The sequence below is a fragment of the Thiopseudomonas sp. SA1F2-1K genome, assembly GCF_057443035.1.
Genome location: NZ_CM172014.1, coordinates 1,633,835 through 1,691,505 on the forward strand (window position 1 = coordinate 1,633,835; position 57,671 = coordinate 1,691,505).

51 protein-coding genes, 1 tRNA gene and 1 other RNA gene (2 of these 53 running past the window's edge) are annotated in these 57,671 nt (G+C 48.6%); 15 read left to right on the forward strand and 38 right to left on the reverse strand.

Features of this window, described 5'->3' with window-relative positions; translation table 11 throughout:
* On the forward strand, positions 1 to 1,517 hold the 3' portion of the coding sequence (locus tag AC2T15_RS07970; protein WP_486777986.1) for a response regulator. It extends 850 nt beyond the left edge of the window; only the last 1,517 of its 2,367 coding nucleotides appear in the window; the start codon falls outside the window, past its left edge; it ends in the stop codon at positions 1,515 to 1,517.
* Between the two features lie 18 nt (positions 1,518 to 1,535).
* Here the strand turns inward: AC2T15_RS07970 and AC2T15_RS07975 are convergent, their stop codons facing one another.
* The 8 genes from AC2T15_RS07975 to rnr form a co-directional block, all read right to left on the reverse strand.
* Positions 1,536 to 2,396, reverse strand: coding sequence for a DMT family transporter (locus AC2T15_RS07975; protein WP_053101521.1), 861 nt, complete (start codon positions 2,394 to 2,396; stop codon positions 1,536 to 1,538).
* A gap of 124 nt (positions 2,397 to 2,520) precedes the next feature.
* Entirely contained in the window at positions 2,521 to 3,909 is a 1,389-nt protein-coding gene (dnaB, locus tag AC2T15_RS07980) for a replicative DNA helicase (RefSeq protein WP_053101520.1), read from the reverse strand.
* A 152-nt stretch (positions 3,910 to 4,061) separates the two neighbouring features.
* Complete coding sequence (gene rplI, locus AC2T15_RS07985) at positions 4,062 to 4,508, reverse strand: 50S ribosomal protein L9 (protein WP_053101519.1); 447 nt, start codon at positions 4,506 to 4,508, stop codon at positions 4,062 to 4,064.
* Between the two features lie 45 nt (positions 4,509 to 4,553).
* Positions 4,554 to 5,414 carry a YybS family protein gene (locus AC2T15_RS07990; protein ID WP_053106420.1) on the reverse strand — a complete coding sequence of 287 codons (861 nt, stop codon included), beginning with the start codon at positions 5,412 to 5,414 and terminating at the stop codon, positions 4,554 to 4,556.
* 28 nt (positions 5,415 to 5,442) lie between these two features.
* Positions 5,443 to 5,673, reverse strand: a complete 231-nt coding sequence (gene rpsR, locus AC2T15_RS07995; protein ID WP_053101517.1) for a 30S ribosomal protein S18 — start codon at positions 5,671 to 5,673, stop codon at positions 5,443 to 5,445.
* 28 nt (positions 5,674 to 5,701) lie between these two features.
* Positions 5,702 to 6,127 carry a 30S ribosomal protein S6 gene (rpsF, locus tag AC2T15_RS08000; RefSeq protein ID WP_053101516.1) on the reverse strand — a complete coding sequence of 142 codons (426 nt, stop codon included), beginning with the start codon at positions 6,125 to 6,127 and terminating at the stop codon, positions 5,702 to 5,704.
* Positions 6,128 to 6,274: 147 nt separating this feature from the next.
* Positions 6,275 to 7,018 carry a 23S rRNA (guanosine(2251)-2'-O)-methyltransferase RlmB gene (gene rlmB, locus AC2T15_RS08005; protein ID WP_053101515.1) on the reverse strand — a complete coding sequence of 248 codons (744 nt, stop codon included), beginning with the start codon at positions 7,016 to 7,018 and terminating at the stop codon, positions 6,275 to 6,277.
* Between the two features lie 7 nt (positions 7,019 to 7,025).
* Positions 7,026 to 9,548: a ribonuclease R gene (gene rnr, locus AC2T15_RS08010; protein ID WP_486777987.1), complete on the reverse strand. Its 2,523-nt coding sequence runs from the start codon at positions 9,546 to 9,548 to the stop codon at positions 7,026 to 7,028.
* A 173-nt stretch (positions 9,549 to 9,721) separates the two neighbouring features.
* On the opposite strand from rnr, the gene AC2T15_RS08015 reads away from it, so the two are divergent.
* Positions 9,722 to 9,808, forward strand: a tRNA-Leu gene (locus AC2T15_RS08015).
* Between the two features lie 265 nt (positions 9,809 to 10,073).
* Here AC2T15_RS08015 and AC2T15_RS08020 read toward each other — a convergent pair.
* Positions 10,074 to 10,553, reverse strand: a complete 480-nt coding sequence (locus AC2T15_RS08020) for a YajQ family cyclic di-GMP-binding protein (RefSeq protein WP_053101514.1) — start codon at positions 10,551 to 10,553, stop codon at positions 10,074 to 10,076.
* Positions 10,554 to 10,688: 135 nt separating this feature from the next.
* Between AC2T15_RS08020 and AC2T15_RS08025 the strand changes: the two genes are divergently transcribed.
* Both AC2T15_RS08025 and AC2T15_RS08030 read left to right on the forward strand, forming a co-directional pair.
* Positions 10,689 to 11,606, forward strand: coding sequence for a 2-dehydropantoate 2-reductase (locus AC2T15_RS08025; protein WP_486777988.1), 918 nt, complete (start codon positions 10,689 to 10,691; stop codon positions 11,604 to 11,606).
* 35 nt (positions 11,607 to 11,641) lie between these two features.
* Positions 11,642 to 12,226: a cob(I)yrinic acid a,c-diamide adenosyltransferase gene (locus tag AC2T15_RS08030; RefSeq protein WP_486777989.1), complete on the forward strand. Its 585-nt coding sequence runs from the start codon at positions 11,642 to 11,644 to the stop codon at positions 12,224 to 12,226.
* On the opposite strand, the gene AC2T15_RS08035 is transcribed toward AC2T15_RS08030, so the two are convergent.
* From AC2T15_RS08035 to secA, 3 genes are all read right to left on the reverse strand, one after another.
* Positions 12,221 to 13,171: a Nudix family hydrolase gene (locus tag AC2T15_RS08035; RefSeq protein ID WP_486777990.1), complete on the reverse strand. Its 951-nt coding sequence runs from the start codon at positions 13,169 to 13,171 to the stop codon at positions 12,221 to 12,223. The two genes, AC2T15_RS08030 and AC2T15_RS08035, sit on opposite strands and share 6 nt — an antisense overlap.
* 71 nt (positions 13,172 to 13,242) lie before the next feature.
* The gene (argJ, locus tag AC2T15_RS08040; RefSeq protein ID WP_486777991.1) at positions 13,243 to 14,460 is read right to left on the reverse strand and encodes a bifunctional glutamate N-acetyltransferase/amino-acid acetyltransferase ArgJ; all 1,218 of its coding nucleotides are present in this window, start codon (positions 14,458 to 14,460) and stop codon (positions 13,243 to 13,245) included.
* A gap of 118 nt (positions 14,461 to 14,578) precedes the next feature.
* A complete protein-coding gene (secA, locus tag AC2T15_RS08045; protein WP_486777992.1) occupies positions 14,579 to 17,314 on the reverse strand; it encodes a preprotein translocase subunit SecA in 2,736 nt (911 codons plus the stop codon).
* A 222-nt stretch (positions 17,315 to 17,536) separates the two neighbouring features.
* Here secA and AC2T15_RS08050 point away from each other — a divergent pair, with 222 nt between their 5' ends.
* Positions 17,537 to 18,004 carry a DciA family protein gene (locus AC2T15_RS08050; protein ID WP_053102144.1) on the forward strand — a complete coding sequence of 156 codons (468 nt, stop codon included), beginning with the start codon at positions 17,537 to 17,539 and terminating at the stop codon, positions 18,002 to 18,004.
* Between the two features lie 43 nt (positions 18,005 to 18,047).
* Here AC2T15_RS08050 and lpxC read toward each other — a convergent pair whose 3' ends face one another.
* The 20 genes from lpxC to AC2T15_RS08150 form a co-directional block, all read right to left on the reverse strand.
* Positions 18,048 to 18,962: a UDP-3-O-acyl-N-acetylglucosamine deacetylase gene (lpxC, locus tag AC2T15_RS08055; protein WP_486777993.1), complete on the reverse strand. Its 915-nt coding sequence runs from the start codon at positions 18,960 to 18,962 to the stop codon at positions 18,048 to 18,050.
* Between the two features lie 105 nt (positions 18,963 to 19,067).
* Complete coding sequence (ftsZ, locus tag AC2T15_RS08060; protein WP_486777994.1) at positions 19,068 to 20,273, reverse strand: cell division protein FtsZ; 1,206 nt, start codon at positions 20,271 to 20,273, stop codon at positions 19,068 to 19,070.
* A 46-nt stretch (positions 20,274 to 20,319) separates the two neighbouring features.
* The gene (ftsA, locus tag AC2T15_RS08065) at positions 20,320 to 21,543 is read right to left on the reverse strand and encodes a cell division protein FtsA (RefSeq protein ID WP_486779030.1); all 1,224 of its coding nucleotides are present in this window, start codon (positions 21,541 to 21,543) and stop codon (positions 20,320 to 20,322) included.
* Between the two features lie 53 nt (positions 21,544 to 21,596).
* Entirely contained in the window at positions 21,597 to 22,415 is an 819-nt protein-coding gene (locus AC2T15_RS08070; RefSeq protein ID WP_053101505.1) for a cell division protein FtsQ/DivIB, read from the reverse strand.
* A gap of 2 nt (positions 22,416 to 22,417) precedes the next feature.
* Positions 22,418 to 23,344 carry a D-alanine--D-alanine ligase gene (locus AC2T15_RS08075; RefSeq protein WP_053102142.1) on the reverse strand — a complete coding sequence of 309 codons (927 nt, stop codon included), beginning with the start codon at positions 23,342 to 23,344 and terminating at the stop codon, positions 22,418 to 22,420.
* A 1-nt stretch (position 23,345) separates the two neighbouring features.
* Positions 23,346 to 24,794: a UDP-N-acetylmuramate--L-alanine ligase gene (murC, locus tag AC2T15_RS08080; protein ID WP_053105192.1), complete on the reverse strand. Its 1,449-nt coding sequence runs from the start codon at positions 24,792 to 24,794 to the stop codon at positions 23,346 to 23,348.
* Positions 24,787 to 25,857 carry an undecaprenyldiphospho-muramoylpentapeptide beta-N-acetylglucosaminyltransferase gene (gene murG, locus AC2T15_RS08085; RefSeq protein WP_486777995.1) on the reverse strand — a complete coding sequence of 357 codons (1,071 nt, stop codon included), beginning with the start codon at positions 25,855 to 25,857 and terminating at the stop codon, positions 24,787 to 24,789. The genes murC and murG overlap by 8 nt, the downstream gene beginning before the upstream one ends.
* Positions 25,850 to 27,004, reverse strand: coding sequence for a putative lipid II flippase FtsW (gene ftsW, locus AC2T15_RS08090; RefSeq protein ID WP_486779031.1), 1,155 nt, complete (start codon positions 27,002 to 27,004; stop codon positions 25,850 to 25,852). Before ftsW ends, murG begins: the two co-directional genes overlap by 8 nt.
* 50 nt (positions 27,005 to 27,054) lie before the next feature.
* Entirely contained in the window at positions 27,055 to 28,401 is a 1,347-nt protein-coding gene (gene murD, locus AC2T15_RS08095; RefSeq protein WP_486777996.1) for a UDP-N-acetylmuramoyl-L-alanine--D-glutamate ligase, read from the reverse strand.
* 8 nt (positions 28,402 to 28,409) lie between these two features.
* Entirely contained in the window at positions 28,410 to 29,492 is a 1,083-nt protein-coding gene (gene mraY, locus AC2T15_RS08100) for a phospho-N-acetylmuramoyl-pentapeptide-transferase (RefSeq protein WP_053101500.1), read from the reverse strand.
* A complete protein-coding gene (locus AC2T15_RS08105) occupies positions 29,492 to 30,874 on the reverse strand; it encodes a UDP-N-acetylmuramoyl-tripeptide--D-alanyl-D-alanine ligase (RefSeq protein ID WP_486777997.1) in 1,383 nt (460 codons plus the stop codon). The genes mraY and AC2T15_RS08105 overlap by 1 nt, the downstream gene beginning before the upstream one ends.
* Positions 30,867 to 32,336, reverse strand: a complete 1,470-nt coding sequence (locus AC2T15_RS08110; RefSeq protein ID WP_486777998.1) for a UDP-N-acetylmuramoyl-L-alanyl-D-glutamate--2,6-diaminopimelate ligase — start codon at positions 32,334 to 32,336, stop codon at positions 30,867 to 30,869. The genes AC2T15_RS08105 and AC2T15_RS08110 overlap by 8 nt, the downstream gene beginning before the upstream one ends.
* Positions 32,336 to 34,051, reverse strand: a complete 1,716-nt coding sequence (locus AC2T15_RS08115; protein WP_486777999.1) for a peptidoglycan D,D-transpeptidase FtsI family protein — start codon at positions 34,049 to 34,051, stop codon at positions 32,336 to 32,338. Before AC2T15_RS08115 ends, AC2T15_RS08110 begins: the two co-directional genes overlap by 1 nt.
* Positions 34,051 to 34,389: a cell division protein FtsL gene (gene ftsL / locus AC2T15_RS08120; protein WP_486778000.1), complete on the reverse strand. Its 339-nt coding sequence runs from the start codon at positions 34,387 to 34,389 to the stop codon at positions 34,051 to 34,053. Before ftsL ends, AC2T15_RS08115 begins: the two co-directional genes overlap by 1 nt.
* Positions 34,386 to 35,324 (reverse strand): 16S rRNA (cytosine(1402)-N(4))-methyltransferase RsmH, encoded by a 939-nt coding sequence (gene rsmH, locus AC2T15_RS08125; RefSeq protein ID WP_486778001.1) that lies wholly within the window; start codon positions 35,322 to 35,324, stop codon positions 34,386 to 34,388. The genes ftsL and rsmH overlap by 4 nt, the downstream gene beginning before the upstream one ends.
* A gap of 2 nt (positions 35,325 to 35,326) precedes the next feature.
* On the reverse strand, positions 35,327 to 35,782 hold the full coding sequence (gene mraZ, locus AC2T15_RS08130; RefSeq protein WP_486778002.1) for a division/cell wall cluster transcriptional repressor MraZ: 456 nt from the start codon (positions 35,780 to 35,782) through the stop codon (positions 35,327 to 35,329).
* Between the two features lie 241 nt (positions 35,783 to 36,023).
* An RNA gene (gene rnpB, locus AC2T15_RS08135) (RNase P RNA component class A) lies at positions 36,024 to 36,373 on the reverse strand.
* A 41-nt stretch (positions 36,374 to 36,414) separates the two neighbouring features.
* Entirely contained in the window at positions 36,415 to 37,011 is a 597-nt protein-coding gene (locus AC2T15_RS08140) for an HAD family hydrolase (RefSeq protein ID WP_486778003.1), read from the reverse strand.
* Between the two features lie 21 nt (positions 37,012 to 37,032).
* Positions 37,033 to 37,920 (reverse strand): acyl-CoA thioesterase domain-containing protein, encoded by an 888-nt coding sequence (locus tag AC2T15_RS08145; RefSeq protein ID WP_486778004.1) that lies wholly within the window; start codon positions 37,918 to 37,920, stop codon positions 37,033 to 37,035.
* 48 nt (positions 37,921 to 37,968) lie between these two features.
* On the reverse strand, positions 37,969 to 39,276 hold the full coding sequence (locus AC2T15_RS08150) for a DEAD/DEAH box helicase (protein ID WP_486778005.1): 1,308 nt from the start codon (positions 39,274 to 39,276) through the stop codon (positions 37,969 to 37,971).
* Positions 39,277 to 39,394: 118 nt separating this feature from the next.
* Between AC2T15_RS08150 and AC2T15_RS08155 the strand changes: the two genes are divergently transcribed.
* Positions 39,395 to 39,880 (forward strand): LEA/WHy family protein, encoded by a 486-nt coding sequence (locus AC2T15_RS08155; protein WP_486778006.1) that lies wholly within the window; start codon positions 39,395 to 39,397, stop codon positions 39,878 to 39,880.
* Between the two features lie 9 nt (positions 39,881 to 39,889).
* Positions 39,890 to 40,351: a DUF2489 domain-containing protein gene (locus AC2T15_RS08160; RefSeq protein WP_486778007.1), complete on the forward strand. Its 462-nt coding sequence runs from the start codon at positions 39,890 to 39,892 to the stop codon at positions 40,349 to 40,351.
* A gap of 10 nt (positions 40,352 to 40,361) precedes the next feature.
* On the opposite strand, the gene AC2T15_RS08165 is transcribed toward AC2T15_RS08160, so the two are convergent.
* From AC2T15_RS08165 to AC2T15_RS08190, 6 genes are all read right to left on the reverse strand, one after another.
* Entirely contained in the window at positions 40,362 to 40,823 is a 462-nt protein-coding gene (locus AC2T15_RS08165; RefSeq protein WP_486778008.1) for a regulatory protein RecX, read from the reverse strand.
* A gap of 84 nt (positions 40,824 to 40,907) precedes the next feature.
* A complete protein-coding gene (recA, locus tag AC2T15_RS08170; protein WP_053101487.1) occupies positions 40,908 to 41,948 on the reverse strand; it encodes a recombinase RecA in 1,041 nt (346 codons plus the stop codon).
* A gap of 96 nt (positions 41,949 to 42,044) precedes the next feature.
* Positions 42,045 to 42,554, reverse strand: a complete 510-nt coding sequence (locus tag AC2T15_RS08175; RefSeq protein WP_486778009.1) for a CinA family protein — start codon at positions 42,552 to 42,554, stop codon at positions 42,045 to 42,047.
* A gap of 8 nt (positions 42,555 to 42,562) precedes the next feature.
* Complete coding sequence (gene aceK, locus AC2T15_RS08180) at positions 42,563 to 44,281, reverse strand: bifunctional isocitrate dehydrogenase kinase/phosphatase (RefSeq protein ID WP_486778010.1); 1,719 nt, start codon at positions 44,279 to 44,281, stop codon at positions 42,563 to 42,565.
* 80 nt (positions 44,282 to 44,361) lie between these two features.
* Positions 44,362 to 47,856: a chromosome segregation protein SMC gene (gene smc / locus AC2T15_RS08185; RefSeq protein ID WP_486778011.1), complete on the reverse strand. Its 3,495-nt coding sequence runs from the start codon at positions 47,854 to 47,856 to the stop codon at positions 44,362 to 44,364.
* A gap of 2 nt (positions 47,857 to 47,858) precedes the next feature.
* Positions 47,859 to 48,518 carry a GntR family transcriptional regulator gene (locus tag AC2T15_RS08190; RefSeq protein WP_486778012.1) on the reverse strand — a complete coding sequence of 220 codons (660 nt, stop codon included), beginning with the start codon at positions 48,516 to 48,518 and terminating at the stop codon, positions 47,859 to 47,861.
* A gap of 210 nt (positions 48,519 to 48,728) precedes the next feature.
* Between AC2T15_RS08190 and mnmC the strand changes: the two genes are divergently transcribed.
* The 8 genes from mnmC to hemL all read left to right on the forward strand — a co-directional run.
* Entirely contained in the window at positions 48,729 to 50,681 is a 1,953-nt protein-coding gene (gene mnmC, locus AC2T15_RS08195; protein WP_486778013.1) for a bifunctional tRNA (5-methylaminomethyl-2-thiouridine)(34)-methyltransferase MnmC2/FAD-dependent 5-carboxymethylaminomethyl-2-thiouridine(34) oxidoreductase MnmC1, read from the forward strand.
* A 35-nt stretch (positions 50,682 to 50,716) separates the two neighbouring features.
* On the forward strand, positions 50,717 to 51,544 hold the full coding sequence (locus tag AC2T15_RS08200) for a YdcF family protein (protein ID WP_486778014.1): 828 nt from the start codon (positions 50,717 to 50,719) through the stop codon (positions 51,542 to 51,544).
* A 204-nt stretch (positions 51,545 to 51,748) separates the two neighbouring features.
* Positions 51,749 to 54,367 carry a leucine--tRNA ligase gene (gene leuS, locus AC2T15_RS08205; RefSeq protein ID WP_053102125.1) on the forward strand — a complete coding sequence of 873 codons (2,619 nt, stop codon included), beginning with the start codon at positions 51,749 to 51,751 and terminating at the stop codon, positions 54,365 to 54,367.
* A gap of 57 nt (positions 54,368 to 54,424) precedes the next feature.
* Positions 54,425 to 55,030, forward strand: a complete 606-nt coding sequence (locus tag AC2T15_RS08210; protein ID WP_053106405.1) for an LPS-assembly lipoprotein LptE — start codon at positions 54,425 to 54,427, stop codon at positions 55,028 to 55,030.
* A 51-nt stretch (positions 55,031 to 55,081) separates the two neighbouring features.
* Entirely contained in the window at positions 55,082 to 56,101 is a 1,020-nt protein-coding gene (gene holA / locus AC2T15_RS08215) for a DNA polymerase III subunit delta (protein ID WP_053102123.1), read from the forward strand.
* Positions 56,102 to 56,135: 34 nt separating this feature from the next.
* Positions 56,136 to 56,951: a bifunctional hydroxymethylpyrimidine kinase/phosphomethylpyrimidine kinase gene (locus AC2T15_RS08220; RefSeq protein WP_486778015.1), complete on the forward strand. Its 816-nt coding sequence runs from the start codon at positions 56,136 to 56,138 to the stop codon at positions 56,949 to 56,951.
* Positions 56,951 to 57,568 carry a thiamine phosphate synthase gene (gene thiE, locus AC2T15_RS08225; protein WP_486778016.1) on the forward strand — a complete coding sequence of 206 codons (618 nt, stop codon included), beginning with the start codon at positions 56,951 to 56,953 and terminating at the stop codon, positions 57,566 to 57,568. The genes AC2T15_RS08220 and thiE overlap by 1 nt, the downstream gene beginning before the upstream one ends.
* A gap of 27 nt (positions 57,569 to 57,595) precedes the next feature.
* Positions 57,596 to 57,671: the start of a glutamate-1-semialdehyde 2,1-aminomutase gene (gene hemL / locus AC2T15_RS08230; RefSeq protein ID WP_053101475.1), read on the forward strand. Its footprint extends 1,211 nt past the window's final position; the window shows 76 of its 1,287 coding nt (coding positions 1-76); it begins with the start codon at positions 57,596 to 57,598; its stop codon lies off the right edge, out of view.

Consider the following 57,671-nt stretch of genomic DNA (forward strand, 5'->3'; position numbering starts at 1 on the left):
GAAAAGCCCAATCCGAGCTACTGGCGCAACTCAGTCACGAGGTGCGCACACCAATGAATGGTGTATTGGGCATGGTGGGATTACTGCTAGACACACCGCTATCAATCAAACAACGAGAATATGCTTCAGGGATTAATCGAGCTAGTAATGAATTACTCTCACTGATCAATGGCGTATTGGATATTTCACACCTACAGTCGAATCAGATTGAACTGCATTTAGCCCAGTTTGAGCTGAATGCCTTACTTAGCGACTGCCTAGAAGCCTTTGCTAATCAAGCTCGCGAGCAACAAGTGGATCTAGTTAACTTTACTCAACCACAAGTACCACGCCTCGCTCACGGCGACCCAATGCGCTTGCGCCAAGTGATTTTAAGTTTGCTCAATAGCGCCTTTCAGCGCACCCAGCAAGCTGAAATTATTGTTACTGTCACCATTAAAAGTAATGACACCCTCTGCGTTAGCGTACAAAGTTATGGTCAGCCGTTAACTACAGAAGAACAGGCCTTAGTCACTCAACTACCGCTCTTTATGCGCCCCCAACTAAATCAAGAGGCGGTACGTAAATACCTAGGACTGGCCATCGCCCATCATTTGACTCGGCTGATGCATGGCAGCCTGAGCTATGAGCAAGATCAGCACAGTTCAACCCTTACCCTTGTAGTGCCGCTGGTTTTTGTGCCAAATAAAATCAGTGAAAACTCAATGATGGATCTGTTAAATGACCAAGCGTTGCTGATTGTAGAGCCAAACTTAGTCTGCCGACAAATTTTAGTACAACAGTGCCAAGAATGGGGAATGAACGTTTTTAGCAGTGCCACCGCCTTGGAAGCCCTAGCTATCTTACGCACCCAAGCCAATTTACAGCAAAAAATTCATGTGCTGCTGATCACCAAAGAGTTAGCCGACTTAACTGGCCTTGAACTGGCGGTACGCATTCAAGAGGAGCAAGATTTAGCCCACGAGTGCAGCTTAATCTTACTTAGCAATAGTTCGCCAAACAGCATTGATGCACGTAACGCAGGGATTAACTACGTCTTACTGAAACCGGTGAGCAGCTACACCCTAAAAGCCACCTTAGCCGACGCCTTTGCTGGTCAGCAGCCCTATAAAGCCGCACCACAGCAACCCTTGCCAAGCCGCGAAAGCATGCGCGTATTGGTGGTTGAAGATAATGCCATTTCAACCAAAGTCATTGCCGGACTATTAAAAAAGCTCAACATCACCTGCGACAGCGCACGCAGTGGTGAACAAGCACTCAATCTACTTAAAAGTAAACCCTATGATCTGGTGCTGATGGACTGCCAAATGCCGACCCTAGATGGGTTTAAAACCACCGAACTCTGGCGGATTTATGAGCGTAAACACAACCTCAAACCACTGCCGATTATTGCTTTAACCGCCCATGTCTTAGACGAATATAAAGAACAAGCCATGGCCAGTGGGATGAATGGGCATCTAGCCAAACCGATTGACTTTAATGAGCTCAATCAGCTCATTGATGGCTACTCAAAGTAGCCATCAGCCCACTCCCCCTTAAGCGTTACGGCGCTGCAGCCAAGCCACTAAAATACCGCTACCAATGATGATGGCCACCCCGCCCCAAGCCAATAAGTCCGGCGACTGATCAAAAGCAAATACACCAATCAACGCGGCAAAAATAATCTGCCCGTAAGTGAAAGGCGCTAAGGTTGCCGCTGACGCATATTTAAGCGCAATGGTTAGCAGCATATGCGCCACCATGCCAAGGGCTCCTAAAATCAGTAAAAATAACAGATCCCAACCTGCGGGCTGCACTTCGACGCTAACAAAAGGCATTATCACGGTTAAAGCAATGGTGCCAATTAGCCCCGATAAAAAGTTACTAGTGACCGTATGATCAAAAGAAGCCAAACGTCTCGCAATCAGCTGATAACTACCAAAACAAAACGAAGCCGCGACCGGCATTAAAATAGCCCAAGTAAATAATGCCCCACCTGGCCTTACCACCAAGAGCACACCGCACAAACCAATCACGACAGCCACCCACTGCCCGAGCGAAATCTGCTCCTTTAAAAAAATTGCCGATAACACCGTAACAATCAGAGGCGCTAAAAACATTACCGCAGTTGCTTCAGCTAGCGGGATATAGCGCAAACCGCCAATAAACAAACCGCTAATACCCAGTAAGCACAGGCCACGCAGCAGTTGTAGCCAAGGCCGTTTAGTACGCACTAAATCGAGCTTCATCTTGGGCCCAAACAAGATAATCATCAGCACTGTCTGGACCGTATAACGCAGCCAAACCACTAGCGCTAAAGGATAAATGGCCGTTAAATACTTAGAAAAACCATCATGGGTCGCCAGCAAGGCACCCGCGCACAAAATAAATAAAATGCCTATTACAGGGTTATTCATGAAAATTCCATGTTGAGTGCATTAGTTAGCAAGCTAACTATGATAGCGGAAACTTTGCTAAATTGCAGGCTATCGCTTAGCCGCTGCTAGCTCTCAGCCCTGACTAGTCAGCGGCTACAACTCATTAGTCGTAATCTGGGTAGTGATTAGCCAGTGATTCGAAACGTGTGTATTGGCCTAAAAATGCTAGACGCACCGTACCAATGGGACCATTTCGTTGCTTACCGATAATAATCTCAGCCACCCCTTTATGCTCAGTTTCAGGGTGGTACACCTCGTCGCGATAAACAAACATAATCACGTCAGCATCCTGCTCAATCGCCCCTGACTCACGCAAGTCTGAGTTAACTGGACGCTTGTTAGGCCGCTGCTCTAAGGCGCGGTTAAGCTGGGACAGCGCCACCACTGGGCAATCAAACTCTTTGGCTAAGGCTTTTAAAGAGCGAGAAATCTCTGAGATTTCATTGGTCCGGTTATCACCACTGCTTCCAGCAATTTGCATCAACTGCAGATAGTCAATCATGATCAAGCCTATCTCACCATGCTCCCGGGCTAAGCGGCGCGTACGGGCACGCATTTCTGATGGGCTAATACCTGCTGTATCATCGATAAACAGCTTTTTATTCTGAATTTTACTTACTGCTACTCCTAAACGATCCCACTCATCACCTTCTAGCTGCCCAGTACGGACTTTAGTTTGGTTAATTTTTCCTAACGAGGAAATCATCCGCATCATCAGTGATTCAGCCGGCATTTCTAACGAGTACACAATCACTGCTTTGTCGCTTTCTAATAACGCATTTTCGACTAGGTTCATAGCAAAGGTGGTTTTACCCATGGAGGGACGCCCCGCCACAATAATTAAATCACCTTTTTGCAGGCCACTGGTTTTATCATTAAGGTCATTAAAACCGGTTGTCAGTCCGGTTAAGCCGCCTTTCGACTGACGCAAAGTATCAATCGTATTTAGCGTGCTGCTTAACAATTCGCTAACGCCAATAGCCCCACCCACTTTGGGCCGCGACTCAGCAATCTGGAAAATTTTACGCTCAGCTTCATCCAAAATTTCATTACCGGCCCGCCCTTTAGGCAAGTAGGCACTATCGGCAATCTCACCACTGATCTTAATCAGTTCGCGCAGCGTGGCCCGCTCACGAATAATCTCTGAGTAGGCACGAATATTAGCAACCGAGGGGGTATTAGTAACAAGCTCGCCCAAATAAGCTAGGCCACCAATTTTTTCTAGCTCACCACTGACTTCTAAATCATCAGCCAAAGTCACCATATCAAAGGGGCTATTTTTTTCTGCCAGTCGCTCAATCGCACGAAAAATTAAACGATGATCGTAACGATAAAAATCACCGGCTGAAACCAAGTCTAAAACCCGCTCCCAAGCATTATTATTTTGCATCAAACCACCAAGCACGGCTTGCTCGGCTTCAATTGAGTGAGGTGGGGTTTTCAGAGCACTGGTTTCTAAATCCAATGGGACAGAAAGCGTATCTTGCTGCATAAATAGGCTACCTAAGGTCATAAATGACTTAAAAATCATCAGCTATTTTTAAATCATCTAGTGTAACGAAGAATCTGTAGAAACAACAAAGGGCACACTTTCTAAGAAAATGTGCCCTTTGCGGTTAATCTTGCAAACAATTAGTGAACTAATTAGCCTGCAACAACGATTAACTTAATGGTTGCTTCAACATCAGTGTGCAAGTTCAACGTAACGTCGTACTCACCGGTCTGACGGATAGTACCATTTGGTAAACGAACTTCGCTCTTCACTACTTCAACACCTGACGCAGTTAATGCATCAGCGATGTCTTGAGTACCGATAGAACCAAATAGTTTACCTTCCTCACCGGTATTCGCAGTGATAGTAACTTCCAACTCATTGAGCTGAGCTGCACGAGCTTCAGCAGCAGCACGCTTTTCAGCAGCTGCTTTTTCTAATTCAGCGCGACGCGCTTCAAACGCAGCAACGTTTTCAGCGGTAGCTGGGGTTGCTTTACCTTGTGGTAACAAGAAGTTACGGCCGTAACCAGCCTTAACATTTACTTTGTCACCTAGGTCGCCCAAATTAGCAACTTTTTCTAACAGGATGACTTCCATTTGAGTCTTACCTCTTTAGTTTCAACTTTCACCGTTCGCCTGGCGCTAACGTGAACGCACCCGACGAAAATCAAACAGGCTATCGCCCAAGGCTAAAATTACCAGCAAGGGATAAACAAACTGCATAAACAAAAACAGCACGATGTAAAACGTCACTAAAGCAAACTTACTTAAGCCACGTTTTGCTACCCAGCCATGGATCAAGGCCACACCTGCAAAGGCTAATGGCACACTGCATAGTGGCGTCAGCATCGCTGCAGCCACACCCATATTGGGAGCAAAAAACATCGCCAGCACTAATGGAATGGCAAACTTAGGCGACAATCGAAACGACCTAAATTCAGCAGCAAATCCACCCGGATTGTACAGTGCAGCTTGCCAATAACGCGCTAACGTTAACGACAGCACCGACACCCACAACATTACCGTAGCAAAGAGCCCAGTTAATACCGGAATAATTAAGCTAGTTAAATGTTGCTGCTCAGTCGCTGATAGCTGCTCGTACATCCCACCCAGCATTTGTGGCATAAACTCAGAAAGCTTAGCCGCTAACTGCTCAATTGGCTCAGGGTAAACCCCTGCAAGCAACACCGCGCCTACTGTTCCTGCTACCAGTCCAGCACCTAATGCGGCGCCTAGCGATACCGTTTGTCGCAACACATAGGCCATCAATAAGCTGATGACATACACCGCGATAGCCCGTGGGTCACCCACACTAGCCCAAACTACACCTGGCAAAGCCCCCCATAACACTACTTGAGCAGCTTGCTGGAGACCGCGTCGCATTAACACTAAACTTGCAGCAGCTGCACCTAACCAAAACAACATAGGTGCAGCCATCATCAACACAATTATAATAATTGCGTGCATGCGACTTCGCATTACTAGTTCTGCAAAAGCGCGCATGTTTATCCTTACCTAATCTAACCTAGTATCAACGGCCGTGGCTGTCGGTGTAGGGCAGCAGAGCCAAGTAACGCGCGCGCTTAATAGCGGTTGCTAGTTGACGCTGATATTTTGCTTTAGTACCAGTGATACGGCTAGGAACAATCTTGCCAGTTTCAGATACATAAGCTTTTAAAGTATTTAGATCTTTGTAATCGATCTCGGTCACGCCTTCAGCTGTAAAACGGCAGAACTTGCGACGACGGAAAAAACGTGCCATGACTGTGGCTCCTCAATAGACTCGGGAATTACTCGTCAGCGTCTTCTTCGCTGTCGTCTTCGCTGTCATCTTCATCATCAGCGTTGTCGGCAGTTTCAGGACGCTCACGGCGCTCACGACGCTCATTACGGCTTTCTTCAGCTTTTAGCATTTCAGATTGCTCTGTAACGGCTTCGTCACGACGAATAATTAGGTTACGCAATACAGCATCATTGTAGCGGAAGCTATCTTCTAGCTCGGCTAATGCAGCTGCGCTGCACTCTACGTTTAATAAAATGTAGTGTGCTTTGTGTAAGTCATCGATTGGGTAAGCCAGTTGACGACGACCCCAGTCTTCTAGACGGTGAACTTTACCACCATCTTCTTCGATCAGCTTGGTATAACGCTCTACCATGCCACCGACTTGTTCGCTCTGATCTGGGTGGACCAGAAATACAATTTCGTAATGACGCATAGTTGCTCCTTACGGATGAAGCCTGCTGGACCCTCCAGTCAGGCAAGGAGAGATAAACTCGTTAAATTTGCCACCTGTAAAAACGCATTTTTAGCAAGTTGCAAGGCGCAAAATTATACGCGCAGTCGACTTAACAAGCAAGCCTTGCTATTGATGACGTTGGCGCTGAGCTTCAAATAAACACACCCCAGTGGCCACCGAAACGTTAAGACTACTGACGCTGCCAGCCATTGGTAGTTTAACTAAAAAGTCGCAGTGCTCGCGAGTTAAGCGGCGCATGCCCTTACCTTCAGCGCCCATCACCAGCACTTTATTGCCTGTTAAGTCTTGCTGATAGAGAGTTTGTTCAGCTTCACCCGCAGTACCCACTACCCAAAAACCTTGTTGGCGCAGCTTTTCTAAGGTGCGTGCAAGATTAGTTACACTGACTAGCGGCATCACTTCTGCCGCGCCGCAGGCCACTTTACGCACCGTAGCATTTAACGTTGCCGACTTATCTTTGGGCACAATCACTGCCAGCACTCCGGCTGCATCAGCAGTACGAATACAAGCGCCAAGGTTATGTGGATCAGTTACCCCGTCCAACACTAAGAGCAAAGCAGGCGTTTCTTGCTGTTCAAGCAAGGTTTCCAGCATTTGCTCACTCCATACCTGACTTGGGCTTACCCACGCCATGACGCCTTGATGCACCACATCTCCTGCTTGCTCATCAATCTCTTGACGGCTGCACTGCTGCGTTGCGACTCGCTCATTTCTTGCTAGCTGCAAAATCGCTTGTACGCCTTGCTCATTACGCCCCTCAGCAATCAGCAGCTGCTTGACCCGCTTAGGGTGATGGCGCAACAAAGCTTCCACTGCATGGATGCCGTAAATCTTTTCTAAATCACTCATGAATTCATCACTTACTCTGTTTTTTAACCGGACGCTTACGCACGCCTCGCTTGCCATTAGCCGGACTACCTGATTGCTCTTTAGCTCCAGATTTAGTGCTCGGCTTACGCGTTAACACTTCCGACTTCACCGCTTTACGATCTTTTACCACTATTTTTTGCTTGGCGGGTTTAGCGCGTACCTTTGCACTAGGCTGTGCAGGCTCTGAGGCCACCGATGTATTACGCTTAGGCTGAGTTTTTGCTTTACTGGCGCTGGTTACTTCAGTCATTTCAAAGTCGATCTTGCGCTCATCAACATCCACCCGTGCTACCTGCACATTAATCGCATCACCTAATCTAAAGCTGCGCCCCGTACGCTCGCCGGTTAATCGGTGATACAAGGGATCAAACTGATAGTAATCACCCGGTAACGCGGTGATATGCACCAATCCTTCTACGTAAATATCTTGCAACTCAACAAATAAGCCAAAGCCTGTCACCGCAGTTACAATCCCGGCAAAGCTGTCACCGACTCGATCCAGCATGTATTCGCATTTTAACCAGTTCATCACGTCCCGCGTAGCCTCGTCGGCGCGCCGCTCAGTGGCGGAAACATGCTCACCAATACCGTCTAGCTGAGCATCATCGTACGGATAAATGGTGGCTTTAACTAAGCTGCTGGCACCGACCCGTTGCACATGCTCACTGGCTCGCCGCGAGCGGATCACACTACGCACTGCACGGTGATTAATTAAATCTGCATAGCGCCGAATCGGCGAAGTAAAGTGGGTATAAGCTTCGTAATTTAGGCCAAAGTGGCCTAAGCAATCGGGGCGATAATCGGCCTGACTTAGCGAGCGCAGCATCACCGTTTGAATTAACTGAAAGTCTGCCCGACCTTGAATTTTCTCAAGCAGCGCTAAGTAATCTTTAGGTGTAGGTGCCCCCTTACCTTTATTAAGCTCTAAACCCAAGGTGCCTAAAAAGCCGCGCAGTTTTTCTAACTTTTCTTCTGGCGGACTATCATGCACCCGATACAAGCCAGGCAGTTTATGATCTTGTAAAAAGCTAGCCATCGCCACGTTCGCACACAGCATGCACTCTTCAATTAAGCGGTGGGCGTGATTGCGTTCGGTCGGGACGATTTGTTGAATTTTTCGATCATCACCAAAGATGATGCGTGTTTCTCGGGTATCAAAGTCAATCGCTCCGCGCACCTGACGCTGCTTAATCAACGCTTTATACAGTGCATACAGCTGCGTCACAGGCTCCACAGCCACTGCATGCTGTTGCACAAACTGCGCTGCCTCAGCAGAACGTGGCCGCTCCAAGAAATGACTCACTTCGGTATAGGTCAAGCGGGCCTTAGACTGAATCACCGCTTCATAGAACTGATAATCCAGCATTTTTCCGGCCCGTGAAATAGCCACCTCACAGACAATCGCCAAACGATCCACCAAGGGGTTCAGTGAGCATAAGCCATTAGATAATACCTCTGGCAGCATAGGGATCACTTGCTCTGGGAAATAGACCGAGTTACCTCGTTCTTGGGCCTCTTTATCTAGCGCCGAGTCAAGCTTAACGTAATGCGAGACATCAGCAATGGCCACATATAAAGTCCAGCCACCGCCTGCCGCGCGTCCATCATCAGCACGCGCCTCACAGTACACTGCATCATCAAAATCGCGGGCATCCTCACCATCAATTGTCACTAACGGCAAATGGCGCAAGTCCACACGCTTGGCGATATCGCGCGCGCTCACCTGATCTTTAAACTTACGAATTTCTGCCAACACTGCCTTCGGCCACTCATGGGGAATATCGTAATTGCGCAGGGCCACTTCAATTTCCATGCCTGGCGCCATGTAATCGCCTAATACCTCAGTCACATTTCCTTGAGCTTGGAATCGAGAGGTTGGCCAGTGTGTAATTTCCACCTCAACTAATTGCCCAACCTCTGCTTGATTGCTGCGGCCTGGGCTAATCAGAATTTCTTGCTGCATGCGGCTATTGTCTGGCACTACAAAGCCAATGCCATTTTCTTCGTTATAACGCCCGACCAACGTACTGTGCGCTCGTTGCACCACTTCAGCAATCGCCCCTTCCCGGCGACCTTTACGATCAACACCCACTACTCGGGCTAACGCTCGATCCCCATCAAATACGAGGCGCATCTGAGTAGGGCTTAAAAATAAATCTTCCCCTTCTTCATCGGGGATTAAAAAGCCAAAGCCATCTCGGTGGCCACTCACTCGGCCCAACACTAAATCTAATTTATCGACCGGCGCATAGGCACCACGACGGGTATAGACCACTTGCGCATCACGTTCCATCGCACGTAAGCGACGGCGCAAGGCTTCAATATCTTCTTCACTTGTTAAACCAAACTCAGCACATAACTGCTCACGGTTTGCTGGTGCACCACGATCAGCTAAATGCTGCAAAATTAATTCCCGACTAGGAATAGGGTTTTCGTATTTTTCCGCTTCACGCGCGGCCTCTGGATCCAGAGTTTGCCAATCGGCTTTCAAATTATATTCACCTTTCATGTAAAAGCGCCTAGCCCTGCTAAGCGTTATGTTTTTGTTATTAAGCCACAATCAGACCCTAGTTAACTGAATAAATTGCTTTACTGCAGTTTTTTATCAGAAAAGGGTTTACAAAGTGCTGCTGCAGAATTATATTGTGCGCCGTTCAAGTTACAACTTAAAGTAACGAACAAGCCCAGGTGGTGAAATTGGTAGACACGCTAGCTTCAGGTGCTAGTGACCTTACGGTCGTGGAAGTTCGAGTCTTCTCCTGGGCACCATTTCAATAATGTTATACCTCGCAACACACTCTCCCCGCATAGCTAAAGCCCAGCAAAATCAAGCAAAGCATAAAAACATGCAGCAGCCTATTTAGCAGACTAAAAAGCGCTATAACCTTTGTCGTCTTGTATCCCTCTTGTATCCGCCTTTAACGCCTTAACTCTGTATGCTTAGACACGCTGGTAACAGCTAGGCTTTCAATCAAGTTCCACTTAACCACCTGATTAAAAGCCTACCTTTACTTACTCACTGTGCGCTACTTGCTTAGTCACGGAAGTTATTAAACTGCAGCGGTAAACCAAAGGACTCACCACGTAAAAAAGCGATCACTTCTTGTAAATCATCGCGCTTTTTACCTGTAACCCGCACCTGCTCACCCTGAATCGCTGCTTGCACCTTTAGCTTGGCTTCTTTGATCCGCGCCACAATTTTTTTAGCCATTTCTTTATCAATCCCCTCTTTCATGGTGACTTCTTGTTTCATCACCTTGCCTGAGGCGTAGGCTTCTTTGACTTCCATGCAGTCAATATCAATTTTACGCTTAGTTAGCGCCAGCTTAATAATTTCTACCAGCTGATCCAGCATAAAATCGGCATCTGCAGTCAGAGTGGCGGTTTTATCTTTAAACTCAATTTGTGCTTTATCTTTAAGGTCGTAACGGCGCTCAAGCTCTTTAGCGGCATTGTCCATTGCGTTTTGTAGTTCGTGTTTATCTAGTTCAGAAACAATATCAAACGAAGGCATAGCCCCTCCTCAATCCATCTTCAATGCGTTGTACCGACCAAGTAACTCCAGTGAGCTACTGACAGCGGTGCGGGTTTGCGTCATTATAGCCAACTCTCTGGCTTTAGGGGTGCAAAGCACTAGCTGGCGTAAACTATGAATACTGACGTTTCTACCATCCATTGGCATATTTTAGGGGCCGGCAGCTTGGGCTGCTTATGGGCTGCCCGCCTCGCACAAGTAAAGCAGTCGGTGCATCTTATTTTACGCTCAGCTGAACGACTGCAAGCATTTCCAGGCCAAGTGCAATTAACCACCCAGCACACTTGCCAGTCACTCGCCCTCACAGCGGAGCTAGCTGATACAAGCCAAACGCCTATCACCCACTTAATTGTGGCCTGCAAAGCGTACGATGCACTCACTGCCATTGACTCAATTGCTCCACGCTTAGCGGAAAATGCCTGTATTATTTTGCTGCAAAATGGCTTAGGCAGCCAACAAGCAATCATTCAGCGTTATTACAAGCAGCGCATAATAGCCGCCTCAACCACCGATGGTGCCTATCTAACCGCCCCCTTTCAAGTGACTTGGGCAGGGCAAGGCCTAACTCAGCTAGGCGACTTAAATCACTTAGGGCAAGCAGCCCCACACTGGCTTGAGCTTTGGCAAACAGCCGGGATTGATAATCAATGGAACCCCCAAATTTGGCACGCCCTGTGGCTTAAATTAGCAGTTAATTGTGCGATTAATCCGTTAACTGTTTTACATCAGTGCCGCAATGGTGAGCTACGCCAACAGGCTAGCCAAGTAAACGCCTTGATCCCTGAACTAACCCTACTGCTTAAACAAGCTGAGGTGCCGCTGCAACCTAATCAACTGCACCAGTTGATTTGGCAAGTAATTGAGCAAACCGCCAACAATACCTCCTCGATGCTGCAAGATGTACAACAACAACGCCCAACAGAAGCCGTGTTTATTACTGGCTTTGCCTGCCATTATGCCCGCAGCCAACAACTTGCCGTACCCCACCTCAACGCACTGCATCATGCCTTAATTGAGCAACTGACATATTAGCTATCCCTACTCTATTTATCCCTTAGGAGCACACCATGAGCTATCGTTTAAGTAAAATATATACGCGTACGGGCGATAACGGAGACACTGGGCTAGCCAATGGACGCCGCGTGGCGAAAAACCATGCACGGATAGAGGCAATCGGTGAAGTAGATACACTTAACTGCCATTTAGGTTTGCTGTTGGCGGAATTATCGACAACCCACAGCACTCACCCAGCACTTACTGCAGTCAGTGCCGGTTTAAGTCTATGCCAACATCGATTATTTGATCTCGGCGGCGAACTGGCCATGCCTGAGTATCAGGCGCTAGACAGCCATGAAATTCAGCGGATTGAGCAGTTGATTGATCACTGGAATAGCGAAGTCGGTCCACTGACTGATTTTATTTTACCCGGTGGCTCTATTGCTATCGCCCAAGCCCATTTATGTCGCAGCGCCGCCCGTAGTGCTGAACGGCGCGCAATCACCCTGCACCAACTCGAACCCTTGCGCAGTGAGCTATTAATTTACCTGAACCGCCTCTCTGACTTATTATTTGTCGCCGCTCGAGTGATCGCTAAACGCCAAACCATTAGCGAGGTGCAATGGCAGGCAGCGCCAGCGCCTAATAAGTCATAAAGCGTTAGGCCAAAACCCGCGAATAGCCGCAATCCCTTGGCCGCCAGCGATCAAAACTTCTGCTTGTTGAGTCGGCGCTAAACCGCCTAACCAATACACCGGACAATTCGCTTGAGCAGTTAAATGAGTGGCCTGCGACCAGCCAAGGGCCGCTTGCTCAGGATGACTAGCCGTAGGGGCAACCGGTGATAAGGTAATAAAATCTACCTGCAACTGCTGTGCCTGCTCAACTTCTATTAAGTTATGACACGAAGCTGCCAGCCATCCTCCCGCTAAACTCGCACGCTGTGCTGGGGTTAATTGCAGCAATTCAGTAGCGGTTAAATGAAAACCTACGTTTGCCGAAGGCGCTATGGTGAGTTGCTCTGGGTGCTTTAGCATCCACTGTACCGTTGGCCAGCGCGCAATCACCTGCTGTGCCAATGCCTGATAATCGGCAATTGCCAAGCTCGGTGCTCGCAATTGAATTAAAGCCGCGCCCCGCTCAATCGCCACTGCCAACCCTTCTAACAATTTCGCCACAGGAAGATCAGGGGTAATCCAATACTGCCTCGGTAATTGTAATGCTCGTAGAATCGGTTGATTAGCCGCTGGAAACGAATAATCCTGTAGCTGGCTAGGTTCTACCCAGCGAATCGGCTGACCTTCTGCCCCCACAGCCTCACCTGTAAAGCCTGTTACTTGCCAGACCGCTAACACTACGGTCAAATCTGGATAGTGATAGCGCAAATTAATCAGCGGCTCACATTGCGTCACAGTGATCGATAATTCTTCATCCAGCTCACGCTTGAGTGCATCGATCGCCTCCTCGCCTGGATCCAACTTACCGCCCGGAAACTCCCATAATCCACCCTGATGCTTATTACTTGGCCTAAGTGCTAACAACACTTGCTGCTGTGCATTACGAATAACCCCGACTGCGACCTGTACTTCTGGCTTTGCCATTGCCTTTACCTATAGTGATTCAACAAAAAGGGCAGCTCAGCTGCCCTTAAGTTCAATGCTTTGCCTCACGCTTAGGAGCGATATTCAGCGTTAATTCGTACATACTCATGGGATAAGTCAGTGGTCCAGATAGTTTCATCACAACTCCCACGTCCCAGCTCAATGCGAATGTCGATTTCTGCCTGCTGCATTACCGCCGCTCCTTGCTCCTCTAGATAACTAGCTGCTCGTCCACCGTCTTGCACGATCTGTACTTCGCCCAAATACACCTGCACAAGACTGATATCCAAATTAGCTAAGCCTGCATAGCCAATAGCTGCCACAATCCGGCCCCAGTTAGGGTCTGAGGCAAAGAGCGCTGTTTTGATCAAAGGCGAGTGTGCCACTGCATAAGCTACATCTAAGCTTTCTTGCGCTGTAGCACCGCCATTCACTTGTACCGTTACAAACTTGGTAGCTCCCTCGCCATCACGCACAATAGCTTGCGCTAGTTGCTTGGCTACGCTAAAAATAGCCTCACGCAATTTATGATAAAGCGTGCCTTCCGCCTTTTCCAAAGTAGGCATCGCTGCTTGCCCTGTGGCCACCAAAATACAGGAGTCATTGGTTGAGGTATCGCCATCAATGGTAATGCGGTTAAACGACTGATTAGTGGCATCCAGCAACATATTTTGCAAAATTGGCTGTGCAATCTTTGCATCAGTCGCAATATAACCCAGCATAGTCGCCATGTTTGGCCGAATCATGCCAGCACCTTTACTGATGCCGGTTACCGTTAGGGTGACACCTTCATGCTCAACTTGCAGACTCGCCCCTTTAGGCAACGTATCGGTGGTAAGAATTCCTTCAGCAGCCAGCGCCCAATTATCTTCTGTTAAATCAGCAATCGCCGCGGGCAAAGCCTGCTCTATCTTGTCGACTGGTAATGGCTCACCAATTACCCCAGTAGAAAATGGCAACACCTGCTCTAGGCTACAACCTACTTGACTAGCTAATGCCTGACAGACAGCATTAGCGGCAGCTAACCCTGGCTCACCAGTAGCCGCGTTAGCATTTCCAGTATTAGTCACTAGATACTGCACCGGCTGCTGCATACGTTGTTTTGCCAGCAGTACTGGAGCGGCACAGAAAGCATTTTGGGTAAACACCCCAGCTACCGTTGAACCTGGCGCGCAACGCATTACCACAAGGTCACGACGTCCTACTTTTTTAATACCGGCACTTGCAACGCCTAACTCAAATCCTGGCACCGGATACAGTGTGCCTAAAGGTTTTAATCCCACCGCCATGACCAACCTCCTTCAAGGTTTTGGATAACGCCTACGTGTAAAATACGACTAATTTAAGATAAAAACGCCGCACTCGAAAACTTCGGTGCGGCGTCAAAAATCAACAGCTACGGCTTAATTAACTAATTTTACCGCAACAGTGTTTATACTTTTTGCCCGAACCGCAAGGACAGGCATCATTGCGCCCAACTTTCGGTCCATCACGCTCAACCCGCTGCAAACCTGCAGTCGCTTGCTCTTCTTCAGCCGAAACTGGATTACCTGCTTCATCTAACTCTTGATGCTGATATTCCATCTGCTCTGCTAACGCAGCAGCCTGCTGGCGTAAACGTTCTTGCTCTTCTTCAGGATCTTCCATGCGCACTTTAACATGACTTAAAATACGTACGGAGTCACGCTTGATCGACTCAATTAAGTTCTGGAACAAGTTAAAAGATTCACGCTTGTACTCTTGTTTTGGGTTCTTCTGCGCGTAACCACGTAAGTGAATTCCCTGACGCAAATGATCCATAGTGGCTAAATGATCTTTCCACAGATCATCAAGCACCCGTAATACAATCTGCTTTTCAAAGCCACGCAGCGCTTCTTCACCTGCCAGCTGTTCTTTTTCACGATAAACCGCCACTAACTCAGCCTTAATACGCTCAACCAAGGTCTCTTCATAGAGGCTGTTATCTTCGTCTAGCCACTGCTGAATCGGCAACTCAAGAGCAAAATCAGTTTTTAAGGCTTCTTCAAGGCCGGCAATATTCCACTGCTCAGGTAAAGATTGTGGCGGAATATGCTCAGCTACTGCTTCGGTCAACACCTGCTCCGCAAACTCAGCCACGGTCTCTTTAATGGTATCAGCCTCTAATAAGCTATTGCGCATATGATAAATCACTTTACGCTGCTCATTAGCCACATCATCGTATTCAAGCAATTGCTTACGAATATCGAAGTTACGGCCCTCTACTTTACGCTGCGCTTTTTCAATAGCATTGGTCACCATCCGGTGCTCAATCGCCTCACCTGGCTTCATACCTAAGGCTTTCATAAAGTTTTTCACTCGATCCGAAGCAAAGATACGCATTAAGTTATCTTCTAAGGATAAGTAAAATCGGCTCGAACCGGGGTCACCTTGACGACCAGCACGACCACGTAATTGATTATCAATGCGGCGCGACTCATGGCGCTCGGTTGCAATGACATGCAAGCCACCGGCTTCAATTACTTTCTGATGACGGACCTGCCACTCTGCTTTAATCGCTTCGATTTGCGCTTCAGTTGGATTTTCAAGAGCAGCCGCTTCTACTTCCCAGTTACCGCCGAGCAAAATATCGGTGCCTCGACCCGCCATGTTGGTGGCAATCGTCACTGCGCCTGGACGACCTGCTTGGGCAATAATTTCCGCCTCAGAGTCGTGGTGCTTAGCGTTAAGTACTTTATGTTCAATACCTTCGCGCTGCAGTACGCTGGAAACCAGCTCAGAGCTTTCAATTGAAGCGGTACCTACCAGTACCGGACGACCTTGTTTTTGGCAAGCCAAAATATCTTCAATAACAGCCTGATACTTTTCTTCTTGGGTTAAAAAGACTAAGTCGTTGTAATCAATCCGCGCAATCGGACGGTGCGTTGGAATCACCAAAACATCGAGGCCGTAAATCTGACGGAACTCAAAGGCTTCAGTATCGGCAGTCCCCGTCATTCCTGATAATTTGTTATAGAGGCGGAAATAGTTTTGGAAGGTAGTAGAAGCCATGGTCTGGCTTTCGGGCTGAATCTGCACCCCTTCTTTGGCTTCAATTGCTTGGTGTAAACCTTCAGATAAGCGGCGACCCTGCATAGTACGCCCAGTGTGCTCATCCACTAAAACAATTTGCCCATTTTGAATGATGTACTCAACGTTTTTATGAAACAGGGTGTGCGCCCGTAAACCAGCATAAACGTGGGCTAATAAACCCAAATTGCTCGGAGCATAGAGTGTTTCACCTTCAGGCAATAAACCACGTTTCACCAGCTCATCTTCAATAAACAAGTGGCCTGCCTCATTAAGCTCGACCTGACGGGTTTTCTCATCTAACGAGTAATGGCCTTCCTGGGTGACAACTCCTGGCTCTTCCTCTAAGTGACGCTGCAACAAAGGAATCAGCTCGTTCACCTGCTGATACAACACCGAGCTATCATCTGACTGACCAGAAATAATTAATGGCGTGCGCGCTTCATCAATCAGAATTGAGTCAACTTCATCAATCACCGCAAAATTCAATTCACGCTGGTATTTTTCTTCTAAGCTAAACGCCATGTTGTCGCGTAAATAGTCGAAACCAAATTCGTTGTTAGTTCCGTAAGTGATATCACAGGCATAAGCACTGCGTTTTTCTTGTGGATCCTGAAAAGGTAGTACCACCCCCACAGATAATCCTAAAAACTCATACAGTGGACGCATCCAGTTAGCATCACGGTGAGCTAGGTAATCGTTTACCGTGACTACGTGCACCCCTTTACCAGCTAAGGCGTTCAGATAAACGGCCAACGTCGCCACTAGGGTTTTACCTTCACCGGTACGCATCTCGGCAATTTTGCCTTCATGCAGCGCCATACCACCAATCAACTGCACATCGAAGTGACGCATTCCCATCACCCGCTTGCCCGCCTCACGGCAGACAGCAAAGGCTTCTGGAAGAATTTTATTTAGCGTTTCACCTTGATTGAGGCGCTCGCGGAACTCAATCGTTTTTGCTTGTAATTGCTCATCCGATAAAGCCTGCATTTGCTCTTCGAGGGCATTTACTGAACGCACGGCTTTTTGCATGCGTTTCACATCGCGATCGTTTTTACTTCCAAAGACTTTTCTTAATAAAGGCGCAAACATATAAACAACACTTCCATAGTTGGAATGACGGCACGAAAGGCTAATTTCACCCGTGCAAAAAAGACCATTCTACCCTGAATTAACCTGAATGGCAGTAACTTGATGCATCCTACAATACATGGGGATTGATTGACTGTTTTCAAGGAGCTGCTGCAATTTCCTGCTAACGCTTTATACTAGAAACCCTCGTTCCTCCCGATTGTCAGCTTAATGAGCATACCCATGAAACGTCGGCCACATTATGCAAAAGATGGCATTAAACTCCTCACCAACTCTCAACAAATCACCCAATTACTGCAGGTCAGCCAAGATCAAGCTGCATTAGCGGCCGTGTTTCAGCAATATTTGCAACCAGCGGCCCGTGAGTTTTGCAAACTCTCAAGCTTTAATGGCCACACCCTCACCATTGCCGTGTACAACAGCATGTGGGCTACTCGTTTACGCTATCAACAGCAACGCTTACTCACCCAATTACGTGCCACCGAAGCCTTTGCTAAGCTCGAGGTGATTCAGTTTAAAGTCATGCCGCAGTATGAACAATCAGCGCCACTTAGTGTAGCCGAACCGCAGCCAATTCCCGCCTCCGCCTCACAAACGCTAGCCAATGCCGCCAAGCAAGCTGAGAACCCCGAGCTAAAAGCCACCTTATTACGTTTAATCGGCCAAAACGAAAAAAGCCACTCATCATGAATGGCTTTTTCTATTAGGCAATGCGTTACAGCTTCTATCTCATCTAGCCGGCTACACTACTAGGCTTAGAGTAAGAGATCGGTGCTTGACTGGCATCCTCAAAGGTAACGACTTCCCAAGCATCCGGCTGATCTAACAGCTCACGCAACAGTACGTTGTTCAGCGCGTGTCCCGACTTATAGCCTTTAAACTCACCAATTAAGCTTTTGCCTAGTAAGTACAAATCACCAATTGCATCAAGAATTTTGTGTTTAACGAACTCATCTTCATAACGCAGACCATCTTCGTTAAGTACTTCGAACTCATCCACCACAATCGCGTTATCAACACTGCCACCTAAGGCTAGGTTCTGTGAGCGTAAAAATTCGATATCACGCATAAAACCAAAAGTACGCGCACGACTCACTTCTTTTACAAACGAAGTGCTAGAGAAATCAACGCTGGCCACTTGGGTTTTATCTTTGAATACGGGATGATCAAAGTCGATTTCAAAGCTAACTTTAAATCCTTCAAAGGGTAAAAAAGTAGCGCGTTTGCCATTATCTTCCACCGTGACCTCACGCAGAATACGAATAAACTGCTTTGGTGCTTCTTGCTCTTGCAAACCGGCTGATTGGATTAAAAACACAAAAGGTCCTGCGCTTCCGTCCATGATTGGAACTTCCGGTGCCGACAGTTCAACATAAGCATTATCAATGCCTAGTCCAGCCATGGCAGACAGCAAGTGTTCAACTGTATCCACCTTAACGTCACCATTGACTAAGGTAGTGGACATGGTTGTTTCACCCACATTTTTTGCTAAAGCAGGAATTTCTGCCACTGGATCTAAATCCATCCGGCGAAAAATAATGCCAGTATCAATCGGAGCAGGTTTTAATGTGAGATAAACCTTTTCACCTGAGTGCAAGCCGACACCAGTGGCGCGGATAGTATTTTGTAATGTACGTTGTTTAATCATGACCTAAGCCGGGCAATTTAACGTTGCAAGTAGTTCTAAAGTGGCGGCATCTTAACAGATAAGATGCCGCTACGGACAACTAAAGCAGAAGATTAGGGTTTCTACTTAGTCAGCTTGACGGCGTAAAAATGATGGAATGTTTAGCAAGTCTAAGCTTTGCTCTTTCTCTGCCGCAGGATGAGCTTGAGTCGCACGTACACTGCTAGCGGCACCTGCAGCACTACGACGCTTATTGCGTAGCGCTGGTGGTAAATCGTAATAATCCTCACCATAAGCTTGTGCACTTACTTCCGGCATCTCAGTAATAGGATGCTCAGCTGTTGGCACTTCAACAATCGCCGCTTTTTTCTCTGGGTGCTCATCTAAACCGGTAGCCACTACAATCACATGCAGCTCATCGCGCATATCAGGATCAATCGCACTACCCACTTTAACGTTAGCATCAGATGCAGCAAACTCAGCGACAATGCGACCTACTTCATTGTATTCGCCCAAACTTAAGTCAGGACCAGAAGTGATATTAACTAAAATACCCTTAGCCCCTTTTAAGTTAATGTCTTCTAATAAAGGGTTTTGAATCGCTTGCTCGGTGGCCTCACGGGCACGATCAGCGCCTGATGCTTTACCGGTTCCCATCATCGCCATGCCCATCCCACCCATAATGGTGCGAATATCAGCGAAGTCGACGTTGACTAAACCGGGGCGTTTAATAATGTCTGAGATACCGCGCACCGCGCTAGCTAATACATCATCCGCTTTGGCAAAGCCATCGAGCAAGGTGGCGTCTTTACCTAAGATCGTCAGTAGCTTTTCGTTAGGAATCGTAATTAGCGAGTCAACGTGTTGCGCTAGCTCTTGAATACCCGCATCGGCAATTTGCATCCGCTTATTGCCTTCAAACATAAAGGGACGCGTTACTACGGCTACCGTCAAGATACCAAGCTCTTGCGCGATTTCGGCAATAATTGGTGTTGCCCCTGTGCCTGTACCTCCTCCCATACCGGTGGTGATAAAGACCATGTCGGTACCACGTAGTACTTCCATAATCCGCTCACGATCTTCTTCAGCCGCTTTTTTCCCTACTTCAGGGTTAGCACCAGCACCCAAACCTTTAGTGACCGAAGTGCCTAATTGTAAGATAGTTCTAGCCTTAATACTTTGCAGAGCCTGCGCATCCGTATTGGCACAGATGAACTCAATCCCTTCAATATTGTTCGCCAGCATATGATTAACCGCATTACCGCCGCCGCCGCCGACACCTACCACTTTGATGACTGGAATATCCGGAGTGTTATCAACAAACTCAAACATGACTTCTCCTACCTACTGGTGCAATGCGCTGAGCGCACTGATAAATTTAAAATGTTTTCGCAAAATAGCTTTTCAGCTTTTGTACCAGCGAAGGCTCTTTTTTCGAGTGATCTGGCTGGTGACTAGTATTCTCAATAGCTGCTTCCTGGGCCTTAGCGCCATATAAGAGCAGCCCAACTGCAGTGGCATAGGCTGGGTTATGCACAATGCTTTCCATATCCTTAACCCCTGATGGGTAAGCTAAGCGTACTGGCATGCGGAAAATTGCCTCAGCCAACTCCACAGCGCCTTCCATACGCGCTGTACCACCGGTCAATACAATACCCGCTGGAATAAAATTTTCATAACCGCTACGTTTGAGCTCGTCATAAATCAGCCCAAACAACTCTTCGTAGCGCATTTCAATAATCTCAGCCAACGCGACACGAGAGATTTCACGGGGAGGACGATCACCCACACTCGGCACTTTAATGGTTTCATCAGCTTGTGCCAGTTCAGCTAAAGCACACGCATAACGCTGCTTGATTTCTTCCGCATATTGGGTAGGTGTACTCAGCGCCATGGCAATATCACTGGTTACCTGATCGCCCGCAATGGCCAGCACATGCGTATGACGAATGGCGCCTTCGGTGAAAATCGCCATATCTGAGGTGCCTGCACCAATATCAATCAAGCACACACCCAGTTCTTTCTCGTCTTCAGTCAGCACAGCTTCAGCGGCAGCTAGCTGCTCAAGCACTAAGCCATCGACTTCGATTTCACAGCGCTGAACACATTTTTCTACGTTTTGCGCCGCATTCTCGGCACAGGTCACTACATGCACCCGAGTTTCTAGCCGCACACCAGACATACCACGTGGGTTACGCACCCCTTCCTGATTATCAATAATGTACTCTTGGGGCAGCACGTGCAAAATTCGCTGGCTGGCTGGCAAAGCAACTGCTCGCCCTGCCTCTAATACGCGCTCAATATCTGCTTCGCTGACTTCTCCATCACGAATGGCCACAGAGCCGTCAGAGCCCTGACCACGCACGTGATTACCGGCCAATCCCACATAGGCTGAGTGAATATGGCAGCTTGCACTTTGCTGGGCTTCACTGATCACCTGCTTAATGGTTTGTACAGTGGAGTCAATATTGACAATCATGCCTTTTTTCAGACCACGGCAAGGCTTAGAACCCATTCCAACAATGCGAACGGCTCCATCAGCACCCACTTCTCCAACCAATGCGGTTATCTTTGAAGTACCAATGTCTAATCCAACAATCATTTTTTGGCTGCTCTCACCTGAACTCACACTTGCTCTCCACTTAGCCCGCAGGCTTATATATCGCTTACGCTAGTTGATTTTTTCGTGACTGCAATGCCTTTTGGATATCGCAAATCAACCCGCGCCACATCATCACTGGTATCATTTAACTCAGTTTGATAAAAATAAATAAAGCGCTTAACTTTCTCTTCCGTTTGATCACGCCCTAATTCAATTTCTAAACCCGTATTAGTGACTATAAACCAGCTGCCGCGTTCACGCATTTCAATACGGCTAATGGACTGATTAATTTTACTTAACAATCCATTAATTAGCTCGTAATTATCCATTACTTGTTTAGTAGAACGATTAGGCCCTGATAATAAAGGTAACTTTTGATAACTTTCCATCTCTAATGGCTGAAAGGTTTGTCCTTTATGGTTAATCAAGGCTTTTTCACCCCATCTGGCCACCGGTACTTGCTCTTGCATTTCAATTAATACCGTATCTGGCCACACGCGACTCACTACCGCTCGCTCGACCCAAGGCATATCATCAATAACATCGGTGATAGCCTGTAAATCCAACTCAAAGAAGTTAGAAGATAAATAAGGCGCTAACCGCTCTTCTACTGCTTTTTGGCTAACATAATCTAAATTGCCATGCACCCGTACATGTTGAATGGGCACAATGTACTTCTCTTTTAAAATAAGTGCGCCCTGATACAGCGCAAGAAGTACCACTACCACTACCAGTGTTTTAAATATTCGAACTAAAAGATCCACCACCGTGGAGGACAACTTAAACGATAGCTTTTTCGACGGTGGTGCCGCACTCGTATATAACGGCGTGGCGCCACGCCGATTAGCAGTAACTTTAGTCCGATGATTCATACTTAACCTTTCATACTGCTAGCTAGTACAGTCAAAACAAGTTGGCTAAAGTTCAATCCATGGGCTTTAGCCGCCATCGGTACTAAACTATGGTCGGTCATGCCTGGCGTAGTATTTACTTCTAATAACCAAAAATTGCCCTGTTCATCTTGCATCACATCGGCCCGCCCCCAACCAGTAACACCCAAGGTCTCACAGGCTTGGCGGGTCAACTCTTTTAGCTCCTGTTCGCGCTCAGGGCTTAAACCACAAGGAATCTGATACTGAGTATCATCAGCTAAATATTTAGCTTCATAGTCATAAAATTCGCGGTTAGTACCTAAGCGAATCGGCGGCAAAATTTCACCATCCAACATTGCAATAGTGAACTCTGGCCCGGTAATCCATTGCTCAACCAATACATTGCGGTCGTAATGCCGTGCGGCCTGCCAAGCCTGTTCTAGTTCTTGCAAGTTATTAACTTTTGCCATGCCAATGCTTGAGCCTTCCTGCGCTGGTTTGACAATCAGCGGAAAACCCAATTTTTCAGCCGCTGCCGCACAGTCTTCAACGCTAGATAATACGCTGTGTTGCGGAGTAGGAATCCCCAAACTGCTCCATACTTGTTTGGTCCGCAGTTTGTCCATTGCCAGTGCCGAGGCCAACACCTTACTCCCTGTATAAGGAATTCCCGCCCACTCTAATAAGCCTTGGATCGTGCCGTCTTCGCCACCTCGGCCGTGCAAGACAATAAAGGCACGATCGATTTTTTCGGCGCTGATTCTTTGCACAATATCTGCCTGCACATCAATGCCAAAGGCATCCACGCCGGCTGCTTGCAGCGCTGCCAGTACGGCCGCGCCTGAGCGCAGTGAGACTTCACGTTCGGCACTTATGCCACCATAAAGTACCGCAACTCGACCGAAGGACTTTACATCAACCGTTGCCATTTCAAGCCTCCAAGGTCTTTTCAGCAAATAAAGGATGTTTAACTAAATTAGGCGCAATGCTGCCAATATCGCCAGCCCCTTGGCAAAGAACAATGTCGCCTGGACGCAGTAATGGCTTTAAAATCGGCGCAATATCGGTACCGCGCTCAATGTGTACCGGATCTAATTGCCCACGCTGACGAATGCTATGGCACAACTGACGGCTATCAGCGCCAGGGATAGGTTCTTCGCCGGCAGGATAAACCTCCAACAACAAGAGCACATTGGTTTCGCCCAGCACCTGAACAAAGTCTTCATATAAGTCGCGGGTTCGGCTGTAGCGATGCGGCTGATAAATCATTACTAAGCGCCGCCCTGGCCACCCTTCTTGCACCGCTTTGATCACTGCTGCCACTTCCCGGGGATGATGCCCGTAGTCATCAACTAGCATCACACTGCCATCGTCCACGGGCAAATCACCATAGACTTGAAAACGCCGTCCCACTCCTTCGAACTGCGACAAGCCTTGAATAATCGCCTCATCACTGATGCCTTCATCGGTGGCAATGGCAATGGTCGCCAGTGAGTTTAAGACATTATGCTTACCTGGCATATTAACCGTGACATCCAGCGGCGCACGATCTTTGCGCACAACAGTAAAGCGCGTGCTCATGCCGCGCTGTTCAATGTTAATCGCGCGTAAGTCAGCATCTTCGGAAAAACCATAAGTAATGGTTGGGCGCTTAACTTTAGCCATGATTTCACGCACCGATGGATCATCAATGCACAACACTGCCAAACCATAAAATGGCAAGTTATGTAAGAAATCAATAAAGGTTTTTTTCAGTTTATTAAAGTCGCCGCCATAAGTACTCATATGGTCAGCATCAATATTGGTTACCACCGAGACCATTGGCTGCAAGTGCAAAAAGCTGGCATCACTTTCATCGGCTTCAGCAATTAAGTAACAACCTGCACCAAGCTGTGCATTACTGCCGGCGGCATTTAACCGACCGCCAATGACAAAGGTTGGATCCTGTCCCGCCGCCGCAAATACCGAAGCTAATAAGCTGGTAGTGGTGGTCTTACCATGGGTTCCGGCCACCGCAATTCCATGCCGATAGCGCATTAGCTCAGCCAGCATTTCAGCCCGTGGCACCACGGGAATTCGGTTATCAAGCGCCCGCGCTACTTCTGGATTTTCCACATTGATTGCGCTGGATACCACTAAAACATCAGCACCTTCAATGTTATCAGCCCGGTGACCAATCGCAATTTTAACCCCTAAGGCGGCTAAACGATCAGTTACCGCGGAGGCTTTAAGATCAGAGCCTGAAACCTCATAACCGAGATTACGTAACACTTCCGCGATGCCACACATCCCCGTGCCACCAATTCCCACAAAGTGGATCCGACGAATTCTACGCATACGACGCATCTCAGCTGGAGTTAACCGTTGCAAATCAGCCATGGGCGACCTCCAAGCACTTACGAACAACCTCTTGGGTGGCAGTGGGTTTAGCTAAACTCGCTGCAATTTGTCCCATTTCTAATAAATGGTGTTTATTCATTAAAACCTCAGTTAACTGCGCGGCTAACCCTTCTGCAGTCGTTGAACGTTGCGGCAATAATTTAGCGGCACCTTGCTCAGCTAAAAAAGCGGCATTTTTACTCTGATGATCATCAATTGCATGGGGAAGTGGAATTAAGAAAGCCCCCACGCCCACCGCGGCTAACTCACTGACGGTCAGTGCGCCCGCACGGCAAATAACTAAGTCGGCCCAGGCATAGGCCGCGGCCATATCGCCAATAAAAGGCTGTACCTCTGCCGTTAAACCTAAGGCTTGGTAACGCTGCTGAGTAATAGCGGCGTGCTGTTTACCGGCCTGATGACGAATCGTTAATTGGGCTGGATCCGCCAGCAACTGCACAGCTTCAGGTAATAGCTTATTGAGTGGCTCGGCACCTAGACTGCCGCCTAATACCAATAAGTTAACGCCTGTTCCAGCGCTTAGCTGCCGTTTAAGCATCAATAAGTCTTCACGTACGGGGTTCCCAGTAAAGCAAACTTTAGGTTGTGCTTTAAAGGTGTTAGGAAACCCCTCGCAGACCAACTGAGCAAAGGGTAGCAATGACTTGTTAGCCGTACCGGCAATCGCATTTTGCTCATGGATGACTAAAGGCACGCCACCTAGCTTGGCAGCCACACCACCGGGTACGGTCACGTAACCACCAAAACCGACCACACACACAGGCTGAACTTTCTTAATAACCTGCCGCGCCTGCAGTATAGCCTTAAACAGCTGCCAAGGCATGCCAAGCAGACGAGCTAAGCCTTTACCTCGTAGCCCTGACATCTGAATACAATGCATACTGATTCCAGCATGCTGAGTTAACTCATGCTCAATGCCAGTCGGTGTACCCAACCAATGCACGTCATAGCCTTGTTGCTGGAATTGGCGAGCGCAAGCCAATGCTGGAAACACATGTCCGCCTGTCCCTGCCGCCATAATTAATACACTAGGCTTAGCCATGCACTGGCTCCTTGGTCGGTATAACTTGAATATCTTGATAACGCAAATCGGTTCGATGCTCCCACTCAATCCGCAGCAATAATCCGATACAGAGACAACAGGCAATCAAAGAGCTACCGCCATAACTTAAAAACGGTAATGTCAGTCCCTTAGTAGGTAAAACACCAATATTAACCCCAATATTAATCGCTATCTGACACGCCCACATACTGGCAATGCCATAGGCAATATAAGCAGGAAACTTATCATTGGGCCGTGCTTTCTCGCTCCAGACGCCAATTAAAAAAGCCCGCGCCACCACAAAGCCAAATAGGGCAATGGTCAGCAAGGTGCCAATTAAGCCTAGCTCCTCAGCCAGCACCGAAAAAATAAAGTCAGTATGGGCCTCGGGTAAAAAGTGTTGTTTTTGAATACTATTACCTAAACCCAAGCCAAACACATCACCACGGCCGTACGCAATCAAAGCTTGGGACAACTGATAGCCTTTACCATAAGGATCAGCCCATGGATTGGTGAAGTTTTGAATCCGATCCAAACGATAGCTTTCTATTCCAACTAAATAAACGCCCGCTGCCAGCACTAAAACACCGGCTCCTATGACCAAGCTTAAGCGCATGCCGCCAAGAAATAGCATTAAACCTAACGTCACCACGAGCACCGCCATGCTACCGAAGTCTGGCTCCAGATAAATGGGCAAAGCAAAAATCACCAACACAGCCCCTGGCACCAGCATTGCGCTGTATTTTTCTTGCAAAGCTTTATTGTTATTGGCCATATAAGAGGCCAACAACATAATGGCGGCAATTTTTGCTAACTCCGAGGGCTGAATATTAAACAATCCAAAGTTTAACCAACGCTTTGCCCCATTAACCTCTTTACCAATGCCTGGCACAAACACCAACAGCAAGCCAATTAAAGTTAAAAAAGCCACGATCACAACGTGACGCCGCCAAAAACTTAAAGGGGTTTGCACGGAAAATAAAAAAGCGGCCACACCGATCAGAAAATAAATCATTTGCCGGGTAATAAAGTAATAGGTATGCCCATTCTCTTTATAGCTAACCTCGGTAGAAGCCGAGGCAATCATGACTAGCCCTAATCCCAGCAGCGCCAAACAGCCCAATAAAAACAAAAAGTCCAAGTCCATTTGTCGGGCCTGGTTACGTAACGGCGACGGTTTGCGTAAAAAGTCTAAGTTCACCCAATTAACTCCCTTAGCGCCTGCTCGAACACTTCACCGCGATGCTCAAAACTAGTAAACATATCTAAGCTGGCACAGGCTGGCGATAGCAGCACTAGATCATCTGCTTGAGCCAACTTAGCCGCTAACTGCACCGCTTCTGGCAAACTGGCTACGTGATAACAAGGCGCAGCACCCGCTAATTGCTGCTCGATTAGTAGTGCATCTTTGCCAAGCAAAATCACCGCACGGCACTCTTGTTTAACTGGTTTTTTTAACGGCGAAAAATCTGCGCCCTTACCATCACCACCAGCAATTAAAACTATTTGTCCCGATACCGTATCCGCCAATCCGGCCAGCGCCGCTAAAGTAGCCCCCACATTGGTGCCTTTGGAGTCGTTATACCAAGTCACTTGCTCGTACTCAGCTAGCCACTGGCAACGATGCGGCAATCCAGCAAAGTTTTGCGCAGTCTGCAGCGCGCTTGCTAAAGGCAGCTCAATTGTTGAGGCTAACGCTAAAGCCGCCAACGCATTGGCTAGGTTGTGCCGCCCTTTTAGTTTTAACGCACTGACTGGCAATAAGTTCTGCTCGCCCAAAGCGATAAAGGTGCCTGCTGCGGTTGCTCGCACCCCAAACTCGTTGGCATTCGTTGGCTCTGTTAAACCAAAGGAGTAACTCAACTCAATCGGATGCTCAGGGGCAAAGGCCTGTGCATCGTCTCGATTAACCACCGCATAGCGCGCCCGTGCAAAAATACGTTGTTTGGCCGCAATGTAGCTGGCGATTCCTGCTGGATAGCGGTCCATATGGTCTTCGCTAATATTTAAGCAGGTCGCCACATAGGGTGCTAAGCGCGTGCTGGTTTCTAGCTGAAAGCTCGACAGCTCCAACACATACAATTCTGCCTCAGGATCCAGTAGTTCAACCACCGGCACCCCTAAGTTGCCGCCCACCGCCACACGCTTGCCTGCTTGTTGGACCATTTGCCCAACGAGGGTGGTGACACTACTTTTAGCATTAGAGCCTGTAATAGCAATAACGGGAGCCTTAGCATATTGGGCAAACACATCAATATCACCGGCGATGCGAATCCCTTGTTGCTGCAGTCGCTGTAATACAGGATGACTCACGGCCAATCCAGGGCTAACATAAATCACTTCAGCCGCGGCTAAAAAGGCTTCATTTAACTCACCATAATGCGTCGCTACTTCTGGATGCTCGGCAGCTAATACCTCTGCCCCAGGCGGATGAGCACGGGTATCGGCCACTGCCACGCGAAAACCTTTGGCCAGCAGAAACTGCACCAGCGCTAATCCGCTTTTGCCCAATCCAATAACAATCTGTAACCCTGCACTTGGCATAGTCGCCTCTAACGTAACTTCAGTGTGGACAGGCCCACAAGAACCAGAATTAAGGTGATAATCCAAAAGCGCACAATAACCCGCGGCTCTGGCCAGCCTTTCAATTCAAAATGATGATGAATCGGCGCCATGCGAAATACCCGCTTACCACGTAACTTGTAAGAACCGACCTGAATGACCACTGAGAGGGTTTCCACCACGAACACCCCACCCATAATAAACAGCACAATTTCTTGACGCACAATGACCGCTAACGTACCTAAGGCTGCTCCTAGTGCTAAAGCACCAACATCGCCCATAAAGACCTGCGCGGGGTATGTGTTAAACCATAAAAAGCCTAAACCAGCGCCGACTAATGCCGCACAAAACACGACCAACTCACCGGCATTAGGAATATAAGGAATCAATAAGTATTCAGCATGATTGACGTTACCCGAAAGGTAGGCGAAGACGCCCAATGCACCACCCACCAAAACAGTAGGCAAAATAGCTAGCCCATCTAAGCCATCTGTCAAGTTCACCGCATTACTTGAGCCAACAATCACAAAATAGGTCAGCACAATAAAGCCAATGCCAAGCGGCAACGCGACATCTTTTAGAAAAGGAAAAATCAAGGTGGTTTCGGCGCTTGATTTGGCATTGATAAACAACACCACAGCGGCTGCTAAACCAAATACCGACTGCCAAAAATATTTCCAGCGTCCAGGCAAGCCGCGCGAGCTTTTCTCTACCACCTTACGGTAGTCATCGACCCAACCAATGGCGCCAAATAGTAAGGTCACCAGCAGCACTACCCACACATAAAGATTGCTGAGATTAGCCCAGAGCAAGGTGCTGACTGCAATTGCCGCTAAAATCAACGCCCCACCCATGGTTGGAGTGCCCGATTTAGATAAATGGCTTTGTGGGCCATCGGTGCGAACCGATTGACCAATCTGCAATCCACGCAAGGTACGAATCATCCAAGGCCCGAGCCAAAGCGACAGCACCAGTGCCGTTAACACCCCAAAAATGGCGCGCAAAGTAAGGTACTGCACCACCGCAAATCCTGAATAGAATTGCTCTAAATAATTTGCCAATAGCAACAGCATTAATGGATCTCCTGTACATTCGCTAAACAGGCTTGAACCACGTGATCCATTGCAGCGCTTCGCGAACCTTTAACTAAAATTGTTTTTTCACCACTTAACTGCGGCAGTAAATGGGCTAATAATTCTGCCTGCGAGGCAAAAAAGTACGCATTAGGCCCTTGATAGGCATTAACTGCTGCCTGTATTTCCTGACCGACGGCATACAACGCATCAACTCGGCCACTGGCATGTCGTCCAACTACCGCATGTCCCTCTTGCGACCACTCACCTAACTCGCCCATATCACCTAACACTAAAATTCGCTCGCCCGCCGCTTGGCTTAATAAATCAATCGCCGCGCACATTGACACGGGGTTGGCGTTATAGCTGTCATCAATTAGCGTAATACCAGCTAGCTGATGTCGCTGCATGCGCCCTGCCACTGCACGAATACTTTGTAGTCCCGCCACAATACTGGTCTGCTCAATACCCAAGGCCTTGGCAGCCGCAGCCGCAGCTAATGCATTAGCAATATTATGTTGGCCTAGCAACTGCAGCTGAATCTCACCGAGTGACTGCCCTTGATAACACAATTGAAAACGACTGCCCTGTACTGGATCCAGCACAATATCTGCCGCATACCAGTCCGCTGCTGTATCTTGCAATGAAAAGCTCGACACCTGCCGTTGGCCTGCGCGCTGTTGCCACTTAGCATAGGCAGCATCATCTAAGTTCAGCACCACCTGCTGTACTGAATCACAGCCATCAATAATCTCGCCTTTGGCCTGCACAATATTGTCCAAACCACCAAACTCGCCAATATGGGCATTACCAGCATTGGTAATGATCGCAACGCTAGGTGCTGCTAACTGTACGGTGTAATTAATTTCACCTAGATGTGAAGCGCCTAGCTCAATCACTGCAGCGCGGTGAGTTTGATTCAACTCCAATAAGGTAAAGGGTACGCCCAACTCATTGTTTAAGTTACCGCGCGTGGCCAGCACCGCATCAGCACCGAAGGCTGCCCGCAAAATACTGGCCAACAGCTCTTTAACCGTGGTTTTACCACTGGAACCAGTGACCGCGGCGGTGAGTCCTTGAAACTGCTGGCGATTATCTTGGGCTAGCTTGGCCAGTGCCTGTCGGCTATTTGCCACCTGCAGCTGAGGCAGCTCAAGACTAGGATCCAGCTGCTCTACCACCGCAGCAATTGCGCCCAGTTTAGCAACAGCGGGTAAAAATTGGTGGGCATCAAAGCGCTCACCTTTTAACGCAACAAAAACATCACCAGGCTGCACCGCGCGACTATCCGTTGTCAGCCGTAATATAGGTGTTTCCACCGCTCCCACCGGTGCAACGCCCAGCACAGTGGCTAGGCGTCCTAAGGTATACCCCTTAAACATGTTTCACTTCCCACTCAGCAAGCTGTAATTGCGCTTGCTCTAAATCAGAATATGGATGCTTAATGCCGTTAATATCCTGATAATTTTCATGTCCCTTTCCCGCAATCAACACTACATCACCTGAGGTGGCCTGTTGGACTGCAGCGGCTATCGCACTTGCCCGCGGAGAGACCTCTTGCGCCTTAGTAAGTTCAGTTATACCAGCTAACATTTGCTGTCTAATCACAGCGGGATCTTCTAAACGTGGATTGTCATCGGTAATGATAACTTGATCAGCTAGCTTTGCTGCGGCCTGCGCCATCAGTGGTCGCTTACCGGTATCACGATTGCCGCCACATCCCACTACACAAATCAATTTATGCGGCTGACTAACATGCACCCGTAATGCTTTAAGCACTTGAGCTAGGGCATCGGGCGTGTGGGCATAATCCACCACCACTAACGGCTGTTGCTCACCGCCAAAACGCTGCATCCGCCCAAGTGGTGCTTGCAATAAAGGCAACACCTGTAAAATCTCTGACAATGAGCGGCCTTGAACCAACAAGGTAGCAATCACCGCCAATAAATTACTGAGGTTAAATGCACCCAATAGCGGGCTACGCAGCACACCTTCGCCGTGGGGCGTTACAATCTCGGCCTGAATTCCTAAATGGCTAAAGCGCACATTTTTAGCAAATACCGTCGCGCTAGGGTCTTCACAACTGTAGCTGTAGCACTTGGCAGTCTTAACTTCAGCTAATAACTGACGACCTAACGCATCGTCTTGATTAATTACTGCGGCCTGCAAACTCCGCCAATGAAAGAGCTGTGCCTTAGCAGCGGCATAACTTTGCATATCACCGTGGTAGTCCAAGTGATCTCGCGTCAGATTAGTAAACACTGCCACATCAAATTCAACAGCAGTTACTCGCCCCTGATCCAACGCATGGGAAGACACCTCCATCGCTACCGCACGGGCGCCCTGTGCTTTTAATTTAGCTAAGGCCGCTTGTACTGCAATAGGGTCTGGCGTGGTGTGCGTGGATTCTTGCAAGTCACCAAAAAAGCCCACCCCCAAGGTGCCAATCACCGCGCAGGGCTGACCTAACTTAGTCGTGGCTTGAGCGAGTAACTGAGTGACGGTACTTTTACCGTTAGTCCCAGTTACCCCAACCACTTCTAAACTACGGCTCGGCTCACCATAAAAGGTGGCGGCTAAGGCTGACAGTTGTGGCTGCAAGTTCTCTACCGCAATTAACAGCGCTTCGCTGTCTTGCATCTTTGGTGCATCTAGCGCTTCATAAGCCACTGCTGCTGCACCTTGCTTAATCGCTTGGGCGATATAGTCTCGCCCATCACTTAATAAGCCTGGAACGGCCAGAAATAAGTCTCCAGGCAAAACTTTACGGCTATCAAGTGTTAACTCTCGAATGAGTAAGTCACTACCCGCTTGTGGCAGCAACTGTTTCAGTAACATTGGCATTAGTGTTGCCCCTTAGCGGTACTGGCCGTATTTGGCAAATCATCGGGTACAATATTCAGCAGGCGTAATGCGCCGGAGGCGACGTTGGCAAATAATGGCGCAGCAACTCGCCCACCATAATAAGAAATAGCTGGATCAGGCTCATCTACCACAATTACTACTGAAATCTGTGGATCAGACAGTGGCGCAATTCCAGCAAAAAAAGAACGATACGAGTTTTGGGTATATCCCCCACGACCGGAAATTTTCTTCGCGGTACCACTTTTACCGCCTACTACATAGCCCGGCACCTTAGCGCGGTTCCCCCCCGAGTTAGGGACCTCGACAACCTGGCGTAACATGTCCTGCACTTCACGGGCAGTTTTTTCTGACATTACCCGCGTACCTCTCGGCATATTTTTGGCATCACGTTTAACCAATGACAACGGCAGCTTGACCCCATTATTGCCTAGCACCGCATAGGCGCCAGCTAACTGCAAGGCGGTAATGGATAATCCATAACCATAAGATAACGTAGCGGTTTCAACATCAGGCCACTTGCGCCGTGGATGCAGACTACCTATTTGCTCACCTGGGAAACTGAGTCCAGTATCTTGCCCAAAGCCCACTCCTTGCATCATTTCATACAGGGCCTCACCGCCAATATTGAGTGCAATTTTACTCACACCCACATTACTAGACTTCATTAAGATTGTTGCCAGATCAAACACCCCAGCCCGTGATACGTCGCGAATCGTAAAGCGGCCAATGCGCATACTGCCTGGACGCGCATCCACCGTAGAGCGCGTAGTCCAGCGCCCACTTTCTAAAGCAGCAGCAATCGAAAACGGCTTCACTGTGGAACCTGGCTCAAAGGTATCAATCATGGCTCGATTCCGTAGCATTTGCGGTTCAAGCCGAGAACGGTTATTAGGGTTATAGGTTGGATGATTAACCATGGCTAAAATTTCGCCAGTTTTCACATCCAAAATCACCACTGAGCCTGCTTTAGCTTTAAACTCTTCTAAAGTTTTACGCAGTTCGCGATGGGCTAAGTATTGCAAGCGCAAATCAATGGATAATGCCAATGGACTACCTGGACGCGGATTTTGCACCACGCCTAAATCTTTAATTATCTGTCCATTGCGGTTTTGTAGATATTGGCGTTTGCCAGGAATCCCTGACAAAATGTCATCAAAAGCCAGCTCAACGCCCTCTTGTCCGACCTCGTCAATATTAGTAAAACCGATAATATGCGCTGCCACTTCACCGGCCGGATAAAAGCGCTGGAACTCATCTTTACCCGACACGCCAGAGACTTTTAGCTTTAATACTGCCTCACCCTGCTCTGGGGTCAAACGTCGTGCCAAGTAAATAAAGCCTTTAGTTGAGTTAGCTTTAATTTTATTAGCTAAAGTAGCTGGGTCTTGTTTTAGTGCTTTTGCCAACTCATTCCAGCGCTCTGGCACCTGTACCAGCAAACGAGGGTCAGCCCAAATAGTCACTACCGGAGAACTCACTGCCAACGGCTCACCATGACGATCTGTCACTACTCCACGATGCGCCACCATCTCGCTGTTGCGTAAACTACGACGATCACCATGATCTTGTAAAAAATCATGCTCAACTACTTGCAAATAAACTAAACGTACAGCCAAGCCTAAAAACGCTAAAAATATACAAGCCAAAACGAAGTACATGCGCTTGTAATAAGGTAACGTCTTAATGGTGTTCATTATTTCACCATAATCACTTCGCCAGGCTCTGGCGTACGCATCTTTAAATCAGTTATAGCTAAAGCCTCAATCCGATTATGTGCAGTCCAAGTTGTTTGCTCTAACACTAACCGCCCCCATTCTGCTTGGGCTTCATCCTTGATTTTCATTTCGTCATATAAAGCTTTGACTAATTTACGACTCTCATGGGATTTCTGCGCAATACTGACCGCAGTTCCCATCACAAATAAAAAGGTTAATAAGATCGGGAAAGCCAACAACGGCAAACGCCGAGTAAATAAGGCACCGCCATTTGCCGGTCCGCGACTAGACTGAGGGCTAGGCTTAGGCTTAATCATTGTTTTTCCGCAACACGCATCACCGCGCTCCGCGAGCGAGGATTAGCTAACACTTCTTCGGCGCTGGCATACTGTGGCTTGCCACAGGCTTTCAAAATAGGCTCAAAACGCTGAGTGATTACCGGCAAATCTCGTGGCAAATTATCTTGCTCACCCTTTTCCATACGCCGTATAAACTGCTTAACAATGCGATCTTCAAGTGAGTGAAAACTAATAACCACCAGTTTGCCACCAGGTTTTAATACCTTAACCGCCGCTTCTAAGCCTTGCTCTAAGTCGCCTAACTCATTATTGATAAAGATTCGAATCGCCTGAAAGGCTTTAGTCGCTGGATGTCGGCCTTTCTCCCAAGACGGATGTGCAGCAGAAATAACTGCCGCCAGATCAGCCGTGGTAGTAAAGGCGTGTTGCTCACGGCGCTCAACCACTGCTTTAGCTAGACGCTTAGCAAAACGCTCTTCGCCGTAGGTTTTAAATACCTGTGCCAGCTGCTCTTGACTAACTTCGGCGATCCAATCTGCAGCACTGATACCTGATGCTGGATTCATCCGCATATCTAATGGGCCATCGTGCATAAAGCTAAAACCACGACTAGCATCATCTAATTGCGGTGAAGACACGCCTAAGTCAAGTAGAATCCCATCGACTTGAGCCGTTAACTGTTGCGATTCGATCTCCTGTGCTAAATCAGCAAAACTGCGCTGCACAATAGTAAAGCGGGGGTCTTCTTGAGCAAGTGCTAGGCCGGTTTGAATCGCTTGTGGATCTTTATCAAATCCGATCAAGCGCCCAGTTGCAGCGACCTGCTGCAACAGTAATCGACTATGGCCACCACGACCAAAAGTGCCGTCGATATAAATCCCCTCTGGCTTAATAGCAAGCGCTGCCACTGCTTCATTCAGCAGTACGGTGATATGTTTAAAGGTGTCGCTCATGCTTATAAAACCAACTCTAATAACTCACTGGATAGATCATTTTCACCACCCAGTGACTGTAAATCTTCAGTCCAAACAACATCCCAGCACTCAGCGCTCCATAACTGAAAGCGATTGAGCTGGCCTACTAAGGTCACTTCTTTAGTGATCTGTGCGTGTTCTCGTAATCGACTGGGGATCAAAATACGGCAATTAGCATCGAGCTCAACATCCACTGCGCTGCCTATTAGCAAACGTGATAAACGTCGAGTGTCAGCCCTCAAGGAAGGTAACTGAAGCAACTTAGCTTCGATTTTCTCCCACTCAGATAATGGGTAAAGGCTTAAACAAGGGTCGGTAAAATCAATCGAGACCACCATTTTTCCAGCACACCGCAACTCAAGCTCATCACGATATCGACTCGGTATCGTCAGCCTGCCTTTGCTATCTAAGTTACTGGAGGTAGTGCCTCTAAACACAGAAACGCCCTATTCAATCTATTTTATCACCTTAAAAACCACTTTCTACCACTTTTAGCCACTTCTGCACACTATAGAAATGCAACTGTCTAGCGTCAAGTAAAATGCGGTTAAATGGGCAACTTAAAGTTATTTGTAGAATTGATAGGGATACCGAAAAAACACGGCATCATCTACAGCAACTACACAGTCTGAGACTGCTTGCCATAGCCTATTGAGAAAAATAATGATCAGATAAGAAAGTATGAGTTGGCCTATAAGCCGGGTTCTGTCGTGGACAGTCATTCATCTAGGATGATTATCGCTAATCACCTCAAGCAACCTACCCGAATCCAGTGCGGGCCACACCTATTGGATTCCTATTTGGTCTTGCTCCCAGTGGGGTTTACCTAGCCATGAACTGTTACCAGTCATGCGGTGCGCTCTTACCGCACCTTTTCACCCTTACCGGCGCATAGCGCTTAGGCGGTTATTTTCTGCGGCACTCTCCGTAGGCTTTCACCTCCCAGGCGTTACCTGGCACTTTGCCCTATGGAGCCCGGACTTTCCTCCCCTTAAGTTACCTTAAGCGGCGACTGTCCAGCCAACTCAACGCGACAGAATAAAGATTGCTCAGCCGGTTAGCAAGCTCTTTAGCGGATAGCTGCTAATAAATGCGTCAAGGTAGGATAATAATGATCTGTTAATTCTGGCCATAAATTATCCGGTGTATTCACCAGCACTGAACGCGCATTGGCGGCCCTAGCAAAACGCAGATCAAAATGAAAGTCGCCGACCATCACTAAACGCTGGGCAGGCACCGACCACTGCTTAGCTAACTGATGCAATAAATAAGGATCTGGCTTAGGAGGCGCACACTCGCGACCAAAAATCATTGTGTCTGCTAATAGGTGCTCAACACCAATGGCAGCCAAAGTTATGTGTGCTAGTGCTTTTGTATTACGCGTTACCACAGCGATCTGTGCTTGTTGCTCAACCAGATGCTGCAATAACACTTGTACGCCAGGCGAAGCCACTGAGTTAGCTGCCACTTCAGCTTCATATGCTTGCAGCCATTGATGCTTAGACTGCGCTTCAGTGGCCGGTAACTTAGCTAACTCGGCCAAAATATCTGAGCCAGAAGGCAAGCCCAATTGCTGGCGCACATACTCAAAGTCATGGGCATCAACCGTTAATGTACCATCCATATCAAACACCCAATGCTGATGAGCACGTAATAACTCAGACATTGTCTCTTTTAGCCTCTCTGTTTAACTCATACTCTTACGATCTTTCCAATCTTCACGCATACGAATCAAGCCTTCTTGCGCAGTTGAGGCAACCAATACCCCCTCACGATTAAAAATATGCGCTCTTGAGTAACCACGACCATGACCAGCCCATGGACTTTCCATGGAGTATAATAACCAATCATCCATGCGCACTTGATTATGAAACCAAATCGAGTGATCTAAGCTCGCCACCTGCATAAAGGGCTGCCAAATTGATACTCCATGGGGAATCAAGGAAGTAGTTAACAAACCAAAGTCGGAAGCATAAGCCATCAGGTATTTATGCAAAGTCGGATTATCCGGCAGTGGCGCGCAGGCTTTAAACCAGACCTGCTTAACCGGCTCGCCAGCCGCAGGATCCAAGGGATCTAAAATCTGTACCGGACGCGTCTCAATCGGCTTAGGTCGCAGCATTTTTTCGCGTTTATCATCAGGCAACTCACCAGCTAGGTATTCGGCAATAATGATTTCTGGCGCCAACTCTTCTGGCATTGGCACCTTAGGCATTACTGGCTGATGGGTAAAACCTTCTTCGGCATCATGAAAAGAAACACTACAGGTAAAAATAGTTTTACCATTTTGAATGGCTGTTACGCGACGGGTACTAAAGCTACCACCATCGCGCACACGCTCCACCTCATAAACCACTGGTTTAGTGGCGTCACCTGGACGTAAAAAGTAGCCATGCATCGAGTGCGCTTGACGACTAACCCGTACCGTTTTAGTCGCTGCCGATAACGACTGACCTAGCACTTGCCCGCCAAACAGTTGGCGAAATCCCAAATCTTGACTGGCGCCGCGAAACAGGTTTTCTTCAATGGTCTCCATATCCAACAAAGAAACTAAGCTATCAAGTACCGCACTCATGGAAACTCCTCTCGTATTCAAAATCCAAACCAATTAACAAGCAAAAGCCTAGATTTTACCCTGTTTCGGTTTTTTTGTTAAAAAACTTGGGGCTTGACGAACTTTATTAACCTTGGGTTTCACTATATCCGGCGCTGCTGGCTTAGCCACACTGGGCTTTTTCCGTTGTTTACTCAAAACACCTTGGCTTAAATGGGTATCGGGCACCCGATGCTCAGGGACAAAGCCAAGCACTTCTTCGCGCTTAAATAACCGCCCCTGCAACCGCTCAATTGCCAGCAGCTTCTCTACCTCATCAGCCGCCACCAGACTAATCGCCACGCCCATCAATCCGGCGCGACCTGTGCGCCCGATACGGTGCACATAATCCTCGGCTTGATCTGGCAGCTCAACGTTTACCACCAGCGGTAAGGCGGCTATATCTAACCCACGAGCAGCCACATCGGTGGCAATTAAATACTGCACGGCACCTGCCTGAAACTGGCGCAAGGCCTCCAAACGTTGTGCCTGAGTACGCTCACCGTGTAAGGCCGCGGCATGATAACCCTGCGCCTGTAAGACGCCCAGTAGCTGATTTGCCATGCGCTGGGTGCGCACAAAAATTAGCGCTTGCTGGCGCTGATGCACGGGTCGAGCCAATAGCTGTAGCAGCAATTCAGTTTTTTGCTTTTTATCGACCACCAGCATTTGCTGGGTAATATGCGCTTGCTCAAGCGCCGCACTGGCCAACTCAATCGTCAGCGGCTGCTGCAATAGCTGCTCAACTAAAGCATTCAAACGTATCGAGCGGGTAGCAGAAAAACATAACACTTGCTTGCGTCTAGGCAATGCCCGCAAAATTGCATTCACCTCGTCGCTAAAACCAAGATCTAGCATCCGATCCGCTTCATCCAGCACCAAGGTTTGCACACCATCTAACTGCAATGCGCGCTTGTGCATTAAGTCCAGTAAACGTCCAGGCGTGCCAATCAGAAAGTCGAGCCCTTTACGTAACGCCAACATTTGTGGGTTGATGCTGACACCGCCATAGGCAGTTAGCGCAGCCACTGGATGACCAAAGCTTAGGCTCATTAAGCTTTGATAGACCTGCTCAGCCAACTCACGGGTCGGCACCATAATCAGCACCTTGGTTTTATTACTCTCGCGTCTGCTCACAGTAGTTTGCCAGCGCTGCAATAGCGGTAATAGATAGGCTAAGGTTTTACCACTGCCAGTGGGCGCTAGCGCCAGTATATCTTGCCCTTTAAGTAGCGCAGGAATCCCGCGCTGTTGAACTTGAGTCGGCTGTGTAAGCTGTAGTTCAGCCAAGCGCTCTAACCAAGGATTAGTAATACCTAAAGATTGAAAGCCATTCATGAAAGTTTTTCCTAAAAAGTGAAGCCAGCCAAAACTTTTCGCTAGCAACTGTTGCTTATTTAATGTGACCTAGCTACCTTGCGCAAAGATTAATCAACGTAGTTACAGGGAAATATTCATGATGGCATTGACCGCAACGCGTACCTTCCTACTGACGTTAATGGCGCTTATTGTAACGCTTAGCGCCACCGGCTGCGCAAGCCGATCGGCCGCCCTGCAATCTCCCGAGGTCCAATTAGTCGACGCCGAAGTAGTACGCGCCAAACTCTTAGAGCAAGAGTTTTTATTACGTTTTCGAATTGATAATCCCAACGACAGCCCGTTATCTCTGCGACAAATCAACTATCAATTGAACTTAAATGGCATTCCTCTAGCTACCGATCAGCGCAATATTAACCTGAACGTACCCGCACACCAGTACGCCTACCTCGAGTTGCCTGTGTTTACCAACCTGTGGCGACACCTAAAAACTTTAATTAGCACCATCAAACAACCCACTGAGCCAGTGCAATATTCACTGCAAGCTGAAGTAAGTACTGGTAGACTTTTCCGCCAATCGTTTAACGTACAGCGTAACGGCACCCTGACTCCCGAAAGTTTTTAATGGTTATTTATGCTTAATCACTCCACCTCTTTGATTTTTTGGCTAATTAGCGCACTCCTGATTATTGCCGCCTTAAGTGCCTACGCCCTGATACTGTGGAAGCGGGTATGGCACAACCAAGCGACAACCAAACAGGTAACTGAAGCGCGCTTACAGTCAATTAAAAATGATTTAGTGATTATTGCCAAATCTTACCAAGCCCATCAGTTGCCAACGATTGAAGGCGCTATTCGGCTTAAAGTGTTGCTCGATAACTTCGATCCACTGTATTCACAACAGCCTGAATTTAACGTGCTACATCAAATCTATGAGGCCACCCAGCACATCCCAACCCATGATGCTTGGAAAGCCTTACCTAAAACCGAGAAAAAACAGTACGAACAGCTATTTAGTCAACTAGAAAGCACTCACCAACACACACTGAACCTTGCCGTTGAGGCGTTACTCAAGAGGCTAACGCGCCCTTCTTAGACTCGGCATACTAGGCTTGCTCCGCCAAACGATCAAACAAACTAAAAATCGCTGCCGCTGCAAAGCCACGATAGGCTAGAAAGCGCAATTGCTTGGCTTTTTCTTTCTGATCTTGGGGCAACTGGCCAAATTTTTTCTGCCACACCTGTTCCAGCACAGCCGACCAATCGCCCTCGAAGTTGGTCAATCCTTCGGCAATCAGCTCCTGTGAAATACCTTTATGTTGCAACTCCTCACGGAGTCGCAGCGGTCCTTTACCAGAATAAGCACGACTACGGATAAAGCTATCAACAAAGCGCTCATCACTCTGCAGGCCTTGGGCTTGTAAGCGCTCAATTACAGCCTGAATCACTGCAAGGGCAAATTCGCGCTGAGCAAGCTTTTGCCCTAGCTCTGCCGCACTATGCTCTCTTCTTGCCAATAAGTTCATCGCTGCAAAACGTGCTTGACTGACAGCTTGCTCATCTACCATGCCTAGCTCCTTATGCCTATTTTCTTCTACAAAAAAGCCTTGCTAGCAGCACGCTAAGCAAGGCTTAAAGGGGACTCTAATTAGCTATTCTTCAGGTGACTGCTCTGGTTCTTCTTCTGTCGCTGCTGCCGGTGGCACTACCGATAATAGTTGCTCACGAATTTGTTTTTCTAAACTGGCGCATAGCTCTGGGTTTTCTTCTAAATAACGAGCCGAGTTGGCCTTACCTTGACCAATTTTTGTGCCTTGATGGCTATACCAAGCACCGGCTTTATCAAGCAACCCTAGCTGTACACCCAAATCAATAATTTCGCCGGTACGATAAATTCCACGACCATACATAATCTGGAACTCAGCCTGACGGAATGGTGGCGCCACCTTGTTTTTCACCACTTTTACCCGTGTTTCGCTACCGGTGATTTCATCACCCTCTTTAACTGCGCCAATCCGGCGAATATCTAAACGCACCGAAGAGTAGAATTTCAATGCATTACCGCCGGTAGTGGTTTCAGGGTTACCAAACATAACCCCGATTTTCATCCGAATTTGGTTAATAAAGATCACCAAGCAATTGGCATTTTTGATGTTACCAGTGATTTTACGTAAAGCTTGACTCATTAAGCGCGCTTGCAGTCCGACGTGGGTATCCCCCATTTCGCCTTCAATTTCGGCTTTAGGTACTAGCGCGGCAACTGAGTCCACCACAATCACGTCAACGGCGTTAGAGCGCACTAACATGTCGGTGATTTCCAGTGCTTGCTCACCAGTATCTGGCTGGGAAACTAACAGATCATCAACATTGACTCCCAACTTGCCTGCATACTCAGGATCTAGCGCATGCTCAGCATCAACGAAGGCACAGGTTGCCCCTTGTTTTTGGGCTTCAGCAATGACCGATAGTGTGAGCGTGGTTTTACCAGAGGACTCAGGCCCATAAATTTCAACAATACGGCCCTTAGGTAAACCACCAATGCCTAAAGCGATATCCAGCCCTAATGAACCCGTTGAGATCGCAGGAATTGCTTGACGCTCGTGATCACCCATCCGCATCACCGCGCCCTTACCAAACTGACGCTCAATTTGGCCAAGCGCTGCCGCTAGCGCGCGTTTTTTATTCTCATCCATTATGAAACCTCATGCATACTTAGGGCTTTCGCCATTACTGTATAGTTAACCAGTATTATCACTGATTTTAATTCGAGGTGCAAACCTTTTCCTCATTCAGTCTAGTAGCTTATCGGTTTCCAGCAACTGAATTAACCCCTTAAGTGCAGTCTGTACCGTGTACGCCCGCACCTGCTGCCGATCTCCAGCAAATACATAGGTACGGGTATAACTTATTGCCCCTTTGCACCAAGCAAAACAGACAGTACCTACCGGCTTTTGTGGCGTACCACCACCTGGTCCTGCAATGCCACTCACTGCGACCGATAACTCAGCTTGTGCCCTAACAAGCGCTCCTTCAGCCATGGCTTTAGCCACAGGTTCACTGACAGCACCATAGCTGGCTAACGTTTGCTCGGGCACCGCTAGCAGCGCTTGCTTTTGCTCATTGGAATAGGTAACCCAACCGGCTTCAAACCACGCTGAACTACCGGCAATCCGAGTGATTGCCTCAGCAATTCCACCGCCAGTACACGACTCAGCGGTGGTAACAACTGCTTGTTGCGCCAGCAGCAACTCTCCAAGCCTAGCCGCCAGTTGAGTAATCTGTAATTGATCGCTTGGCATCCTTAATCTCACTCGATATGTTTACGTTTATAGGGATACACATCGATCACTTTGCCGGCCAAAATGGCGTCTTGTAAACTTTTCCAGTATTTGGCAGTAAACAGATCGCCATGCAGCTTACTAAAGATCCGGCGCAATTTGATATCAGTAAATAAAAATCGGGGAAACTCCTCGGGAAACACATCATTTGGCGCTACCGAGTACCAAGGCTCTGCGGCAAACTCATCTTCTGGATAACGTGGCTCGGGGATATCGCGAAAGTTTATTTCAGTCAGATAACAGATTTCATCATAGTCATAGAAAACCACGCGACCATGGCGGGTAACACCAAAGTTTTTCAACAGCATGTCGCCTGGAAAAATATTGGCCGCCGCTAACTGTTTAATTGCCATGCCATAATCTTCTAGCGCATTTAGGGTTTGCTCTTCACTGGCATTTTCTAAGTAAATATTCAGCGGAATCATTCGCCGCTCAGTCCAGCAGTGTCGAATCAGCACCTCATCACCCTGCACCTCAACCGTACTGGGTGCATCTTCCAGCAGCTCGGCTAAACACTCAGGATCAAACTTATCCTTAGGAAAGCGCAAATCCGTAAACTCTTGGGTATCGGCCATACGCCCTACTCGATCCACGTGCTTAACTAAGCGGTAGCGATCCAACACCGTCGCTCGATCAACGGTTTTAGACGGCGAGAAGCGATCTTTTATCAGCTTAAATACCGTACTGAAGCCTGGTAGCGTAAAGACCGTCATCACCATGCCTCGAATCCCCGGCGCCATCATAAAGCGATCATCAGTGGTTTCTAAATGGCGACGTAAATTACGGTAAAACTCCGTTTTACCTTGCTTGTAAAAACCAATTGAGGTGTAGAGTTCAGAAATATCTTTACGCGGCAAAATACGCTGCAGAAAGTTAACAAACTCAGCCGGATACGCCACGCGCACCATAAAGTAAGAACGGGTAAAGGAGAAGATAATCGATACCTCCGCCTCATCGACAATCGCCGCATCTAACCGAATCCCTTCGCCCTCACGATTAACAATGGCGATCACTAACGGCCATTGCTCGTCTTGGGTAAAGATGCGCCCCACCACATAGGCACCCTTATTGCGGTACAACCGAGAGCTGTATAACTCAATGGTTAGGTCGGTATCTTTGCAGACCCAATCGGGCAAGTTTTTACGCAGCTGAGCCTCTAAGCGCTCGATATCACCAGCCTGATCAGCATAGGGCACGCTAAACTGGTAGTCTTCAGAAATTTTTTGCAGCGCTGCGTGCAGATCACCTTGAGGGCGATAAATCCGAATTTGCATGGGCGTGTCATTGCGATGCAGTTCCGCGCGAGTACTGGTCACAAACATGCATTCATCAGTGATTAAATCATGACTAAATAAGGAGTTAAAAATCGAGTTAAACCACGTTTCGGATAACTCATCATCCAGCCTTAAATCAATTTGCCCAATATAGGAGCGTTTTATATCTGGCCAGCAGTCAATATTCAGTAACACCTCTTCGCCATAATCGTTAATTAATTGATCACGGGTAGTGGCTACACACTCTTTATAGAGTTGAATTCGAGCGGCGGCGGCTTGTTGGATTTCTTGCCACTGAGCTTGCTCAAAACGCTTACGCGCCACATTGGTAATATCACGAAAGCGATCGCGATAATCATCAAAGCCTTCAAGTATTTGCCGCGCTAAGGCAACGGCAGGACAGGCAATAACCATAGATACAGTCCTTGAGAATAAAGTAAATAACCTGAGCTTACCGAGAGAACAGCAACTGCAGCAAGTTTCTTTGCAACAGACTAGCTCTCTGCCAGGGCAGCAGCCTCTTCTACGTTAACCGCAACCAAACGAGAGCAACCTGGCTCATGCATAGTGACCCCTAATAACTGATCTGCTTTTTCCATAGCGATCTTATTGTGGGTGATATAAATAAACTGCACGCTATCTGACATTTCTTTAACTAGATTGGCATAGCGCCCCACGTTAGCGTCATCTAAGGGCGCATCCACCTCATCGAGCATGCAAAATGGTGCAGGATTTAATTGAAAAATCGCAAACACTAAAGATAACGCGGTGAGCGCTTTTTCACCGCCCGACAATAAGTGAATGGTGCTGTTTTTCTTGCCTGGTGGCTGGGCCATAATCGCCACTCCGGTGCTTAATAAATCATCACCGGTTAGCTCTAAGCTGGCATTTCCACCACCAAACACCTTAGGAAATAAACGCTGCAAACCACTATTTACTCGCTCAAAGGTGTCGCGAAAACGCTGACGCGTTTCCTGATCAATTTTCTCAATCACCGTTTGTAGCGTATGCAAGGCTTCGTTCAGGTCGGCATCTTGGGCATCCAGATAAGCTTTGCGCGTAGACTGCAACTGAAACTCTTCAATGGCGGCTAAGTTGATTGCACCTAAGCGTTCAATGGCTTGGGCCACCTGTTGCAGCTCTTGTTCCCAATCACTGATCACTGCGCTTGCGGGGAGCAGCTCAAGTAACGCGGCCAGAGCAAAACCACTGTCTTGAATCTGCTCTTGCTGATTATCCCGCCGCACCATCACTTCATGCCCTGCTAATTGAGCCTGTTGCACGCTGTCACGCAACTGCTGCACCCGCTGCTCAAAAGTTAAGCGTGACTGTTCTTGTTGGCGTAATTGCGCGGTTATCTGCTCTAACTGCTGCCGCGCTTCGCGCAAGCCTTCATCGGCCAGCAAGCGCTCGGCAAGCTGCTCTTCAAGCAGGGCTTGCAGCTCTGTTACCGGATCTCCTTGCTCAGCTAACTCGAGCTGTAATTGCTGATGCCGGCTACCGGCTCGCGCCACCTGTTGCGCAGTACGGGCTAAGGCTTGCTCAGTTGACTGACGCTGAGCACGCAAGGTGTTTAATTGCAATTCAAGCTGATGCTGGCTGTGCTGCGCCTGCTGTGCCTGTTGACGCAACATCCGCAGTTGCGCAGTTAACTGCTCGCGGGTATGTTCTAGCTTTTGTTTGTGCTGGGTGTGATCAGCCATCTGCTCAATGGCCTGCTCCAATGTGAGCCTTGCCTCGGCCAGTTGCTCTTGCTCAAGGCTAATATTTTCCTCTAACTCACCCATTTCCTGCTGTAACTGCTGCTGACGTTGCTGCAACTGCTCCACTCGAGCCTGAAAAATACTACCTTGTGCCTGCTGCTGCGCCTGCTCGTTCGCCAATCCCTGTTGCGTAGCTAATAACTGTTGCCGCTGCTGCTCTAAATCCACTAACAGCGCCTGTTGCTGTTGCAAGGCTTGCTTGGCCCGGGCCAGCTCTTGGGTAAGCTGCTGCAGCTGTAGTTCTAATGATTGCAACTGCTGAGCACGCTGTAACACGCCTGCTTGCTGGGCATCTGCGGCAAAAAAACGTATAAAGTTGGCGCCTAACCAATAGCCTTCAGCAGTGACGATTGACTCTCCCGCCTGCAACGTTGCCAACCGCGCTTGCGCTTGGGCGAAACTATCAGCCGTTTTAATCCCTGCCAGCCAAGGACTTAAATCATAGGCACACTTCACTTTTGCCAGCAGCTCATCTTCTGCTGCAGGCAGGGAAGCGGTGCTTGGCGTAATGAAACTGACGCTCTCCGGCGGTGCACTAGCAAAGGCAGCATAAGGTAGCGATGTACTACAAAAGCTTTGCAGCTGAACGCCTAATAACGCTTCTAATATTGCTTCCCAGCCCGGTTCAACAGTTAATTGCTCAGCCAAGCTGGCTAGATTTTGCAACTGTTGTTGCTGCAACCACTGGACTAATTGCTGATTATCAGTGCCTAAAGCGGCTTCTTGTAAGGCTTGTAATGAAGCCTGCTGTCCAATCAAGCGCTGCTGAGCGGCGCTGTGCTGCTCGACTAACTGCAGACTCTGCTCAATTCGTGCATGTTGTTGGCTCAGCTGCTCCTGCACCCCTTCTAGACTGAGTGCCAGCTCGGCTTGCTGCTCAGCAAGTAGCGTTTGCTGCGCTACGTTCTCGCTTAGGGCCTGTTGTTGCTGATCAATGTTGAGTAGTTGCGCTTCATCTTGATGACGCCGTAAGCGTTCAGCATAACGACTCAGCTGCACTTCAGTTTGCTGTATGCGGTTTTGTTCAAGATCTGCCTGATGGAGCGCCGCTGCATGCTGCTCAGTAAACACTTCCCAGCTTTGTTGCCATTGCAGCTGCTCGGCCTCTAACGTCTCCAGTTCTAAGCGAAAAGCGGCTACCTGCTCTTGCTGTAAACGAGCTTCAGGTTCTAACTCAGCCAGCTCAGCAATTACGCCTTCTAAGGTAAGCTGATCTTGTGCTAACTCTTCAGCCAAGCTGCGCTGTTGCTGTTCAGCCTCTAAGGCTTGTTGCTGCAACTTACGTTGTTGCTGATGATGATGGTTAATACTTTGCTCAAGCTTGGCCACTTCAGCGCCAACGCTATAAAACAAGGCTTGCTGCCGATTAAAGGCCTCGTTTTGCTCAAAGTGCTGCTGACGATACTGTTCAATCAGTGCATCGGCTTGGCGCTGCTCACTGATCAAGCGCTCTAACTCCAGCTCTTGTAACTGCAACGCCTGATCACGCTGCCGCACTTCGGCATCTAATGCCCGCCAACGCAGCGCCATTAATTGCGCCTTGAGCTGCCGTTCTTGGCTTTTTAACTCGGTATAAGTCTTAGCGTCCGCAGCTTGACGCTCTAAACGCTCTACTTGACGCCCCAACTCCTGGCGTAAATCAGTCAAACGCGCTAAGTTTTCTTCAGTGCGTCGAATACGATTTTCGGTCTCGCGCCGACGCTCTTTATATTTAGAAATTCCTGCAGCTTCTTCTAAAAAAACCCGCAGTTCTTCTGGCTTAGCTTCTACCAAGCGTGAAATCATTCCTTGCTCGATAATGGCGTAACTGCGCGGTCCTAAACCGGTGCCTAAGAAAATATCGGTAATATCTCGGCGGCGACACTTAGCGCCATTGAGAAAGTAGCTGCTTTGCCCGTCTCTACTTACCAAGCGGCGTACCGAAATTTCGTTATAGGCTGCGTACTCGCCTAACAGACCGCCGGCACTGTTATCAAACACCAGCTCGATACTGGCTTGAAATATAGGCTTACGGGTGTTAGAGCCATTGAAGATGACATCGGTCATCGACTCACCGCGTAAATTTTTTGCCGAGCTTTCGCCAAGTACCCAGCGCACTGCGTCAATCACATTGGACTTACCGCATCCGTTCGGGCCGACCACCGCGGTCATATTACTTGGAAAGTAAGCGGTGGTTGGATCCACAAAGGATTTAAAACCCGCTAAACGAATACACTTGAGACGCAAACCTAACCCTCAGCCAAAGATGCCAGCACTAATTTACAATTGTGCTGATTATACTCTTTAACCACTTCTTCAAGTAAGGGAATATCGCGTTCGCGCACCGCCATTAATAAGCGATCAAACTTGCGGGTAAAGCTGGCCATTTCATCCCGACGACGCTCAAGCGCCATATGATAGGTGCGACTAATCGCTGGAATCAGGTTTTCAATCGCCTGCATTAAAAATGGATTACCCGCAATTGGCCCAGCAGCACGTAAAATAGCAAAACTATGCTCAACAAAACCGCGCAAGTTACGTTGCTGCATACTGTGCTCTAGCTGGCGTCTTACATCAACAAACACCATCAATTGTGACTCAGTTTGCCAACGCTGGGCGGTAAAGGTTCCCAGCTGGGTGTAAAGCATGCTGCTAAACTCGTACAGTGCTCCCACGTTTTCGGTGGTTAATTGTTTTACCTGGGCACCCCGACGCGGAAAAATATCCACTAACTGCTGACGCTGCAAAATAAGTAGCGCTTCGCGAACGGAACCACGACTGACCTGTAAATCAGCCGTAACCGCTTGCTCACGAATCGGTGTACCACTGGTTAACTCCCCACAAATAATTCGCTCACCTAAATTTGCAGCGATCTGTTCTGCAAGATTGCCCGAACTTTTCTGACTCATAGCTTCTCCAAACTACTCAGTGGCTGCCAATGCATTCACTCATTGATTTTATTATCGAAAGAACAACTCTATCTGAGCACCTTAAAGCATGAAGTATACCTATTTCACTGCTTGAGGTAACAACTAGAACTGCTCGTTCACGTGTCTTTAGCGCTGCTAATTAAGGTAAACTGCGGCTTTATGTTACTGCTAAATCACTAAGAGCTTGTTATGCCAGACCCCTTACACGCCAAACTCGAATGGGATGCTGAAGGTCTACCGTCCTCGACGGTGTTTGATGATGTGTACTTTTCCAAAGCCAATGGCTTAGCCGAAACCCGCTATGTATTTTTGCAGCACAATGGTTTTCCTGAGCGCTTTGCCGAGCTTGCCCCCAATAGCTGCTGCACCCTTGGTGAAACAGGGTTTGGCACCGGGCTCAACTTTTTATGCACTTATCAGGCATTTTTAGCCGCGGCGCCGACCACCGCCCAGTTGCACTTTATTAGCGTAGAAAAATTTCCGCTGACGGCTACTGATTTAAAGCAAGCCTTAGCTTTATGGCCCGAACTGGCAGAGCTGGCCGCTGAGCTCTGTGCTCAGTACCAAGCAGTGCAACCAGGCTTTCAGCATTTTATCTTTGCCCAGGGCCGGGTGCGCCTTACCTTAATAATTGATGATGCAATTCAAGGTCTTGCCCAGCTGGATGCTCAAGTCGATGCGTGGTTTTTAGATGGCTTTGCCCCAGCCAAGAATCCAGAGATGTGGAATCAGCAGCTCTTCCAGCAACTGGCGCGCCTCTCGCACCCAAAGACTACCTTAGCCACCTTTACCAGTGCTGGCTTTGTGCGGCGCGGCTTAATTGCCGCCGGTTTTGCTATGCAGCGTTGCCCAGGGTTTGGCACCAAACGCGAAATGCTGCAAGGCCAGTTTAATGCCTGCAGCCTGCAGCACTCACCTTTATCTGCTTGGTTTGCCCGCCCCCGCGCAACGTCGACAGCACCACAAGCCATCGTGATTGGCGCCGGCTTAGCGGGGGCCGCCAGCGCTTACAGCTTGGCTATTCGCGGCTGGCAAGTTCAGGTGTTTGATCAAGCCAAGCAGGTTGCCAGTGCCGCCTCGGGCAATCATCAAGGTGTGCTGTATCTGAAACTCTCAGCCCACGGCACGGCCCTGACCGAGTTAGTACTTGCAGGTTTTGGCTATACCCGCCGTTGGCTAAGCCATCAACTAGACGCAAGCCATTGGGATGCCTGTGGCGTTTTACAGTTGGCGCATAACAGCAAAGCCCAAGCCCGTCAGCAAGAATTAACTCAGTGTTTTCCAGACTCACTGGTACAGGCGTTAAGCGCCGAGCAAGCCTCCACGCAAGCCGGTATCCCTTTGGATAAGCCTGCATTATTTTATCCGGAATCTGGCTGGGTCAGTCCGCGCGCATTGTGTCAGGCGCTGCTTACGCACCCCAATATTCAACTGCACTTAGGGCAAAGCGTAGATAGCCTTAAGTATCATCAGCAGCAATGGCAGCTATATGCTCAGCAGCACCTATTGGCACAGGCCCCGGTATTAATTGTTGCCAATGCGCATCAAGCGCAGCATTTCGCCCAAACGGCACATTTACCGCTTAAGCCGATTCGCGGGCAAACCACCACGCTGCGCCCTTCTGCTCAGTCAAGGCCATTGCAAACGGTAGTCTGCGCCGAAGGTTATATTACTCCGCCCTATTTAGGGCTACATACATGTGGCGCCAGCTTCGATTTTCAGCAACAACACAGTCAATTAACCCCAAGTGAGCAACAGCAAAACCTGCAGCATGTGGCCGCGATTAATCCAGATTTAGCCGCCAGCTTAGCCACCACCGAGCTCAGTGGCCATGCTGCATTTCGCTGCACCACCCCTGATTATTTACCCCTGATTGGTCCTGTGGCAGAGCCCGAGGCCTTTTTAACCGATTATGCGGCCCTCCGAAAAAATGCGAAGCGCACACTTAATGCACCCTGCACTTGGCAAACGGGCTTGTTTGTGAATTTAGGCCATGGTTCGCGCGGCTTAATTAGTGCCCCACTAGCCGGTGAGCTACTAGCTGCCTGGATTACCCAAGAAGCCTTACCAGTCAGCCACAACCTGGCTCAAGCCTGTCATCCTAATCGCTTTTTAGTGCGCCAGTTGATGAAAAACCAGTAACTTAACTTTTCCCTTAAGAACTCCAAGGACGACCGATGCTGCTACGCTTTGTTATCAAATCACTGCTGCTGCCACCTGGCGGTTTATTGCTGCTGTTACTGCTTGGAATACTGCTGCGCCAGCGACTGCCCAAACTGTCTAGCCTCAGTTTAGGCATCAGCTTTCTAGGCTTTTATCTGCTCAGCACCCCAGTACTGACCGAGCACCTAGCCCGCTATTTAGAAACTGAACCGGCACTGCCGAAAGCCCAGTGGGCCCAGTTAGCACAGCAGGCAGACGCTATTGTGGTATTAGGCGCAGGTCGAGAATTTGCCGATCCAGCCTATGACCTTACCGACCAGCCCTCGGTCAATGCCTTGCAACGCCTACGCTACGCCGCACGTTTAGCTAAGGCCTCAGGTCTGCCTATCTTGACCTCTGGCGGACTGCACTTAGGCACTCGCGAGCCGAGCGAAGCCCAGATTATGGCCGATAGTTTGGCCCAAGATTTATCAGTACCGACTGAGTGGGTTGAAGGCAGCAGCCGTACCACCTGGGAAAATGCCACTGACTCTGCAGCAATCCTACTACCCCTGAACAAAACACGTGTGGTTCTAGTGACTCAAGCGTGGCATATGCCGCGCTCACGCTGGAGTTTTGAACAAGCAGGGTTTCAGGTGATTAGTGCCCCTTCCAACTTTTTAACCCCAGTCAACCAACGACCGCTCGGTGGCTGGTTACCTGAGGCCCAAGCTATTTGGCACAATGTGCAACTGCTTAATGAGCTCGCTGGCCAACTAGTGTATCCCTATGCCTATAGCCGACCTAAGCCAAACATGAGTGACTCTGTTACAGAAAAACATTTAACCAGTTTTTCCCCTTAAAGGGCTGGCTCATGTATGCTAAGCAAATATTTTTAATACGCGCGATTTGTCGTAACTTCTTTCCCCATTCGCTTAAATATAAGCGGCTTTATTAGGCTTAGCAGTGCTTCGTGGTAGAAACCTCTGGCTCACTGCAAGATTACGCAAATACCAAGCATTGCCCGCGCGGCCACCGTTTTTTTAACTACTTTTGAAAAAAGAACCATGCAAGAACAGTATTTACCCCTTGAAGTTGAAGCCTCTGCGCAAGAGTATTGGGCAGAAAATAAATCCTTTGAAGTCACCGAAGATAGCAACAAAGAGCCCTATTACTGCCTCTCGATGTTTCCTTATCCCAGTGGTCGCCTGCATATGGGCCACGTGCGCAACTACACCATCGGTGATGTGATTGCCCGTTACCATCGGATGCTAGGTAAAAATGTCCTGCAACCCATGGGCTGGGATGCTTTTGGAATGCCTGCTGAAAACGCAGCGATTCAAAATAAAGTAGCGCCCGCTGAGTGGACCTACCAAAACATGGCCTACATGAAAGAGCAATTTAATCGCTTAGGTTTGGCCATTGATTGGTCGCGGGAAATTACCACCTGCAAGCCTGATTACTATCATTGGGAACAGTTTCTGTTCACCCGCTTATATAAGCGCGGCATCATCTATCAGAAAAAAGGCACCGTAAACTGGGACCCAGTGGACCAAACGGTACTGGCTAATGAGCAAGTAATCGATGGCCGCGGCTGGCGCAGTGATGCGCTGGTTGAAAAGCGCGAAATCCCGATGTATTACTTTAAAATCACCGCCTATGCCGATGAGCTATTGGAAAGCCTAGATAATATGCCGGGCTGGCCAGAGCAAGTAAAAACCATGCAGCGTAACTGGATTGGTAAGAGCTTTGGGGCTGATATCGTCTTTGATTACGACGTTGACAGCATTGGTATGGCAGGTCAGCTTAAGGTCTACTCCACTCGTCCCGATACGTTAATGGGCGCAACCTATGTGGCAGTAGCGGCCGAGCACCCATTGGCTCAACGTGCCGCTGAAAACAATCCGAAGTTAAGTGATTTTATTGCTGAGTGTAAAGCAGGCTCTGTAGCAGAAGCCGATATGGCGACTATGGAGAAAAAAGGCTTCGCCACTGGCCAGTATGTTATTCATCCGCTCAACGGCAAAAAACTACCGGTCTTTGTTGCCAACTACGTGCTGTGGGGCTATGGCGAAGGCGCAGTAATGGCAGTTCCTGCCCACGATGAGCGCGACTTTGAGTTTGCTAACAAGTACCAGCAACCGATTATTCAGGTGTATCAGCCCAAAGACGGCGACAACACCTTCTCTAGCCAGCAATGGCAAGACTGGTATGCTGCAAAAGATGGCTTAGTCACCGTTAACAGCGAGCAATACAATGGCCTCAACTACCAAGAAGCCTTCGATGCAATTGTTGCTGAGTTAGAGAAAACACAACATGGTGAGCGCAAAACCCAGTTCCGTTTACGCGACTGGGGCATTAGCCGTCAACGTTACTGGGGCTGCCCGATCCCTATTATCCACTGCCCAAGCTGCGGTGATGTGCCGGTTCCAGAAGATCAGCTGCCGGTGGTATTGCCAGAAAATGTGATTCCTGATGGCGCGGGTAATCCTTTAAACAAAATGCCTGAGTTCTATCAGTGCCAATGCCCAACCTGTGGTGCCGACGCACGTCGTGAAACCGATACCATGGACACCTTTGTCGAGTCGTCTTGGTACTACGCGCGCTACGCCTCCCCACAGTACAACCAAGGCTTAGTTGAAAAAAATGCAGCTGATCACTGGCTACCTGTCGATCAGTACATTGGTGGTATTGAGCACGCAATTTTGCACTTACTCTATGCGCGCTTCTTCCATAAGCTGATGCGCGATGAAGGTTTAGTTAAAGGTGATGAGCCCTTCGCTAACTTGCTCACCCAAGGCATGGTGATTGCTGAAACCTACTATCGTCTGCAACCTAACGGCGCTCGGGTGTGGTACAACCCCACCGAAGTTGAGGTGGAGTACGATGCCAAAGGTAAGCCGGTATCGGCCAAGCTTTTAGCCGATGGCGAGCCGGTAGTAATTGGCGGCACCGAGAAAATGTCTAAATCAAAAAATAACGGTGTTGATCCACAGTTTATGATTGATCAGTACGGTGCCGATACCTGTCGTTTATTTATGATGTTTGCCGCTCCCCCCGAGCAAAACCTTGAATGGACTGACGCTGGAGTTGAAGGTGCAAGTCGCTATTTACGTCGTATTTGGCGTTTAGCCCATGCACACGTTAGCCAAGGTATCCCAGCCGCCCTTGAGCTAGCGAATTTAACCGATGCGCAAAAGGATATTCGCCGCGCTACTCATGCCGCCATTAAACATGCCAGCCAGGATGTGGGGCAGTTCCGCAAGTTCAATACCGCGATTGCACAAACCATGAGCCTGATGAATGTCTTAGAAAAAGCCCCGACTGCGACTGAGCAAGATCGCGCGCTGATTCAAGAAGGTTTAGAAGCCATTGTGTTGTTGCTGGCGCCTATCATTCCCCATATGTGCCATGTGCTGTGGAAGAACCTAGGTCACAGTACCGATGTGATTGATACCCCATGGCCAGTTGCCGATGAGTCTGCTCTAGTACAAGACACCCTGACGTTAGTGGTGCAAGTCAACGGCAAGCTCCGCGGACAAATTGAAGTTGCCGCTGACGCTTCGCGTGAAGCAGTAGAAGCCGAAGCACGTGCCAACGAAAACGTCCAACGCTTTACCGAGGGGCAAACCATCCGTAAAGTGATTGTGGTTCCAGGCAAACTGGTTAATATTGTTGCCAACTAAACTTAGCCCCATGCTGCACTTGGCCTAATCGCTGGTGCAGCTTTACAGGATATCCTTATGTTAAAACGTACACTGGCTCTACTTAGCTTAAGTTTATTGTTAACCGCTTGCGGTTTTCATTTACGTGGCACTGGGGCTATTCAATTTGCCTTACAAGAAATTAACGTCACTGCCCGCGATGCTTACGGCGATCTAGCGCAAGCGGTACGTAAACGTTTAGAGGCGAACAAGGTCACTGTATCAAGTGCCGCACCCTACACTTTACACATCAGTCGTGAGCAACGTTCACAACGGACCGCCAGCTACACTGCCGGTACCCGTAGCGCTGAAATTACTTTAACCACCCAAGCTGACTTTGAGATTCTTGGTCGTAACAATCTGCTACTACTCACAGAACAAGTAGAAGTCGAGCGTACTTACTCCTATGACTCCAATAACTTAGGTGGCTCTAATCAAGAAGCCAGCATGCTGCGTGCTGAAATGCAGCGTGAGTTAGTCGAGCAAGTGGCGATGCGTCTGCAAATGATTACTCCGGAGCGACTAGATCAACTGCAACGTGAGGCCGAGCGTAAAGCCACTGCAGCAGCCGAGGCGGAAGCCCGTGCTAAACAAGTGCGTGACGAGCTGACTGCACCACAACAATCCCCCATTCAAATTCCTTGATGGGTGTAGATACACGGCATACCTTTTGGCTATGCCGTGTATCTTATACGTATGCAACTTAAAACCGATAAACTCAGCCAACAACTACAGCAAAAACTACTGCCAGTTTACTGGGTCAGTGGCGATGAGCTGCTGCTCTGCCAAGAAGCCTGCGATAAAATTCGCGCAACTTGCCGCCAACAAGGATTTGATGAGCGCCAAGTGCTCAATGCTGATCGCTCCTTTGACTGGGGGCTGTTGTATGAGGCCGGCGCCAGCTTATCCTTGTTTGCCCAAAAGCGTTTAATCGAACTACGTCTGAGCAGCAGCAAACCCGGCGATAAAGGCGCTAAAGCTTTACAAGAGTATCTGGCTCGTCCTCCAGCCGATACAGTACTGCTAATCAATAGCCCTCGCTTTGATAGTGCCACCTTAAAAACCAAGTGGGCCAAAGCACTACTCGACAGTCAAGACTGCGCGCTGCTACAGGTCCAACCGATTGCTCGCCATGGCTTGTCGGCTTGGATTCAGCAGCGTTTAAGCCAACAAGGGTTCAGTGCTGATCTCGACGCGCTGGAGTTAATTGTCACCCGAGTAGAAGGCAACTTATTAGCCGCAGTGCAAGAAATTGAAAAACTCAAACTATTAACCGATGAAACCCACCTGTCCTTAGCTGTTATTCAAGCAGCGATTGCTGATAGCTCGCGCTACGATGTATTTAGCCTAACTGACGCTGCACTGGCCGGCGATATTGCTCGGACCGTGCGAATCATTAATGGATTGCGCCACGAAGGAACCGAAATTCCCTTATTGTTATGGGCCGTAGCCCGTGATCTTAGGCAGCTAGCTCAAGCCAGCCAAAAAGCTCAGCAACTGGGCATAGATGCCGCACTACGTCATGTGTGGCCCGCACCGCGTAAGACCCTATTTGCCCAAGCCCTTAAGCGTTTAACCCCCAAGGATTTGGCTCCACTGTTTTTGCTCGCTCAACAAATTGATGAACAAGGCAAAGGCCAAGCCCCAGGCGATGCTTGGTCAACACTCACTGAGGTCTTGCTTAAATTAGCTGGGCAGCCTATTTTCACTCAGTAATTAACTTTCCATTCTTCGCTTGATTGGTGTTGCTATGTTAACCCCCTTTGCTTTTACCTCACGCCCTAATCGTCCGATTGTGCTGTGTTTATCTGGCCATGACCCTGTAGGCGGCGCTGGTTTACAGGCAGATATTGAAGCCATTATGGCCAATGGTGGCCATGCTGCGCCGGCAGTCACTGCCCTAACCATTCAAGACACCGTTGATGTCCGTGATTTTCAGATCCTTGATCCAACCTGGGTTAAAGCCCAAGCTGCCGCAATCAGCCAAGACCTGCCGATCGCGGCGATCAAACTGGGAATGCTTGGCTCCTTAGCCATGGTTGAGTGTGTTGCTGAGATTATTCAAGCACAGCCTGAGGCTTTGCTAGTGTGTGATCCAGTATTACGGGCCGGCGGCGGCGGTTCCTTAGGACCCAATGATGTGGGCTACGCTATTCGGGAGCAGATTTTTCCACTAGCGACCCTATGTACGCCTAATCTGCCAGAAGCACAAATTTTAGCCGAACTGCCAGAAGGTAGCGCCGATGAATGCGCCGCGGTGTTACTTAAGCACTGTAAACATTTACTGATCACGGGCGGGCATGGCACCGAACAAGAAGTACATAATCGCCTGTATCATCAAGATGGCACCCAGCAAACCTTTGTCAATGCTCGCTTACCTGGCGAGTATCATGGCTCGGGCTGCACCTTAGCCAGCGCCCTAAGCGCCCTGCTGGCGCGTGGCTTAGATTTAAGCAACGCCGTAGAGCAAGCTTTGAGCTACACCTGGCGCTGTCTGCGCGATGCCGAAGCCCCAGGCCGCGGTCAGCATATCCCCCGTCGACTCCCTTTGGATTACTGTAACTAATGCATGGCTTATACGGAATTACCGATACCCAACTGTTAGCTGATGGCCGATTACTGCCCTACTGTAAAGCCGCCTTAGAAGGTGGCATGCGCATTTTGCAGTATCGCGATAAAAGCCAAGACGCCCAACGCCGCTTAGATGAAGCCAGCGCGCTTCAACAGTTATGTGCCCAATATGGGGCTCAGCTATTAATTAATGACGATTTGGCATTGGCCACACAACTGGGCGCGGGGGTACACCTAGGGCAAGAAGATGGCAACTTAGCCCAAGCGCGCCAGCAATTAGGTGCCGAGGCCATCATTGGTGCCACCTGTCACGCCAGCCTCGATTTAGCCAAGCAAGCAATTGCCCAGCAAGTTAGCTATATCGCCTTTGGCCGTTTTTTTAACTCCCACACCAAGCCGGCAGCGCCTACCGCTACCCCCGAATTGCTCGCCACCGCCCGTCAGCAATTTAACCTGCCTCTAGTAGCCATTGGCGGGATAAACCTAGACAATGGCGGCCAGTTAATTAGCCAAGGCGCTGATGCCTTAGCCGTAGTGCATGCACTCTTTGCCGCGGCATCTGCCAGCGAAGTAGAACAACGTGCCCGTGCCTTCTGCCAACTTTTTGCCTAACCCACAGATGACTTAAGAGGTTTTTATATGTCACGCTCTGCAGAGCTATTTACCGATGCTCAAAAACATATCCCAGGTGGTGTTAACTCACCGGTTCGCGCCT

Coding starts and splice junctions, on each gene's coding strand:
- AC2T15_RS07975 (WP_053101521.1), bottom strand. CDS start 2,396: ATGAATAACCCTGTAATAGGCATTTTATTTATTTTGTGCGCGGGTGCC.
- dnaB (WP_053101520.1), bottom strand. CDS start 3,909: ATGCAGCAAGATACGCTTTCTGTCCCATTGGATTTAGAAACCAGTGCT.
- rplI (WP_053101519.1), bottom strand. CDS start 4,508: ATGGAAGTCATCCTGTTAGAAAAAGTTGCTAATTTGGGCGACCTAGGT.
- AC2T15_RS07990 (WP_053106420.1), bottom strand. CDS start 5,414: ATGCGCGCTTTTGCAGAACTAGTAATGCGAAGTCGCATGCACGCAATT.
- rpsR (WP_053101517.1), bottom strand. CDS start 5,673: ATGGCACGTTTTTTCCGTCGTCGCAAGTTCTGCCGTTTTACAGCTGAA.
- rpsF (WP_053101516.1), bottom strand. CDS start 6,127: ATGCGTCATTACGAAATTGTATTTCTGGTCCACCCAGATCAGAGCGAA.
- rlmB (WP_053101515.1), bottom strand. CDS start 7,018: ATGAGTGATTTAGAAAAGATTTACGGCATCCATGCAGTGGAAGCTTTG.
- rnr (WP_486777987.1), bottom strand. CDS start 9,548: ATGAAAGGTGAATATAATTTGAAAGCCGATTGGCAAACTCTGGATCCA.
- AC2T15_RS08020 (WP_053101514.1), bottom strand. CDS start 10,553: ATGCCTTCGTTTGATATTGTTTCTGAACTAGATAAACACGAACTACAA.
- AC2T15_RS08025 (WP_486777988.1), top strand. CDS start 10,689: ATGAATACTGACGTTTCTACCATCCATTGGCATATTTTAGGGGCCGGC.
- AC2T15_RS08030 (WP_486777989.1), top strand. CDS start 11,642: ATGAGCTATCGTTTAAGTAAAATATATACGCGTACGGGCGATAACGGA.
- AC2T15_RS08035 (WP_486777990.1), bottom strand. CDS start 13,171: ATGGCAAAGCCAGAAGTACAGGTCGCAGTCGGGGTTATTCGTAATGCA.
- argJ (WP_486777991.1), bottom strand. CDS start 14,460: ATGGCGGTGGGATTAAAACCTTTAGGCACACTGTATCCGGTGCCAGGA.
- secA (WP_486777992.1), bottom strand. CDS start 17,314: ATGTTTGCGCCTTTATTAAGAAAAGTCTTTGGAAGTAAAAACGATCGC.
- AC2T15_RS08050 (WP_053102144.1), top strand. CDS start 17,537: ATGAAACGTCGGCCACATTATGCAAAAGATGGCATTAAACTCCTCACC.
- lpxC (WP_486777993.1), bottom strand. CDS start 18,962: ATGATTAAACAACGTACATTACAAAATACTATCCGCGCCACTGGTGTC.
- ftsZ (WP_486777994.1), bottom strand. CDS start 20,273: ATGTTTGAGTTTGTTGATAACACTCCGGATATTCCAGTCATCAAAGTG.
- ftsA (WP_486779030.1), bottom strand. CDS start 21,543: ATGATTGTTGGATTAGACATTGGTACTTCAAAGATAACCGCATTGGTT.
- AC2T15_RS08070 (WP_053101505.1), bottom strand. CDS start 22,415: ATGAATCATCGGACTAAAGTTACTGCTAATCGGCGTGGCGCCACGCCG.
- AC2T15_RS08075 (WP_053102142.1), bottom strand. CDS start 23,344: ATGGCAACGGTTGATGTAAAGTCCTTCGGTCGAGTTGCGGTACTTTAT.
- murC (WP_053105192.1), bottom strand. CDS start 24,794: ATGGCTGATTTGCAACGGTTAACTCCAGCTGAGATGCGTCGTATGCGT.
- murG (WP_486777995.1), bottom strand. CDS start 25,857: ATGGCTAAGCCTAGTGTATTAATTATGGCGGCAGGGACAGGCGGACAT.
- ftsW (WP_486779031.1), bottom strand. CDS start 27,004: ATGGACTTGGACTTTTTGTTTTTATTGGGCTGTTTGGCGCTGCTGGGA.
- murD (WP_486777996.1), bottom strand. CDS start 28,401: ATGCCAAGTGCAGGGTTACAGATTGTTATTGGATTGGGCAAAAGCGGA.
- mraY (WP_053101500.1), bottom strand. CDS start 29,492: ATGCTGTTGCTATTGGCAAATTATTTAGAGCAATTCTATTCAGGATTT.
- AC2T15_RS08105 (WP_486777997.1), bottom strand. CDS start 30,874: ATGTTTAAGGGGTATACCTTAGGACGCCTAGCCACTGTGCTGGGCGTT.
- AC2T15_RS08110 (WP_486777998.1), bottom strand. CDS start 32,336: ATGCCAATGTTACTGAAACAGTTGCTGCCACAAGCGGGTAGTGACTTA.
- AC2T15_RS08115 (WP_486777999.1), bottom strand. CDS start 34,051: ATGAACACCATTAAGACGTTACCTTATTACAAGCGCATGTACTTCGTT.
- ftsL (WP_486778000.1), bottom strand. CDS start 34,389: ATGATTAAGCCTAAGCCTAGCCCTCAGTCTAGTCGCGGACCGGCAAAT.
- rsmH (WP_486778001.1), bottom strand. CDS start 35,324: ATGAGCGACACCTTTAAACATATCACCGTACTGCTGAATGAAGCAGTG.
- AC2T15_RS08140 (WP_486778003.1), bottom strand. CDS start 37,011: ATGTCTGAGTTATTACGTGCTCATCAGCATTGGGTGTTTGATATGGAT.
- AC2T15_RS08145 (WP_486778004.1), bottom strand. CDS start 37,920: ATGAGTGCGGTACTTGATAGCTTAGTTTCTTTGTTGGATATGGAGACC.
- AC2T15_RS08150 (WP_486778005.1), bottom strand. CDS start 39,276: ATGAATGGCTTTCAATCTTTAGGTATTACTAATCCTTGGTTAGAGCGC.
- AC2T15_RS08155 (WP_486778006.1), top strand. CDS start 39,395: ATGATGGCATTGACCGCAACGCGTACCTTCCTACTGACGTTAATGGCG.
- AC2T15_RS08160 (WP_486778007.1), top strand. CDS start 39,890: ATGCTTAATCACTCCACCTCTTTGATTTTTTGGCTAATTAGCGCACTC.
- AC2T15_RS08165 (WP_486778008.1), bottom strand. CDS start 40,823: ATGGTAGATGAGCAAGCTGTCAGTCAAGCACGTTTTGCAGCGATGAAC.
- recA (WP_053101487.1), bottom strand. CDS start 41,948: ATGGATGAGAATAAAAAACGCGCGCTAGCGGCAGCGCTTGGCCAAATT.
- AC2T15_RS08175 (WP_486778009.1), bottom strand. CDS start 42,554: ATGCCAAGCGATCAATTACAGATTACTCAACTGGCGGCTAGGCTTGGA.
- aceK (WP_486778010.1), bottom strand. CDS start 44,281: ATGGTTATTGCCTGTCCTGCCGTTGCCTTAGCGCGGCAAATACTTGAA.
- AC2T15_RS08190 (WP_486778012.1), bottom strand. CDS start 48,518: ATGAGTCAGAAAAGTTCGGGCAATCTTGCAGAACAGATCGCTGCAAAT.
- mnmC (WP_486778013.1), top strand. CDS start 48,729: ATGCCAGACCCCTTACACGCCAAACTCGAATGGGATGCTGAAGGTCTA.
- AC2T15_RS08200 (WP_486778014.1), top strand. CDS start 50,717: ATGCTGCTACGCTTTGTTATCAAATCACTGCTGCTGCCACCTGGCGGT.
- leuS (WP_053102125.1), top strand. CDS start 51,749: ATGCAAGAACAGTATTTACCCCTTGAAGTTGAAGCCTCTGCGCAAGAG.
- AC2T15_RS08210 (WP_053106405.1), top strand. CDS start 54,425: ATGTTAAAACGTACACTGGCTCTACTTAGCTTAAGTTTATTGTTAACC.
- holA (WP_053102123.1), top strand. CDS start 55,082: ATGCAACTTAAAACCGATAAACTCAGCCAACAACTACAGCAAAAACTA.
- AC2T15_RS08220 (WP_486778015.1), top strand. CDS start 56,136: ATGTTAACCCCCTTTGCTTTTACCTCACGCCCTAATCGTCCGATTGTG.
- thiE (WP_486778016.1), top strand. CDS start 56,951: ATGCATGGCTTATACGGAATTACCGATACCCAACTGTTAGCTGATGGC.